General features: G+C 72.4%; 49 protein-coding genes (2 of these 49 only partly in view). 25 read left to right on the top strand and 24 right to left on the bottom strand.

The features are described 5' to 3' along the window. Nucleotides 1-2709 carry the 5' portion of a glycosyltransferase family protein gene (locus ACLBX8_RS02775; protein ID WP_447714587.1) on the bottom strand. The gene continues 495 nt to the left of window position 1, outside the view, so only the first 2709 of its 3204 coding nucleotides appear in the window; its start codon is at nt 2707-2709; its stop codon lies off the left edge, out of view. A 32-nt stretch (nt 2710-2741) separates the two neighbouring features. Continuing rightward, complete coding sequence (locus ACLBX8_RS02770; RefSeq protein ID WP_447714586.1) at nt 2742-3737, bottom strand: glycosyltransferase family protein; 996 nt, start codon at nt 3735-3737, stop codon at nt 2742-2744. 218 nt (nt 3738-3955) lie between these two features. Here ACLBX8_RS02770 and ACLBX8_RS02765 point away from each other — a divergent pair, with 218 nt between their 5' ends. The 3 genes from ACLBX8_RS02765 to ACLBX8_RS02755 all read left to right on the top strand — a co-directional run bounded on the left by ACLBX8_RS02765 (nt 3956) and on the right by ACLBX8_RS02755 (nt 8179). Continuing rightward, nucleotides 3956-5593, top strand: a complete 1638-nt coding sequence (locus ACLBX8_RS02765) for a hypothetical protein (protein ID WP_447714585.1) — start codon at nt 3956-3958, stop codon at nt 5591-5593. After that, nucleotides 5593-7377 (top strand): glycosyltransferase, encoded by a 1785-nt coding sequence (locus ACLBX8_RS02760; protein ID WP_447714584.1) that lies wholly within the window; start codon nt 5593-5595, stop codon nt 7375-7377. Before ACLBX8_RS02765 ends, ACLBX8_RS02760 begins: the two co-directional genes overlap by 1 nt. An 88-nt stretch (nt 7378-7465) precedes the next feature. Continuing rightward, entirely contained in the window at nt 7466-8179 is a 714-nt protein-coding gene (locus ACLBX8_RS02755; protein ID WP_447714583.1) for a hypothetical protein, read from the top strand. 78 nt (nt 8180-8257) lie between these two features. Here ACLBX8_RS02755 and ACLBX8_RS02750 read toward each other — a convergent pair whose 3' ends face one another. From ACLBX8_RS02750 to ACLBX8_RS02740, 3 genes are all read right to left on the bottom strand, one after another. Beyond that, on the bottom strand, nt 8258-9076 hold the full coding sequence (locus ACLBX8_RS02750; RefSeq protein ID WP_447714582.1) for a hypothetical protein: 819 nt from the start codon (nt 9074-9076) through the stop codon (nt 8258-8260). Nucleotides 9077-9247: 171 nt separating this feature from the next. Next, nucleotides 9248-10732 (bottom strand): methyl-accepting chemotaxis protein, encoded by a 1485-nt coding sequence (locus tag ACLBX8_RS02745; RefSeq protein WP_447714581.1) that lies wholly within the window; start codon nt 10730-10732, stop codon nt 9248-9250. A 443-nt stretch (nt 10733-11175) separates the two neighbouring features. Continuing rightward, nucleotides 11176-12615 (bottom strand): aminotransferase-like domain-containing protein, encoded by a 1440-nt coding sequence (locus ACLBX8_RS02740; protein WP_447714580.1) that lies wholly within the window; start codon nt 12613-12615, stop codon nt 11176-11178. Between the two features lie 359 nt (nt 12616-12974). Between ACLBX8_RS02740 and ACLBX8_RS02735 the strand changes: the two genes are divergently transcribed. The 10 genes from ACLBX8_RS02735 to ACLBX8_RS02690 all read left to right on the top strand — a co-directional run bounded on the left by ACLBX8_RS02735 (nt 12975) and on the right by ACLBX8_RS02690 (nt 22797). Further along, the gene (locus ACLBX8_RS02735; RefSeq protein ID WP_020091615.1) at nt 12975-13457 is read left to right on the top strand and encodes an MSMEG_0572/Sll0783 family nitrogen starvation response protein; all 483 of its coding nucleotides are present in this window, start codon (nt 12975-12977) and stop codon (nt 13455-13457) included. Between the two features lie 69 nt (nt 13458-13526). Further along, a complete protein-coding gene (locus ACLBX8_RS02730; RefSeq protein ID WP_447714579.1) occupies nt 13527-14603 on the top strand; it encodes a Nit6803 family nitrilase in 1077 nt (358 codons plus the stop codon). Further along, nucleotides 14557-15660 carry an MSMEG_0568 family radical SAM protein gene (locus ACLBX8_RS02725; RefSeq protein ID WP_091678853.1) on the top strand — a complete coding sequence of 368 codons (1104 nt, stop codon included), beginning with the start codon at nt 14557-14559 and terminating at the stop codon, nt 15658-15660. The genes ACLBX8_RS02730 and ACLBX8_RS02725 overlap by 47 nt, the downstream gene beginning before the upstream one ends. Continuing rightward, nucleotides 15660-16202 carry an MSMEG_0567/Sll0786 family nitrogen starvation N-acetyltransferase gene (locus tag ACLBX8_RS02720; protein ID WP_447714578.1) on the top strand — a complete coding sequence of 181 codons (543 nt, stop codon included), beginning with the start codon at nt 15660-15662 and terminating at the stop codon, nt 16200-16202. Before ACLBX8_RS02725 ends, ACLBX8_RS02720 begins: the two co-directional genes overlap by 1 nt. Then, the gene (locus ACLBX8_RS02715) at nt 16199-17194 is read left to right on the top strand and encodes a sll0787 family AIR synthase-like protein (protein WP_447714577.1); all 996 of its coding nucleotides are present in this window, start codon (nt 16199-16201) and stop codon (nt 17192-17194) included. The genes ACLBX8_RS02720 and ACLBX8_RS02715 overlap by 4 nt, the downstream gene beginning before the upstream one ends. Continuing rightward, nucleotides 17191-18372, top strand: coding sequence for an MSMEG_0565 family glycosyltransferase (locus tag ACLBX8_RS02710; protein WP_447714576.1), 1182 nt, complete (start codon nt 17191-17193; stop codon nt 18370-18372). The genes ACLBX8_RS02715 and ACLBX8_RS02710 overlap by 4 nt, the downstream gene beginning before the upstream one ends. After that, nucleotides 18369-19637 (top strand): MSMEG_0569 family flavin-dependent oxidoreductase, encoded by a 1269-nt coding sequence (locus ACLBX8_RS02705; protein ID WP_447714575.1) that lies wholly within the window; start codon nt 18369-18371, stop codon nt 19635-19637. Before ACLBX8_RS02710 ends, ACLBX8_RS02705 begins: the two co-directional genes overlap by 4 nt. A gap of 260 nt (nt 19638-19897) precedes the next feature. Next, complete coding sequence (locus ACLBX8_RS02700) at nt 19898-20347, top strand: DUF3617 domain-containing protein (RefSeq protein ID WP_447714574.1); 450 nt, start codon at nt 19898-19900, stop codon at nt 20345-20347. Between the two features lie 228 nt (nt 20348-20575). Further along, complete coding sequence (locus ACLBX8_RS02695) at nt 20576-22264, top strand: methyl-accepting chemotaxis protein (protein ID WP_447714573.1); 1689 nt, start codon at nt 20576-20578, stop codon at nt 22262-22264. Nucleotides 22265-22608: 344 nt separating this feature from the next. Continuing rightward, complete coding sequence (locus tag ACLBX8_RS02690) at nt 22609-22797, top strand: hypothetical protein (protein WP_447714572.1); 189 nt, start codon at nt 22609-22611, stop codon at nt 22795-22797. A gap of 185 nt (nt 22798-22982) precedes the next feature. Here the strand turns inward: ACLBX8_RS02690 and ACLBX8_RS02685 are convergent, their stop codons facing one another. The 4 genes from ACLBX8_RS02685 to ACLBX8_RS02670 form a co-directional block, all read right to left on the bottom strand. Then, nucleotides 22983-23141 carry a hypothetical protein gene (locus ACLBX8_RS02685; protein ID WP_165923055.1) on the bottom strand — a complete coding sequence of 53 codons (159 nt, stop codon included), beginning with the start codon at nt 23139-23141 and terminating at the stop codon, nt 22983-22985. 94 nt (nt 23142-23235) lie between these two features. Continuing rightward, entirely contained in the window at nt 23236-23493 is a 258-nt protein-coding gene (locus ACLBX8_RS02680) for a hypothetical protein (protein ID WP_020091627.1), read from the bottom strand. A gap of 120 nt (nt 23494-23613) precedes the next feature. Further along, nucleotides 23614-23820, bottom strand: coding sequence for a hypothetical protein (locus ACLBX8_RS02675; protein ID WP_020091628.1), 207 nt, complete (start codon nt 23818-23820; stop codon nt 23614-23616). 109 nt (nt 23821-23929) lie between these two features. Then, nucleotides 23930-24424 carry an HD domain-containing protein gene (locus tag ACLBX8_RS02670; protein ID WP_447680428.1) on the bottom strand — a complete coding sequence of 165 codons (495 nt, stop codon included), beginning with the start codon at nt 24422-24424 and terminating at the stop codon, nt 23930-23932. A 281-nt stretch (nt 24425-24705) separates the two neighbouring features. Here ACLBX8_RS02670 and ACLBX8_RS02665 point away from each other — a divergent pair, with 281 nt between their 5' ends. Beyond that, complete coding sequence (locus ACLBX8_RS02665; protein ID WP_020091630.1) at nt 24706-24948, top strand: hypothetical protein; 243 nt, start codon at nt 24706-24708, stop codon at nt 24946-24948. Between the two features lie 51 nt (nt 24949-24999). Here the strand turns inward: ACLBX8_RS02665 and ACLBX8_RS02660 are convergent, their stop codons facing one another. Further along, a complete protein-coding gene (locus ACLBX8_RS02660) occupies nt 25000-25398 on the bottom strand; it encodes a PRC-barrel domain-containing protein (RefSeq protein WP_020091631.1) in 399 nt (132 codons plus the stop codon). A 279-nt stretch (nt 25399-25677) separates the two neighbouring features. On the opposite strand from ACLBX8_RS02660, the gene ACLBX8_RS02655 reads away from it, so the two are divergent. Then, on the top strand, nt 25678-26565 hold the full coding sequence (locus tag ACLBX8_RS02655) for a DMT family transporter (protein WP_447697823.1): 888 nt from the start codon (nt 25678-25680) through the stop codon (nt 26563-26565). Nucleotides 26566-26595: 30 nt separating this feature from the next. Here ACLBX8_RS02655 and ACLBX8_RS02650 read toward each other — a convergent pair whose 3' ends face one another. Beyond that, nucleotides 26596-27513 (bottom strand): hypothetical protein, encoded by a 918-nt coding sequence (locus tag ACLBX8_RS02650; RefSeq protein ID WP_026604700.1) that lies wholly within the window; start codon nt 27511-27513, stop codon nt 26596-26598. Nucleotides 27514-27666: 153 nt separating this feature from the next. On the opposite strand from ACLBX8_RS02650, the gene ACLBX8_RS02645 reads away from it, so the two are divergent. The 5 genes from ACLBX8_RS02645 (at nt 27667) to ACLBX8_RS02625 (ending at nt 31961) form a co-directional block, all read left to right on the top strand. Beyond that, nucleotides 27667-28230, top strand: a complete 564-nt coding sequence (locus tag ACLBX8_RS02645; RefSeq protein WP_447697822.1) for a nitroreductase family protein — start codon at nt 27667-27669, stop codon at nt 28228-28230. Nucleotides 28231-28241: 11 nt separating this feature from the next. Further along, nucleotides 28242-28871: a flavin reductase family protein gene (locus ACLBX8_RS02640; protein ID WP_447714749.1), complete on the top strand. Its 630-nt coding sequence runs from the start codon at nt 28242-28244 to the stop codon at nt 28869-28871. Nucleotides 28872-28960: 89 nt separating this feature from the next. After that, complete coding sequence (locus ACLBX8_RS02635) at nt 28961-30070, top strand: lytic transglycosylase domain-containing protein (protein ID WP_447698135.1); 1110 nt, start codon at nt 28961-28963, stop codon at nt 30068-30070. Next, nucleotides 30067-31578, top strand: a complete 1512-nt coding sequence (locus tag ACLBX8_RS02630; RefSeq protein WP_447697821.1) for a DUF2336 domain-containing protein — start codon at nt 30067-30069, stop codon at nt 31576-31578. The genes ACLBX8_RS02635 and ACLBX8_RS02630 overlap by 4 nt, the downstream gene beginning before the upstream one ends. A gap of 41 nt (nt 31579-31619) precedes the next feature. Further along, nucleotides 31620-31961 (top strand): hypothetical protein, encoded by a 342-nt coding sequence (locus ACLBX8_RS02625; RefSeq protein WP_447697820.1) that lies wholly within the window; start codon nt 31620-31622, stop codon nt 31959-31961. 35 nt (nt 31962-31996) lie between these two features. Here ACLBX8_RS02625 and bcsN read toward each other — a convergent pair whose 3' ends face one another. From bcsN to bcsA, 5 genes are read right to left on the bottom strand one after another with little or no spacing between them, the layout of a single operon-like run. Beyond that, the gene (bcsN, locus tag ACLBX8_RS02620) at nt 31997-32986 is read right to left on the bottom strand and encodes a cellulose biosynthesis protein BcsN (protein ID WP_447697819.1); all 990 of its coding nucleotides are present in this window, start codon (nt 32984-32986) and stop codon (nt 31997-31999) included. Beyond that, nucleotides 32983-34992 carry a hypothetical protein gene (locus ACLBX8_RS02615; protein WP_447714571.1) on the bottom strand — a complete coding sequence of 670 codons (2010 nt, stop codon included), beginning with the start codon at nt 34990-34992 and terminating at the stop codon, nt 32983-32985. The genes bcsN and ACLBX8_RS02615 overlap by 4 nt, the downstream gene beginning before the upstream one ends. Next, the gene (locus ACLBX8_RS02610; protein WP_447714570.1) at nt 34977-36131 is read right to left on the bottom strand and encodes a glycosyl hydrolase family 8; all 1155 of its coding nucleotides are present in this window, start codon (nt 36129-36131) and stop codon (nt 34977-34979) included. Before ACLBX8_RS02610 ends, ACLBX8_RS02615 begins: the two co-directional genes overlap by 16 nt. Next, nucleotides 36128-38719 (bottom strand): cellulose biosynthesis cyclic di-GMP-binding regulatory protein BcsB, encoded by a 2592-nt coding sequence (locus ACLBX8_RS02605; protein WP_447714569.1) that lies wholly within the window; start codon nt 38717-38719, stop codon nt 36128-36130. The genes ACLBX8_RS02610 and ACLBX8_RS02605 overlap by 4 nt, the downstream gene beginning before the upstream one ends. Nucleotides 38720-38724: 5 nt before the next feature. Next, on the bottom strand, nt 38725-41121 hold the full coding sequence (gene bcsA / locus ACLBX8_RS02600) for a UDP-forming cellulose synthase catalytic subunit (protein ID WP_447714568.1): 2397 nt from the start codon (nt 41119-41121) through the stop codon (nt 38725-38727). A 426-nt stretch (nt 41122-41547) separates the two neighbouring features. On the opposite strand from bcsA, the gene ACLBX8_RS02595 reads away from it, so the two are divergent. Further along, on the top strand, nt 41548-43971 hold the full coding sequence (locus tag ACLBX8_RS02595; RefSeq protein WP_447714567.1) for a response regulator: 2424 nt from the start codon (nt 41548-41550) through the stop codon (nt 43969-43971). 159 nt (nt 43972-44130) lie between these two features. Beyond that, nucleotides 44131-44946 carry a cellulose biosynthesis protein BcsS gene (gene bcsS, locus ACLBX8_RS02590; protein WP_132366300.1) on the top strand — a complete coding sequence of 272 codons (816 nt, stop codon included), beginning with the start codon at nt 44131-44133 and terminating at the stop codon, nt 44944-44946. 64 nt (nt 44947-45010) lie between these two features. On the opposite strand, the gene ACLBX8_RS02585 is transcribed toward bcsS, so the two are convergent. Both ACLBX8_RS02585 and ACLBX8_RS02580 read right to left on the bottom strand, forming a co-directional pair. Next, nucleotides 45011-45271 carry a hypothetical protein gene (locus ACLBX8_RS02585; RefSeq protein ID WP_447714566.1) on the bottom strand — a complete coding sequence of 87 codons (261 nt, stop codon included), beginning with the start codon at nt 45269-45271 and terminating at the stop codon, nt 45011-45013. A 434-nt stretch (nt 45272-45705) separates the two neighbouring features. Next, entirely contained in the window at nt 45706-46035 is a 330-nt protein-coding gene (locus tag ACLBX8_RS02580) for a CsbD family protein (RefSeq protein WP_091678804.1), read from the bottom strand. Between the two features lie 381 nt (nt 46036-46416). Between ACLBX8_RS02580 and ACLBX8_RS02575 the strand changes: the two genes are divergently transcribed. Further along, complete coding sequence (locus ACLBX8_RS02575; protein ID WP_447714565.1) at nt 46417-48306, top strand: peptidoglycan DD-metalloendopeptidase family protein; 1890 nt, start codon at nt 46417-46419, stop codon at nt 48304-48306. A 16-nt stretch (nt 48307-48322) separates the two neighbouring features. Here the strand turns inward: ACLBX8_RS02575 and ACLBX8_RS02570 are convergent, their stop codons facing one another. Continuing rightward, nucleotides 48323-49945 carry an adenylate/guanylate cyclase domain-containing protein gene (locus ACLBX8_RS02570; RefSeq protein WP_447714564.1) on the bottom strand — a complete coding sequence of 541 codons (1623 nt, stop codon included), beginning with the start codon at nt 49943-49945 and terminating at the stop codon, nt 48323-48325. A gap of 388 nt (nt 49946-50333) precedes the next feature. Between ACLBX8_RS02570 and ACLBX8_RS02565 the strand changes: the two genes are divergently transcribed. Next, on the top strand, nt 50334-51926 hold the full coding sequence (locus ACLBX8_RS02565) for an FAD-dependent monooxygenase (RefSeq protein WP_447714563.1): 1593 nt from the start codon (nt 50334-50336) through the stop codon (nt 51924-51926). 75 nt (nt 51927-52001) lie between these two features. On the opposite strand, the gene ACLBX8_RS02560 is transcribed toward ACLBX8_RS02565, so the two are convergent. From ACLBX8_RS02560 to ACLBX8_RS02540, 5 genes are all read right to left on the bottom strand, one after another. Next, nucleotides 52002-52718, bottom strand: a complete 717-nt coding sequence (locus ACLBX8_RS02560; protein ID WP_447697811.1) for an MOSC domain-containing protein — start codon at nt 52716-52718, stop codon at nt 52002-52004. Beyond that, nucleotides 52715-53263 carry a peroxiredoxin family protein gene (locus ACLBX8_RS02555; protein ID WP_447697810.1) on the bottom strand — a complete coding sequence of 183 codons (549 nt, stop codon included), beginning with the start codon at nt 53261-53263 and terminating at the stop codon, nt 52715-52717. Before ACLBX8_RS02555 ends, ACLBX8_RS02560 begins: the two co-directional genes overlap by 4 nt. Nucleotides 53264-53399: 136 nt before the next feature. Next, on the bottom strand, nt 53400-54401 hold the full coding sequence (locus tag ACLBX8_RS02550) for a catalase (RefSeq protein WP_447697809.1): 1002 nt from the start codon (nt 54399-54401) through the stop codon (nt 53400-53402). 167 nt (nt 54402-54568) lie between these two features. Further along, nucleotides 54569-55288: a hypothetical protein gene (locus ACLBX8_RS02545; protein WP_447697808.1), complete on the bottom strand. Its 720-nt coding sequence runs from the start codon at nt 55286-55288 to the stop codon at nt 54569-54571. A gap of 14 nt (nt 55289-55302) precedes the next feature. Then, nucleotides 55303-55977 (bottom strand): MarR family winged helix-turn-helix transcriptional regulator, encoded by a 675-nt coding sequence (locus ACLBX8_RS02540; RefSeq protein WP_427507704.1) that lies wholly within the window; start codon nt 55975-55977, stop codon nt 55303-55305. Nucleotides 55978-56281: 304 nt separating this feature from the next. Between ACLBX8_RS02540 and ACLBX8_RS02535 the strand changes: the two genes are divergently transcribed. Next, nucleotides 56282-56321: the beginning of a hypothetical protein gene (locus ACLBX8_RS02535; protein WP_020091654.1), read on the top strand. The gene runs 245 nt beyond the window's last position; 40 of the gene's 285 nt are visible here — the first part of the coding sequence; it begins with the start codon at nt 56282-56284; the stop codon falls past the right edge of the window.

The following is a 56321-nucleotide window of genomic DNA, read 5'->3' as shown; positions in this document are numbered from 1 at the left end:
GGTGAAGCCGGACGTCGCGGCGGCGGGTTCACCGTACCACTTGGCCACGTCCGGACGGAGATCGCTCTGCAGGGCGACCCACGATGTCCCGGTGCGACCCGTCAGCCGCAGGTAGATCGCCTTCGGCGCCGGCCCCGAGACGTGCAGCCAGCCGCGCAGGAACACGGAGGCCCGCGCGACGACCGACGAGAGATCCAGGCTCCGGTTCAGGCGCTCGTCCGTGCGCAGCACGTCGAGGCTCCAGCCGCACTCGCTGCGCCGGACCGGCCTCAGCGTCAGGCGACGGAACGCGTCGGGCAGCTCCGGCACCGGGCGCGCGCGCGCCGCCGCCATCACGGTGGGCGACGCCTCCGGCGCGCGGGCCGCCTCGTCCCAAGCGATCGCCGCGCTGGTCCAGGAGGCGGCGTTCGTCCGGTATCCCAGGGTCTCGAGCCGCAGGTCGAAACCATGGCGCAGGTGGCTGGGAACGCGTCCGTGGCGCAGCGGCCGCGCCCCGATCAGGCGCTCGTAGAGGGCGCGGACCGACCCGAGGTGGCCGTCGGTGTCGGGGAAGGATTTCCGGCCGATGGAGGCCTGCATCCGGGCGAGGCGGGCGCGATCGTAGTGCAGCGCGATGAGGCGCGCGCGGACGGCACCGGCATCGTCCGGCGGGACCTTGAACCCGTCGATCCCGTCCTCGACGCGCTCGGCCAGGGCCCCGATATCGGCGACGATCGGGACCAGGCCCGCCTGCCACGCCTCCGTCAGCGCGATGACGAACGTCTCGGGCCAGGTCGAGAGGTGCAGCGAGACATCGCAGCCGGCCAGCAGGCCGCCGATCGCGTGCTGCTCGTAGGCGCCCGTCACGGTGACCTGATCCGGTCCGAAGCCCGCGACCGCCTCGCGGTACGGGTCGTCGATGCGGCCGATCACCTTGAAATGGATGGGATAGGCCTCGCAGCTCCGGATCAGGTTGATCGCCTGCTGGCCGCCCTTGTGGGCCGCGAGATTGCCCAGGATCGCCACGGTCAGCCGATCGCCGTCGCGCCTGCGCTTGGATACCGGCCGCGCCCCGGCCGGCGCGGTGTTCGGCGCCACCATCGGGATCTCGACGATCCGGTCGGCGGGGATGCCGGGGAAGTAGCGCCGGAGGTACCCCGCCGTGGCGGGCGTGCTCGTGACGAAGGCGTCGATCGCGTCGGTCACCAGGGTCATCATGCCGTCGCGGCGCGCCTTGGAGCCGGGCGGATACTGGTTTCCCGAGACCAGGCAGGCGTCGCACTGGTCCGCCCCGCGATTGACGACGTCGCAGAACCGGCCGGTGTGATCGAGCAGCAGCCAGCGCTCGCAGATCAGGAAATGATCGTGCAGGTGGTAGACGGTGGGTATGCCGCAGGCCCGCGCGATCAGCGGCAGCGACAGCGGGACGTGCATCAGGTGATGGATGTGGACGAGGTCGACCTGATGCTCGAACAGCAGCCTCTGGAAGATCCCCTCCACGAACGGGTCCGTCGAGAGCGGCGGCGTGACGGGACCGCAGGCGAAGCTCTCCGAGATCCCGGGGCCCTCGAGCCGGAGCGACCAGCGCCCGTCGCCGAAGACGGGGAAGAGGAACAGGGCGCGGTACGGCTCGCCGAGCTCGGTCAGCAGTTCCTGATAGACCTCCACGCCGCCGCCGGGACGATGCCCCATCCGGTTGTGGGTGAGCATCAGGACCGTGCGGGGCGCTGACGGGGCGAGGGGCGGCCGGCGCGTCTGCGTCCGGCGCCGGTCGATCACCGCGTCCAGGATCGTCGCCACGCGATGGTCGTAGAGGTGTTCGGCGCGGGTCCGCGCCTGCGCGGCGCGCGCGCGCGCGATGCGGGCCTCCGGTTCGGTCAGGGCCGTCAGGATCGCCTCGACCGCACCGGCCTCGTCGTCGCAGAGCGCGATCTCGGCGTCCGGCGTGTAGTAGGCGGCCGTCTCCGGCTCGGGCGACACCACGACCTGGTAGCCGCCGGCCAGCGCCGTCTCGAACAGCCGCGGCGGCGGCGTCGAACCAGTCGCCTGATCGGCGCGCGCCGCCGAGAAGATCCGGGGCAGGGTGAGCACGACGCGACTGCGGTTCGCCAGGAGGGCGAAGTCGCGGTTCCCGCAGCGCCAGTCCGTGACGAGCGCCTCGTCCTCCAGCTCCGGCGGACCGATATGCGCGTTCCACGGCAGCGCCAGCTTGAACTTCACGTCCCGCGGCAGCTTGGCCGAGAGCGCGTTCAGGGTCGCGACCCTGTTCGGCCACGCCGTTCCGATGAAGAGCAGATCGTAGCGGTAGCGCGCGTCGTCCTCGAGCACCGGGAGATCGTGGAAGAGCGACGAGGCGCCGAGGGCGAGGTGGTGCGCCCGGCCCCCGTAGGCCGGGACCGTGGCAAGGTCGTTCGTGAAGACCAGATCGAAGACCCCCGACCCGCGCACGTTCGCCTCGCGCTCGTACGGATCCTCCGTGGTCCAGAGCACGCTGGTCCGGGCGAGCGCCGCGAGCCGGCCGACCAGCGGCGCGTGCGCCCGCGCGCCGCCGAAAGCGATCAGCGTGTCGAGACCCTGCTCGACGAAGGTGGCCAGGGCATCGCCGTGCCCGCCGACATGGACCCGGCCGACCGCGGGGTGCCGGCGCAGCGCGTCCGCGATGGCGAGCACGAGGTAGCGGTTGTGGGTTTGCGGCTCGGTGTCGAGCAGCAGGATCGACAGGTCGGACATGCGCGGTCTCGTCCGTCTCAGCGGCGGCGTGATCAGGCCGGGACCGTCAGGCGGCTCAGATCGAGCAGGCGCGCCGCGCGATGCCGGTAGGTGTGCTCGCGGAGCGCCCGCGCCTGCGCCCGGCGCGCGATCGCCTCGATCGCGGCGGGCTCGTCGAGCGACCGCTCGATGGCGCGCGCGATATCGGCCGCGCCGTCCACCAGCAGGATCTCCGTGTCCGGCTCGAAATGCGCGCAGATTTCCAGGCCGGTGACGAAGAACAGCTGCGCCGAGCCCGACAGGGCGACCTCGAAGGTGCGCGGTCCCGGCGTCGCCTGCGGGAGCGACAGCCGTCGATTGGCCACGTCAAGGTCGCGGCCGATGTTGAGCGTCAGCCGCGCCGCCGCGGCGTAGTCGGCCATCTGCGCCGGCGTGAGGCGGCGGTTCACCGCGCATCGGAGCGTGTCCGGCCACTCGGCGCCCAGGATCTCCACGACGTGCCGGCACAGGAGATCGTCGATCCGGCGCATCAGGGCGACGCGGTTCGGGTAGGCGACGCCGCAGAAGAACAGGACTGTCTCCCGCTCCGCCACCGGGGCGATCGGCCGGAAATGCCGGTCGGGCGCCGCGGCCAGCGGCAGGTGGTGGACGTCGGGGTGCCGGTAGTGCTGCGCCGCCCAGGAATCGTTGCTCACGACGATGTCGGCGAAGAGTTCCGCCTTGAAGGCGTAGTCGAACTCGTACGGGTCGTCCGTCAGCCAGAAGATCAGGACGGCACCCACGGCGTCCGCGGCGCGCCGAAGCGCGCGCAGATCCGCCAAGTCAGGCACGAGACTTCCGACCGCGATCACGACATCCGGCCGGGTCGCCCGGACCGCCCCGACCGCCAGTTCCAGAGGGGTGTGTCTGACGCGCTCGGCGCCGAGCAGTTCGGCGAAGCCCTCGGCCAGATCGCTCCGGATCCCGGGATTCCTGTTGAGCGCATCGGGGAAGGTGCTCGTGACCAGGACGTGCGGCCCGGCCAACGAGATCGCGCTGACGAAATTCATCCCTCGTGACCTCGGCGAGACGGGCCAGTTTTAATTGCAGGTTAATGCCAATTGTAAGTAGACACGCAACTGTCGCATGTCCATTTCGTCGATTAATTTCCCCCAACCACTTGGCGATTGGGTAATTTCGGGCAATTCAATGTTGGCAATCAGGAAGTATGGCACGGGATGAAGTGGCAACAGGCGCGCCGCATCCGCCGCGCGAGCCCTGCGCCGAGGTGTTGCGCCCCTTCCTGCCGTGGTTGACCGGCACGCTCCTGCTGCTGGGCCCGAAGCCCGACGCGGGGAGCCGCGCGCGCTGGGCTTCCGACGGCACCCTCGTCACCACGGCGGATGGCGCCGACCTGCCGGCTTCCACGCTCTTCGATGGCGTCGTGCTGACGGGGCTGCTGTCCTGTCGCGACGACGGGGGCCGGGACGCGCTCGACGCGACGATCGCCTGGGCCCAGGAACGGCTGCGGCCCGGCGGCCGGCTGATCCTCGTCATCGACAACGCCCTCTCGCTCCACGGACTCGCTGCGGGCTCCGAGACGGTGGGGCAGCGCGGCTTCCCGAGCCTCGAGGGACGCCTCAGGTCGGACGGCCTCCGGCTGCCCACGCGGGAAGGCCTTAAACGGTCCCTGCAGGCCCGCGGCCTGGCCTATCAGGAATGGTGGTTCCCGTTCCCGGGGCGGGAGGAGCCCGTGAGCTTCATCGCCGAGCGGAGCCTCGATCGGCCGGGCGGGTTCGATCCCGGAATGCTCGCCATCGGCGCGGCCGGGCCGGATCCGGCAGCCCGCGCGGGCGCGCTGTTCTCGCCGCGGCGCGCCTGGGCGACGGTGGCGGATCAGGGGCTCATCGGCGATCTGGCGCCCGCCTTCGTGATCGCGGCATCGGCGGAGCCGCTGCCGCCGGACGACCGGCTGGCGATCCACGCGGGTTTGCGCCGCCGGCCGGAATTCGAGCGGCTGGTGACCTTCGCGGAGGCCGGGTCGCAGATCGCGGTGCGCCGCGCCCGCGCGTATCCCGACCTTCCCGCCGCGGTTCGAGGCGTCACGAACCTGTTGCCGTCGGAGACCTACGTGCCGGGCTCCCTCTGGTCTGAAGTTCTCGAGGCGCGGCTGGCGCGGGAAGGCTGGTGCCCGGACGCCGTCGCCGCCTGGGCCGGAACGTGGCTTCAAGCCGTCTCGCGCCGCTTCGCGGCGGGAGCGCCGCTCGAGACCCAGACGATCCTCCCGGGACCGGCCCTCGACGCCATCCCGAAGAATCTCGTCTCGGGCGCCGACGGCACGTTCATAGACCTGGAATGGGAGCTCGGGGTCCCTCTGGACGCTGGCCACCTCGCCGTGCGGGGCCTCGTCAACGCGCTGACCGATGCGCGAGACTGGCGTCCCGGCGGGCCGTCCACGCTGACCCTTCTGGACGCCCTGCGCGCCCTGCTGCCGCGGCTCGGGCTGGCTCTGGACGATGCGCAGCTCGCCGACCGGCTGGGCCGGGAAAGCCGTTTCCAGGCGATCGTCAGCGACCGGGTGACGGAGCGCGGCCTGGACTGGGCGGCGGCGACGCGCCTGCCGGTCGGCGAAGAGACCCGGATCGACGCGGATCCGCGCGCGGCGCTCGCGGAGGCCTCCGCGGAGATCGCGCGGCTGCTCGAGGAGAACGCGGCCCTGCGCGCCGCGCGCGCCGCCGACGCCGCCGCGCACGAGGCCGCCGCGCGCGAGAGCGTCCGCCGCACCGACCGCGTGATCGCCTACGCGGCCGAGATGCACCGCGCGCGCGACCACCTTCAGGACACCCTCGACGCCCGCCGCGCTTCGGCCGGCGACGGCAGCCGCCTGTCCCTACGCCTCCTGCGTCTCATCAGAGGAACCCCGTGATGCGGCTGCTCGTCGCCTGTGACCACCTGGCGCTGACGGGCGGCCTGCTCCGGTTCGAGCGGGTCGGACGGGTGCTCGCGCGTCGCGGTCACGCGTTCGCGTACCTGACCCTGGGCACCGGCGAGGACGGGTTCGAGACGCGGCTGCCCGTCCTGCACCGCGAGGAAGCCGCGCGCGCGAGCTGGGACGCCGTCATGGTGCCCGGCGGCGGATTCCCGGATGCCACGATCGAGGGATTCGCGGACCTCCGGGCCCCGAACTTCGGCGCCCGGATCCAGCACCTCCTCAACGCGCCGGTGCGGCGCGACGCCTACGCGCGCGTCACGCGGACCCTCGCGCCAGACCTCGTCGTGGCGAACAACGACCACTGGGACGACGCCGCCCTCCAGGCCCTCGGCCTGCCGTGGCGGCGCCTCGTCGGTGCGGTCGATAGCGGGCTGTTCGCGCCGCCCGTCTCGCCGCCCGCGCGCGGCGCGCGGCGCCGGCTCGGCGGCATCGCCAACAAGCGCCCCGCCGCGCAGCTCGCGGCGCTCGACAGGCTCGGCGACGCGTGGGCCCTGCACTGGTTCGGACGGCCGGACTGGGGGCTGGTGGGCGCGCGCGCCGATCTGGTGGCGTCGGGCCGCCTCGTCGTGCACGGGCCGCTGCCCGAGTCCGACCTGCCCGCGTGGTATCACGGGCTCGACGCGTTCTGCAGCGCGGAGGCGCATGCCGGCTGGTGCAACCCGGCCGCGGAAGCGATGGCCTGCGGCACGCCGCTCGTCGCGACCGTGCACGGCACGCTGGCTTTCGCCGAGGACGGCGTCACGGCCCTGGTGGTGCCGGACGGTCCGGACGCGGCGCTGGGCGCGGCCATCGCGGAGGCCGTGGACAGGATCGCGACCGATCCGGCCGGTGCCGCGTCCCGGGCCGAGGCGGGACGGGCGCGGATCCGGGCGCTCGACTGGGACACCTACGCGGACGGCCTGCTCGCCGTCGTCGCGGAGGCGATCGCGCTGCGGGCGGGCCGGACCGATGCGGCGCGCCCGTCCGGCCCGCCGCGCGAGACCGCGCTGCGCCTCGCCGACCTCGCGAGCCGGGACGGGCCCCTGCCGGAGGATTTCGACGCCCTCGGCTATATCCGGCTGCACGCCGACCTCGCGGCGCTGTTCGAGCACGCGTGGCAGGGGCAGCTGCACTACCTCGAGCACGGCCGTCGCGAGGGCCGCATCTACCCCTCGAACCTGACGCGGGCCCAGCAGAAGGCCGCCCAGGCCGCGCGGATCGCGCTCGCGGTCGACGGGCTCGACGGCTCCGGCAAGTCGAGTATCGCGCGGTACGTCGCCGAGGCGCTCGGCGCGACGGTGCTCAACCCGTTCAGCGGTCCGGTCGGCGCCATCCTGGTCCACCTCGCCCGGACGGGGCAGCACGCGCTGGCCGACGACGTGGCGCACGCGGCCGTGGCGGCGGCGATCGCCAACGCCCCGCCGGGACCGGTCGTGTTCGACCGGCACTGGTTCACCGCCTCGCAGCTCCTCTCGCCGGCCTTCCGTCCGGGTTGGGAGCCGCGCCCGTTCACCGTCATGTGCTGGGCGGACCGTCCCACCACCATCGCCCGCATGGTCGCGCGCGGCGTCCCGAACCCGTCGGAGCACATGACCGAGGCCCGGATCGCCAGCTATCGCACGCTCGCGGAGGAGCTGCGGGTGCCGCTCCTCGACACGTCCCGCATCGCGCCGGAGGAGGGGGCCGCGCAGGTGCTGGCGATGCTGGGTGAGAGCGGCCACACGGCGCGGCGCGCGTGATCGCCGCCTCGCGGCGCGGCCTGTATGGTCGCGTCTCGGAATCGGGTGGCCACACCGGCCATCGGCGTCGCGGGAGGGCGGGGCGATCGTGTTGAAACTCGCGCGCGGCGACCGTGGCCGGAACGTCCTGCTGCTCGGCATCAGCCTCCTCTTCGTCGCCGCCGGCCTCGGGATGATCGCCACCGGCGCGGATGGCGGCGTCACGACGACGGTGTTCTTCGGCGTGTGCGCGGCCGTCGCCGTGTGGCAGCTGCGGCCGGACCTGCTCGAATCCGAGAGCCGGTCGGCGGGGTCGCTGGCGGCGCAGTTCCCCGGCCCCGTGATCCTGCGCGCCTCGGTGCGGAAACTCCTGTTCCTGGCGCTGATGGCCGCCGGCTTCGGCGGCGTGACGCTCTGGATGGTGCTGCACGAGGCGCCTTCCACGGCGATGCAATTGCTGCTCTGGCCGGGCGTCGCGCTCTTCCTCGGAGGCGTCCCGTTCCTCATCCTCACGGCGATCCGCGGCTCGGCGCTGCACCTCGACGAGACGGGCTTCACCGTCGTGCAGCTGGGCCGCGCGCGGCGCGTCCGGTGGCGTGACGTGAGCGTGTTCGAGCCGGTCCCCCTGCCGGGTTCGGGACAACGCCTCGTCACGTTCGACGACGCGAGCGCCGGCGCGACGCGCCTCGGGGCGATGAACCGGCACCTGATCGGGCGCAACGCGGGTCTGCCGGACAGCTATGGGCTGGATCCCGACGCGCTCGCCAGCCTGCTCACGGCCTGGCGCAAGCGGGCCTTGCAGCGGGAGGACGATCGCGTCTGAGGCGCATCGGAGTTGTCGCGGCGCTTGGTCGGCGGCGCCCGGACGAGGGGCGGGGAGGTGGCTGTCGGACGGCGCGCATCAGCGCGTGACGATGCCGGGCTCCTGCCGACCGGGACGGGGCTGCACCACGAGGAGTCCCGCCGAGTAGATCAGCGAGACGAGGAGCGCGACGGTCAGCGCGAGCGCGGCACCGTAGGGCTGGATCATCAGGTGGAGTGTCAGCAGGGTCAGGCCGAAGCCGAACACCCCGCGGATCGCGACGCTCGCCAGCCGCGCCATCGCCGCCCCGCCGATCCGGCGATGGAGGATGACGAAGGCGCTCGTCATCGTGACCGGGAAGGCGGCGATGACCCCGGTCCTGGCCGGGCCCAGCGCCGTACTCAGCGCCAGGAGGGCCGCGACGAACAGCGCGACGGCGCTCGCGCGGATCAGCAGATCCAGCGGGCGCGGCCGCGCGACGACGGAGCTCCGCACGAGGGTCGCGCGCACGACGAGCCGGGTCAAGAGCGCGCCGGCCCCGTAGACCAGGGCGTTGAGCAGGAACGCCGTCGTCGGCGTCCACGTGAGTGCCGAGACCGGCAGGGCCGCCGCGAGCCACGCGAGGATCGCCGGCCCGAGGGTGGCGGTCATGTCCCGGCCGGCCGCCCGGTGGGCGTAGACGATCAGGAACAGGCCCGTCGCGGCGTTCGCCGCGAAGCCGTTCAGGGCCGCCCCGGCCACGAAGGCGGCGTCGTGCTCCATCGCCATGAACACGTAGGCCGGCCCGGCGGAGACCGGCAGGCTGACGACGAGCGCGCCCCAGACCGGTCCCAGCCACTCGGCCAGGACGGAGGCGAGCACCACCACGGTCCCGGAGGTCAGCGCCCGGATCAGGGCCGTCAGCCAAATCGCCGCCAAGGTCGTTTCCCGCGCGTCGCGCCGCCGACCCGGGCCGGCATCGGAGCCGCGCCCTCGCTATCATGCGCGGCCTGTCCGGGCCAAAGCACCCGGCTGGCGAATCCGGCCGTCTGAAACCGGTCGCGGCGACCCGCGAGCGCCGGTGCCCCCCCGGAACCGGGGCGGGCGACCTCAGCCGACGGCGCGCGCGGCTTCCCGAACCTGGCGGGTGGCCGCGTCGACCTGCTCGTTGGCCCGCGCGATCGCCGCCATGCCGCCCGCGATGGTCCCGACCCCGCGGGAGGCCGTGTGCATGCTGCCGGAGATCTCCTGGGTCACCGCCGACTGCTCCTCCACGGCCGCCGCGATCGCCGCCGAGATCTCGTCGAGCGCCCGGATCGTGCCCTGGATCGAGCCGATCGCCGCCACCGCCTCGCGCGTGGTGGCCTGCGTCGTGGTGATCTGGTCGCGGATCTGATCCGTGGCCTTGGCGGTCTGCTCGGCGAGCGCCTTCACCTCCGACGCCACGACCGCGAAGCCCTTGCCGGCGAGGCCCGCCCGGGCCGCCTCGATCGTGGCGTTGAGCGCGAGCAGGTTGGTCTGGGCCGCGATGCCCTGGATCATGGTCACGACGTCGCCGATCTGCGCCGCCTGGCCGCTCAGGCCCTCGACGATGGTGCTGGTGTGTCGGGCCTGCTCGACGGCCTCGCCGGCCATCCGCGCCGCGTGGCTGACCTGCTGGCTGATCTCCCCCACCGAGGCCGACAGCTCCTCGGCGCCGGAGGCCACGCTCTGGATGTCGCCGGACACCCGCCCGGCGAGTTCGACGGCCTCCGCGGTCCGTCGGCCGGTGCCCTCGACCGCCGTGCCGATCGCGTCGAGGTCGGCGCCGATCGCCCGCTGCGCCGCGACGCGCCGGTGGCGCTCCTGGACCTGCGCGGTGATGTCGGCGGCGAACTTGACCACCTTCAGGACGCAGCCGCTGGCGTCGAGGATCGGGTTGTAGGTCGCCTGGATCCAGACGTCACGGCCGCCCTTCGCGATGCGGCGGAACTCGCCGCCCGCGAACTCACCCCGGCCAAGGCCCTCCCAGAACGCGCGGTAGCCGGCACTCGACCGCTCGGCCGGGTCGACGAACACGCCGTGGTGCTGGCCCCGGATCTCCTCCAGGCGATAGCCCATCGTCTCGAGGAAGTTGCCGTTGGCCTCCAGGATCGTGCCGGTCGGATCGAAGGCGATCACGGCCTGCGACCGGTGCAGCGCCGCGATCTGACCGGCGTAGTCGAGCATCAGCAGCTTCTGCGCCGTGATGTCCGAGGCGAACTTGACGACCTTCACGACGCGGCCCGCGCGGTCGAGCACCGGGTTGTAGCTCGCCTGCACCCAGACGTGGCGGCCGCCCTGGGCGATCCGCTTGAACTCGGCCACCTGGCAGGTGCCCTGCCGCAGGGCGTCCCAGAAGGCGTGATACGCCGGGCTGTCCCGGTGCGCCGCCTCCACGAACAGGGCGTGGCGCTGGCCCCGGATGTCGGGCAGGGCATAGCCCATCATCGTCAGGAAATTGGCGTTGGCCGTGATGATGGTGCCGTCCGGCTCGAACTCGATGACGGCCTGTGAGCGGTCGAGGGCATCGAATTTCGCCGCCAGACCTTCACGACCGCGCAGGGCGCCGAGCATGATCCCATCCCCTCTTGTCATTGCCGGGGATCCCGAGTGCGAACACGCGGTTCTGCTTGGGATCTGCCGCTGATTTACTGTCACGGCATGACGGCCTCGCATAATGATTGCGCACAATCGTGAACGATGACTTAAATCTGAACGGCACAATAGTTCAAGATAGAGAGGGTCTGGGATAGTGCAAAACTACCAGAGCAGTGAATTTTTACGCAATCTTCGATATCAGTGCCCGTAAACTATACAATCGACGGTACGGATTTCGACGCCGAGATCCAGCGCCGTCATGCTCTCAGGTTGCACGGAGGTTCATATGCTAACGTAGAATAAGATTTCTGGTCTTCGCTGCCGGATCGGCGCACCGCGCCGCGATGCGGCTGGATGCCACGCGCCGGCACGATTCGACCGACCTGACGCCCGCGGTCGAAGGGACGCGGCCGGCTCCGTCAGATGTAGGTCGAGGCCAGCGCCGGCGAGCCGTCCAGGGCGTGGGCCAGCCTCTCCAGCCCGTGGGCGATCTGCTGCCGGGTCGAAGGGCCGCCGAGGCAGAGGCGGACGGCCTCGGGCGGCGTCCCCGCGACGCAGAAGGGGTCGCTGCCGACCACCCCGAGACCCGCCGCGCGGCCCTGGCTGGCGAAGGCCGAGCGCGTCCATCCCGCCGGCAGGGTGATCCAGACATGGAAGGCGTGCGGGTCCGCAACGTAGGACTCGGCGGGCAGCAGCGCGGCCGCGAGGCTCTGGCGCGCGGCCGACTCGGCGCGGACGAAATCCACGATGGCGTCCGCCGTCCCGTCCGTGATCCAGCGCGTCGTCAGCGCGGTCGAGATCGGCGACGCCATCACGGTGGCGGCGCGCAGGGCGTCGCCGAGGGGCAGGGCGGCCCGCGCGTTCGGGGCGATCAGGAAGGCGAGGCGAAGGCCGGCGCCCAGGCACTTCGCGACGCCCGCCACGTAATAGGTGATCTCGGGCGCCAGTTCGGCGAAGCTCGGCGGCGGTGCCGGGCAAATGCGCGCGTAGGCGTCGTCCTCGATGATGGTGACCGCGTAGCGGCGGGCCGTCGCGATGACGGCCTCGCGCCGCGCGCGGGACAGGGTCGCGGTGGTCGGGTTCTGCAGCAGGGGATTGAGGTAGAGCGCCTTCGGCGCCCCCCGCGTGCAGGCGGCCGCGAAGGCGTCGGGGTCGAGCCCGTGGCGGTCCATCGGCAGGCCGACGAGGCGCAGGCCCCGGTGCGCCGCGAGGGTCCGGATACCCGGATAGGTGATTCGCTCGGCGCAGATCGTGTCGCCCGCCTGCGCGACCTGTCCCAGGATGCTGGACAGGGCGCTGTGCGCGCCGGGGCAGATCAGCAGGCGCTCGCGCGCCGCCGCGATCCCGCGACCCGCGAGCCAGCGCAGCGCGGCCTCCTTGTCCGCCTCCGTCCCGCCGAAGCCCTGGTAGCGCAGGAGGTCGGCGAGATCGCCCGAGAGCTCCGCGAAGGACGACCGCATGCGGGCCCGCAGGCCGGGCAGGTCGGGTTCCGGGGGCAGGTTCATGGTGAAGTCGACCGGTCCCGGCCGCCGGGGAAGGGCTGGCCCAGCGGTGCGGGCGGCGTCCGCCGGGTCCACCACGAAGGTGCCCCGACCGACCCGGCCCTCGATCAGGCCGCGCCTGTGGGCCTCGACGTAGCCGCGGGACACGGTCGTGAAGTTGAGGTCGAGCGTGGCGGCGAGCGCGCGCTGGGTCGGCAGGCGCGTGCCCGGAAGCAGGTGGCCGGTCCGGATGTCGTCCGCCAGCGCGTCCGCGATGGCCAGGTAATGGGGCTTGCCCCAGCGCCTGAGGTCCGGCGTCCAGATGCCGGCCGCGTCGCCCCGGTCGACCAACCGTCCTCCCCGCCCGCCAGCCTTCATCCGTCCAGCACCCGCGACCTGAAAACCGATCAATGATCGATTGTATGGCTTGCAAGCGCCGTACCGGGCGCGTGACGGCCTATCACGGCGCGATCGATGCGTGCAATGCGTACAATACTCGTCGCCGAAGCGCGCGTCATCTGGCGACGACGTGCGCAAATCCTGATGATGAATTGTGCGTCGTCGAGTAGAACTGGGCGGGTCGACTTCGCTCAATTGATCGTATCATTGTATGCATCGCAAGGCGCGTTATTGAATGCATTCCTGACGTCTCCGATCTGGCACATGGCTTGCCATCCGACTGTCTGAACGTGCGCAGCACCCCCTGCCGCGGGTCAGACCATCGAGGAGCGTGAGCAATGCCTGCCGTGAACCGCGAGCCGCACAAGAAGGGCGACGTCCTGGTCGACTACGAGGAGAAGGTCTTCGAGGACGTGAAGGCCGAACCCGGCCAGAAGGCCCTCGTCACCTTCCACACCGTGGCGTTCGAGGGCTCGATCGGCCTCGTCAACCTGCTCCAGGCCACCCGCCTGCAGCGCAAGGGCTTCGAGACCTCGATCCTGCTCTACGGCCCGGGCATCACCCTCGGGGTCCAGCGCGGGTTCCCCCGGCTCGGCGACGAGGCGTTCCCGGGCCATCTCAACTTCAACAACCAGCTCGAGAAGTTCATGGCCGAGGGCGGCAAGGTCTACGCCTGCCGCTTCTCGACACAGGCCCTGTACGGACACAGCGAGGCGGCCTTCATCGAGGGTATTCGCATGATCAACCCCCTCGACGTGCTCGACTGCATCCTCCTGCACAAGCGCGACAACGCGGTGATCATCGACACCTGGACCGTCTGACGACCGCGCCAACGCCCCCGGCGGCCGCGCGCGACGCGCGCAGCCGCTGGCTCAGCCGGAGGACCACCCATGTCAGAGACCCGGATCGTGCGGGCTGCCGCGATCCAGATCGCGCCGGACCTCGACCGCCCGGACGGCACCCTGGAGCGCGTGCTCAACGCCGTCGACGAGGCCGCCGCCAAGGGCGCGCGCTTCATGGTCTTCCCCGAGACCTTCGTGCCCTACTATCCGTACTTCTCGTTCGTTCTCCCGCCCGCGCTCCAGGGGCCCGAGCACCTGCGCCTCTACGAGCGCGCGGTCGCCGTGCCGGGTCCGGTGACGCAGGCGGTCTCCGCGGCCGCACGGCGCCACGGGGCCGTGATCGTGGTCGGGGTCAACGAGCGCGATCACGGATCGCTCTACAACGCGCAGCTGATCTTCGACGCGGACGGCGCCCTGAAGCTCAAGCGCCGGAAGATCACGCCGACCTACCACGAGCGCATGATCTGGGGGCAGGGCGACGGCGCCGGCCTCGCCGTGGTGGAGACGGCGGTCGGCCGCGTGGGGGCGCTCGCCTGCTGGGAGCACTACAACCCGCTCGCCCGCTACGCCCTGATGGCGCGCCACGAGGAGATCCACGCCGCGCAATTCCCGGGCTCCCTCGTCGGCCAGATCTTCGCCGACCAGATGGAGGTGACGATCCGCCACCACGCCCTGGAAGCGGCCTGCTTCGTGGTCAACGCCACCGGCTGGCTCACCGACGCGCAGGTCGCGCAGGTCTGCCCGGACGAGCGCCTGCGCGGCGCCTGCCGCGGCGGGAACTGCACCGCCATCGTGTCGCCCGAGGGCAAGCACCTCGCCGATCCCCTGGGACCGGGCGAGGGCATCCTGATCGCCGACATGGATCTCGCGCTGGTGACCAAGCGCAAGCGGATGATGGACTCGGTCGGCCACTACGCGCGGCCGGAGCTCCTCAGCCTGCTCCACGACGACCGTCCGGCCGCCTTCGTGCAGCGGCCGGCCCGTTCGCAGACCGCCCCCCGGAGCCCCGACCATGAGCAGCAGCCCGCTTCCGACGCGCCGTCCCACGTCACCGCCGGCCCCGCCGGCCCCGATCGGGATGCCGACGGAGCGCCTGATCAACGCGTTGCAATCCTGCGGCGTTAGGCTCGCCGACAGCCGCGCCGGCGCGCCGAGCCGCCGCGGCGGCGCCGGCCCCTCGGACCACAAGGCGATGACCATCGCGGGCCGCACCGTGATGGTGCCGGTCCACACCGAGGCCGCCTTCGACTCGCCCTTCCTCGTGCGCCCGCCGGACGCGGACGGGATCGCGGTGATCGAGCACGCGGGCGTCGTGGTCGGCCACGTCACCTTCCCGGGCCGCCCGCGCTTCTACGCCCTCTCCACCTTCGACGGTGTGCCCTACGCGAAAATCGCCGTCCTGCACGGGCGCGACGTGCTGGCCACCACGGTGCTGCAAACCTGCATCCGCTACCAGAGCCGCGCGAAGACCTGCCAGTTCTGCTCGATCGGCCAGTCGCTGGCGGCCGGCCGCACGGTGGCCCGCAAGACACCCGAGCAGCTCGCCGAGGTCGCCCGCGCCGCCGTGCTGCTCGACGGCGTGAAGCACATGGTCATGACCACCGGCACGCCGAACGCCACCGACCGCGGCGCCGCGATCCTGTGCGAGAGCGCCTTCGCGGTGAAGGCGGCCGTCGACCTGCCGATCCAGGCCCAGTGCGAGCCGCCCGACGACGACCGCTGGTTCGAGCGGATGAAGGCCTCGGGCATCGACGCGCTGGGCATGCATCTGGAGGCCGTCACGCCCGAGGTGCGGGCGCGGATCATGCCCGGCAAGGCGGGCGTGCCGCTGGAGCGGTACTACGACGCCTTCGCGGCCGCTGTCCCGGTCTTCGGGCGCGGCCAGGTCTCCACCTACATCCTCGCCGGCCTCGGCGACGCGCCGGAAGCGATCCTCGCGATGGCCGACCGGCTGATCGGGATGGGCGTCTACCCGTTCGTGGTGCCCTTCGTGCCGATCTCCGGCACGCCGCTGGAGAGCCATCCGGCCCCCGGGCCCGACTTCATGCACGCCGTCCTGAAGCCGCTCGCGGAGATGCTGGGGCGGGCGAACCTGCGCTCCACCGACATCAAGGCCGGCTGCGGCCGGTGCGGTGCCTGCTCGGCGCTCTCCACCTACGAGCGCGCCGGGGAGGCGGCCTGATGTTCGACCCCGTTCCGCCGTACCGGCCCAGCCACTTCCGGGTGAAATTCGCGGTCGCGCCCTGGGAGCGGCGCGCCTGCGCCGCCCTGCGGCGGCAGGTCTTCTGCGCGGAGCAGGGGATCTTCAGGGCGGACGATCGCGACGCGATCGACGCGCACGCCATCCCGGTCTGCGCCCTCTCGACGCTCGGCGGCGACGCGGACGCCGTCGTCGGCACCGTGCGGATCCATGAAGACGGCGCGCGCCCGGGAACGTGGTGGGGCTCGCGCCTCGCCGTCGCCAAGCCCTTCCGCAGCGCCGCCGCCCTCGGCACCGGCCTCATCCGGGTCGCGGTGTCCTCGGCCCACGCGCGGGGCTGCACCCGCTTCCTCGCGCATGTCCAGGAGGGCAACGTCGCGCTGTTCGAGGCCCTGCACTGGGAGAGCCTCGACGCGCTGGACCTGCACGGGCGGCCCCACCGCCTGATGGAGGCGAACCTCGCGGCCTACCCGCCGATGCACGATCCCGAGCACGGCCTCCTCACCTTCCGCAGGGCCGCGTGACCGCCGGGATCGACGTCCGGGCGCTGGCCCGCCAGATCCGCGAGGCCCGCGGGGTCGGCCACAAGCGCGACATCGACGCGGTGGTGCGGCGGCTCGGGCTCGGGAGCCGGCACGCGGCCGTGCCGGTCGGCGACGATTGCGCGGCGATCCCCGACGGCGACGGGCACCTGCTGCTGGCCATCGAGGGCTTCCTCGACAGCTTCGTGGCCGACGATCCGTACTTCGCGGGCTATTGCGGGATCATGGTCAACCTGAGCGACGTCGCCGCCATGGGCGGGCGCCCGCTCGCCGTCGTCGACGCCCTCTGGGCTCGGGAGGCCGGGGCCGCCGACCCGATCCTGGCCGGCCTGTCCGACGCCGCCGCGCTCTACGGCGTCCCGGTGGTCGGCGGCCACACCAACACCCGCGCGGCCGCCGGCAACCTCGCGGTCGCGGTGCTCGGCCGGGCGGGACCGCGCCTGCTGACGAGCTTCGACGCCGCGCCCGGCGACGACCTCGTCGCCGCCATCGACCTGCGCGGGCGCTTCCGCGACCCGCACCCCTACTGGGACGCCTCCACCGGCGCGCCGGGCGCGCGGCTGCGCGGCGACCTCGCCCTGCTGCCGGGCCTCGCCGAGGACGGCCTGGCCGGCGCCGCCAAGGACATCAGCATGGCGGGGGTCGTCGGCACGGCCCTGATGCTGCTCGAATGCTCCGCCGTCGGCGGCGTCATCGACCTCGACGCGATCCCGCGGCCCGACCACGTCCCGCTCGCGCGCTGGCTGACGGCGTTCCCGAGCTTCGGCTACCTCGTCAGCGCCCGCCCCGACCGCACGGCGGCCGTCACCGCGCGCTTCGCCGAGCGCGGCATCGCGGCGGCCCGGATCGGGGGCCTCGACGCCGGCCGGGCCGTCCGGGTGCGGGACGCCTCGGGCGCCGAGGCCGTCGTGTGGGACTTCGCCGCCGGCCCACTGATCGGCTGCGGCAGGGACGGCCCGGGGGCGACGCCGTGAAGCCGCTGCGCGTCGCCCTCCTGACCCACTCCACCAACCCGCGCGGCGGGGTCGCCCATTGCCTCGCCCTCGCCGAGGCCCTGTGCGAACTCGGTCACGCGGCAGTGGTCCACGCGCCCGACCCGTCCGGCCGCGGGTTCTTCCGGGACGCGTCCTGCGCGACCGTGGCGGTCGCCGCCGAGCCGGTCGCGGGCGGGACGACCGACCTCGTGCGGGCCCGCATCCACGACTACCTGCGCCACTTCGCGAGCCCGGCGGCCCGCGACTTCGACGTGTTCCACGCCCATGACGGCATCGGCGGCAACGCCCTCGCGACCCTGAAGCACCGGCGCCTGATCCCGGGCTTCGTCCGGACCGTCCACCACGTCGACAGCTTCGCCGACCCCGTCCTCGCGGGCTGGCAGGACCGCGCGATCCGCGAGGCCGGCCGGCTGCTCTGCGTCAGCCGCCTGTGGGCCGATTGGATCCGGGACGCGATCGGCGCCGAGGCCGGGATCGTCGGCAACGGGGTCGACCTGTCGGTCTATCGCCCCGCGGCCGCGGAGGGCGACGCGGCTCTGCGGGCGCGCTGGGGGCTCGGCGCGGGGCCGATCGTCCTCAGCGTCGGCGGCCTCGAGGAGCGCAAGAACAGCCTCGGCATCATCGCGGGGTTCGCGCGCCTGCGGACGCGCCACCCGCCTGCCCAACTCGTCGTCGCGGGCGGCGCCTCGCTCCTCGACCACGCCGGCTACCGCGAACGCTGCCGCGCGGCCCTCGTCGCCGCGGGTCTGGAGGTGGGCCGCGGCGCGGCCGTCATCGAGACGGGGCCCGTCCCGCAGGCCGACATGCCGGCGCTCTACCGGGCCGCGGACCTGCTGGCCTTCCCGTCCTGGACCGAGGGGTTCGGCCTCTGCGTTCTGGAGGCCATGGCCTGCGGAACGCCGGCGATCGTCTCCGACCGACCGCCCTTCAGCGAGTACCTGACGCTGGCCGACGCGCTGTTCGTCGATCCCGCCGACCCCGACGGCATCGCCGCCGCCATGGCGGCGGCGCTGGAACCGCGGACCCGCGCCCGCCTGCGGGCGGCGGGGCTCGCGCGCGCGGCCGCCCATTCCTGGCGCGCCTGCGCGACGCGCCACCGCGCCGCCTACGCCGCCTGCGCCCGCGGCGCGTCAGCCTTCACGGAGTTGCAGCCATGACGACAACGACCCGTCACGTCCCCGTCGCCGTCGTCGGCGGCGGCCAGGCCGGCCTCTCGGTCAGCTACCACCTGAAGCAGCGCGGCATCGCGCACCTCGTCTTCGAGAAGCACACGGCCGCGCACACCTGGGCGACGCAGCGCTGGGACACGTTCTGCCTCGTCACCCCGAACTGGCAGTGCGACCTGCCGGGCCACCCCTACGACGGGCCGGACCCGGACGGGTTCATGAGGAAGGACGAGATCGTCGCCTACCTGAAGGCCTTCGTCGCCAAGGTGCGGCCGCCGCTCCGCGAGGGCGTGGCGGTCACGCGCGTGGCGCGGCGCGACGACGGCGTGTTCGCGGTCCGGACCTCGGAGGGCGACTACACCGCGAACGAGATCGTGGTGGCCTCTGGCGGCTACCACACGCCGATCGTCCCGCGCATGGCCGAGAAGCTGCCGCCCGCGATCACCCAGATCCACTCGAACCAGTACCGAAACCCGGCGCAGCTGCCCGACGGCGCGGTCCTGGTCGTCGGCTCGGGGCAGTCCGGCGCGCAGATCGCCGAGGACCTGCATCTCGCCGGACGGCAGGTACACCTCGCCGTTGGCGACGCGCCCCGCTGCGCCCGCTTCTACCGCGGCCGCGACGTCGTCGCGTGGCTCGCCGACATGGGCTACTACGAGAAGACTGTCGACGATCATCCGCTGCGCGACGGCGTCCGGGACAACACCAACCACTACGTGACCGGCCGCGACGGCGGCCGGGACATCGACCTGCGCCGCTTCGCCCTGGAGGGCATGGCGCTCTACGGCGTCCTCGAGGACTACGCCGGGGGCGCCCTCCGCTTCCGTGACAACCTCCGGCCCGCGCTCGACCAGGCCGACCGGACCTACAACGGCATCAACGCGGCCATCGATGCCCACATCGACGCGGCCGGCATCGCGGCGCCGGTCCAGGCGCGCTACGCGCCGGTCTGGGAGCCGGGCGAGCCGGTCACCGCGCTCCCCCTCGAAGGGTCCGGCATCGCCAGCGTGGTCTGGTGCATCGGCTTCGCGCCGGATTTCCGGTGGCTCGACGCGTCCGTGTTCAACGGCGCCGGCCAGCCGAAGCACAGGCGCGGCGTCACGGCCGAGGCGGGCATCTCCTTCATCGGCCTGCCCTGGCTGAACACGTGGGGCTCGGGCCGCTTCGGCGCGGTCGGCCGCGACGCCGAGTACATCGTGCAGGTGATCGAGGCGCGCCTCGGCGCCGGTGCGGTCGGCCTGAAGCGGGCGGTGTGAGCCGGATCATCATCCGGTCGAACCCGGGCGAAACCTCCCCTCAGTCATCGCGACATTCGGACCGCTCACGCCGGGTATCCGCGGCCGAAGTGCCGATCCCTTCCAGTGTTTCGGAGCGAACGCTGGTCCAGGATCGACTTGTTCGCCTGTATCGCATCGGTTAGCCACGCCCCGTTGCGGCGCCTGAGTCGCGTCAGAGCCAGGGATCATCCATGCGAGCACGTACCGTCGGTATCGGGATTGCGGCGATTCTGTCCGTGATGACCAGTGTGGCCTCCGCCGAGACGTTGCCGGCACGCAAGGCCGGCCTGTGGGAGAGCAAGACCACGTCGCCCGACGGCAACACGACCGCGCGTCAATGCATCGACGAGAAGACCGATCAGATCGCGCAGGCCGCGTTCGGGGGCGGCCAGAACTGCGCGAAGCGCACCATCGTCAAGACGAGCACCGGCTACAAGGGCGAGACCGAGTGCAAGCTCGGCCCGATCTCGGCCGCGGGCACGACCGAGATCGGCGGCGACTTCAACAGCAAGATCCACATGGAGGTGGATACGACGCTGACCGGCATGCCGAACGCCAAGGAGCCCGTGCGACGCCAGATGGTGATCGACGCCACCTACATCGGTCCCTGCGCGGCCGGACAGAGCCCGGGCGACATCATCCTGCCCGACGGCAAGATCGTGAAGATGCCCCAGCCGGCGGCCCGATAGGCACACCGGCAGGCGCCTCGGGCGCGGGCGAGCCCGTCGGGTGCCGCCCCGCGTCGCCCCCGGGCGCCGCCGCGGAGATCCATGCCGCGAAACCGGCATCCCTCCGTGAGACGGCGAGCGACAGCCCGCGAGGCAGGGGAAGGTCTGATTAGCGGATATTAAATACATTTCGCTAATCATGCGCCGTGCGGCTGCGAAATTGTTCTATTCGGCTGCGTCGAGGCCGCCGTGTCGCTACAGAGTGTCTCCATTCGTACAAAGCTGGTCGTGGCCTTCTCGGTCCTGACCGTTTTCGTGATCGGGCTCGGCGTGCTCGGGCTCGTGAGTACGCGCAAATTGCGTGAGCAGGCGGTCGAGATCGATACGAACTGGCTGCCGAGCATTCGGGCGCTGGGCGAGATCGACACGCTGACCGCCCGCAGCAGCGGCCTTCTCCTGCGGCACACGCAGGCGACCGATCCGGCGCTGCTCGCCAGCATCGAGAAGGACATGGACAGCTTCGACCGGAAGCTGGCCGACCGGGTCGCGGTCTACAAGGGCCTGCTCAGCTCGCCCGAAGAGCGGTCGCTCTTCGACGCGTTCAACCAGGAGTCGCAGACCTTCAAGGCGGTGCGCAACGACGTCGTCGAGCTCTCGCGGGCCGGGAAGAAGACCGAGGCCTATCAGCTCTACGAGACGAAGGGCCTCATCCCGCGCCGCGCCGCCTCCAAGGCCCTCGAGAAGCTGATCGCCATCAACAACGCCGGCGCCGATGCCGCGCAGGCCCAGGGCACCGCCGTCTTCAACGAGACCTGGACGGTGAGCCTCGTCGCGATCGCTCTCGCCGTGGCGGTCTCCGCTCTGTCGGGCGTGATCATCGTCCTCGGCGTCACCCGCGGCATCGCCGCGGTGGTGCGGCCGATGCAGGCGCTGATCGCCGGCGACCTGTCGGCCGAGATCCCGCATCAGGGCGAGAAGACCGAGATCGGCACCATCGCGTCGGCCGTCGCGGTGTTCAAGCAGGGCCTTATCCAGATGAAGGCGCTGGAGGCCGAGACCGCGCAGGCGCGCCTCGCCGCCGAGGAGCAGCGCCGGATCGGCATGCGCCAGATGGCCGACAGCTTCGAGGCGGCGGTCGGCGGCATCGTCGGGCAGGTCTCGGCCTCCGCGACCGAGCTGCAGGCCACCGCCGGCTCCATGTCGGCCATGGCAGGCCAGACCTCGGCGCAGTCGGGGGCGGTCGCGGCCGCCGCCGAGGAGGCTGCCTCGAACGTCAGCACCGTCGCGGCCGCCGCCGAGGAACTCGGCGCCTCCGTCCAGGAGATCGGGCGCCAGGTCCAGGGTTCGGCCGAGCTGGCCCGCTCCGCCGCCGGCGAGGCGGACGAGACCGGCGCCCTCGTCCAGGAACTCAGCGGCGCCGTCGCCAAGATCGGCGACGTGGTGGGCCTGATCTCCTCGATCGCCGGTCAGACCAACCTCCTGGCGCTGAACGCCACGATCGAGGCCGCCCGCGCGGGCGCGGCGGGCCGCGGCTTCGCGGTCGTCGCCTCCGAGGTGAAGGCGCTGGCGGAACAGACCGCCCGCGCGACCGGGGAGATCTCCAGTCAGATCGGCCGGATCCAGGGCGTGACCGGTCAGGCGGTCTCCGCCATCGGGACGATCACCGGGCGCATCCGCGAGATCAACAGCGTCGCCACCTCGATCGCGGCCGCCGTCGAGGAGCAGGGCGCGGCGACGCAGGAGATCGTCCGCAATGTCACCCAGGCCGCGCAGGGCACCGGCGAGGTGACCAGCAACATCGCCGGCGTGGCCGGCGCCGCGGAGGAGACCGGCGCGGCGGCGAGCCAGGTTCTCGGCGCGGCCTCGGAGCTGTCGCGCCAGTCCGAGCACCTGTCCGCCGAGGTCGGTCGGTTCCTCGCGACCGTGCGCGCCGCCTGACGCGCCGACTGAGGAGCCCGGCGATATAGGCCGCTCCGGCCAGTTCATCGCCGGGGTGTGCCGCAGCACCTCGGCGGGGAAAGCTTGAGCTTACATCAGGGTTACACCGCGAACACAGTCGCGGACCTGATGGAGACTTCCATGACCCTCGTTGCCCGCTTCGCCCTCGCCACGGCCGTCGCCGCCGCCACCGTCGCGGTTCTCGCCGGGACCTACGTCGAGATCCTGGACCGCGCCCTCCCGATGCACTTCGTCTGAGACGGCGGGTGCGAACCGGTTGAAGACCGCATCCCGGGTCGCCGCCGTCCGGCGGCGGCGACCCGGGATGCGGGAGGGAGGTGCCGATGACTCGAATCCTGACATCCGTCCTCGACGGCGCCGTGTGGGTCGCGGACGCGCTCGACGATATCCTCGTCGAGGCGGCTCTCGGCTTCGGCGCCGCCGTCCCGCTGATCGCCGACCCGTCCGGCGATCCGCCGACCGGCGCAACCACCGGCCAATCCGAGACAAGTCCCTCGCCGAACCGGACTTGACCGCCCGGGGTGCCCGGCCGTCGCCGGTGCCGACCCCGGAGGTGTCGCGACGGTCGGGATGACCGGTTTCCCCAGTTCGGCCGCAGAGACGTGTGGCCTCCGCCACAGAGAGAACGGACCCGCGCCACGAACAGCGGCGGCTCGGCGAGCGTCCCCGTCCGCACCCGCCCCGTTCGGGAATGGCTCTAGCGCTTCTGCGTGTTCGGCGCCGATTGGTCGGTCTGCGGCTCCATCTTGGTGGAGTCGGGTTTCGTCGGCGTGTTGTTCTGCGCCTGCTTGTCGTCGCAGGCGGCGAGGCCGAGCAGCAGAAGGGCGGCGAGTGCGATGCGGGTGCCTAGCGGCATGGATCCTCCCTTTGGCGTGTGAGGGCGCGGAGATCCTGTTTGGCGATATCGCCAAACAGGATCTCCGCGCCGCTCGCTGCGCGACGCGGTCCCGTCAGCGGCCGCCGGCCGGCGGCTTGGAGCCGGATCCGGCATCGTTCGGACCGGTGCTGTTCGTCGTGCCGGAGCGGCTCATCGAGCCGGTCGACGGGCCGCTCCCGGCGGCGCCGGGTGTCGAGCCGGACCCCGCGTCGCTCGGGCCGGTGCTGTTTGCCGTGCCCGACCGGCTGGTCGCGCTGCCGGCATTCTCGGCTGCCGTGGCGGGAATCGCGGCCGCGAGGAGGGCGGCGATGGCGAGACTCGTGACCTTCATGGCGGATCTCCCTCTCGGTCCGGCAATCGCGCTCGCGGAGCCGTTACCGGTCGTGCGGGCAACCCCGCGCCACCGCCGCTGTTCCGACCGCGTCGCCGACCGGCCGGCACGGGTCCCGGATCACGATGCTTCCGGTGGCGCGTCCTCCCGGACCGCAGCCGGGGTGGCGGCGCGCGCCTGCTCGTCGGGCATCCGGTAGCCGCGATCCCAGGTGGCCCAGGATTCCGAATCCGCCGGATAGGGGTTGGCGGTGATCGGATCGCCGCGGTCGCGGGCGTGGCGCCCCTCGTCGCTGATCGCGGCGGGTGAACGGGTCGACGGTGTCATCGGCGCTTCTCCGGCACTCACATCCCCGGGTCCGGAACCTCAGCAGACAGCCCGGGCGTTTCAGGATCTACCGGACGCTCGCGCGAATGTTCCCCGCCTGGGTTGGTGCTCAGCGGCCCGTGTACCCGCGCGTCGCCGCCGCCGCCTTCAGGCGCTCGAACGCCGTCGCGTAGCGCTCGCGCAGGAACGCGGCGTTGGGCGGGATCCGGGTCGGGCAGAGGTTGTCCTCGGTATCGGACATCTTGATCAGCAGCGCGGCGAGGTTGCCGGCCGCGATCAGGGTGGTGATCCGCTCGGAATACGCGATCCGACTCCGCGGCTTCGTGAGAAGCGTCACCGTCTCGACGATGTCGGCCTCGAAGCCGGCGGCGCGGAGGTCCGCCGCCGTGCGCGGCGTGTCCTCCAGCACATCGTGCAGGAGCGCCGCCTGCATGACTCGCATCGGGTCGATGTCGAGCCCGTCGATGAGTCGGGCGTGACCGGCCCGGGTCTGGGCGGCGTTCGCGACGCGTTCCAGGTGCCGCATGCACGGCTCGCCGCCCTTGTCGAGCTGACCCGCATGCGCCGTGAGGGCGAAGGTATGGGCATCGAAAATCGTCGGCACGCGACCGGCTCTCCAGATCGACCGGCCCGGATCGGCGCCGCACCGGCTTCCCGTTGCGGGAAGTCGGGTCCCCGCCGCGGCGTTCCCGCAGGATCGCCCGCCGCGCGGTGCCCCGTCGCCCGGTGCCGTCCCGGGGCGGGACTACCTCATTTCGTGGATGCGCAGTCTTCGCGCTCGATTCAAAAGTTCACGTTGGCAACACTATTGCTCAGCTCCCGTGGAATCGCCACCTGTTGTTCCATAATCGGACAAGCGGCGAGTCGCGCTTCAGGATCGAGACCATGACGTCCGGAACACTCGAGAAGCCGCTGGATGTCGGCGGGCCGCTGAGCCGCAGGGCGGCGGCGCTGGCCAACGTCCGCTGGTTCCGCGCGCTGGCGTGGCGCGCCCTGCGCGATGGCGGCCCGCGGGCCGAGCTGCGCGCGTCCAACGCGCGGGCCGCGGCGCGGATCGTGCTGCGCCAAGCCAAGCGGGAGGCCCTCGTCGCCCGCCTGGCGCGACAGGCCCTCGACGCCTCCGTCTGAGTGCGGGGCGCCGGGTCGGCCGGGCGCTGGGCCCGGCCGCGGCGGTGCGCCTCAGCGCTTGAACTTGCCCTCGTACTTGAACTCCGGCGCCGCCTTCAGCTGGTCCTTGCTGGCGCCGATGATGGCCTTCCACTTCTTCGCGTCGGCGTCGTAGCCGAGCGCGATCGAGCTCGGCGAGACCGCGACGTAGCGCTCGCCCAGGCCGAGGAAGCCGCCCACCGAGACGATGTAACCGGCCAGCTTCCCGTGATCGATCACGAGGTCCTTGATCTCGCCGACTGTGTTGTTCTGCGCGTCGGTCACGTTGAGACCGATGAGGTTGTAGCTGAGCACCGCGTCCTGCGGCACGGTCTCGAATTTGGGCGCGACCGTCTGCGGCGCCTCGTTGGCGGCGAGCGCGGGCCCGGCGAGGGCGGCGGCGGCGAAGGCGGCGATGACGAGGCGGCGCATGGTGTACTCCAGTGGCCCGGTATGGGTGGTCTGAAATGGCCGCCTCGGGCGCATCGTTCCGCGACTGCACGGAAATGTTAATGCGCGGAACATGGAACCTTCGGCCGGCGCGCGACCCGCGCGGCGAGGCCCCTCACGAGGCTCCGGCGCGGTGAACGGGGTGGCCAACTGTATCGAAGATCGACCGGGACAGATTGCCCGGCCGCGCCCCGACCGTTCCTGGCCGACCGCGCCCCGGCACGGCATGCCGGGACCCGCACCTATCGGGAGGGGACATCCGTGGCGGGGGGAGTGATCGAGACGACGCGCGGACCGGCGACCGGCGCCTGGGTGGACGGCCTCATCGGGGTCGCGATCTTCAGCGCGTCGCTGGTCGCGACGCGCCTCGCGCTGACCGGCATGGACGCCCTGTTTCTCAGCGCGGCCCGGGCGGCGCTCGCCGGCCTCGCCGGCGCGGCCGCCCTGCTGGCGCTCCGGCAGGCGCGCCCGCGCCGGACCGATCTCCCGGCGCTCGCCATCGTGGCGGCGGGCGTCGTGGTCGGCTTCCCGCTCCTCACCGCCCTGGCCCTGCGCACGGTCGGCGCCGCGCACGGCACCGTCTTCGTCGGCCTGCTGCCCCTCGCCACCGCCCTGTTCGGCGCGCTGCGCTCCGGCGAGCGACCGTCACCGGTCTTCTGGCTGCTCTCGATCACCGGCGCGCTGGTCACGGTCGGCTTCGCCGCGCGGGGGCTCGACGGTCCGCCGGGTCACGGCGACGCCTTCATGCTGGCCGCGATCCTGCTCTGCGGGCTCGGCTACGCCGAGGGCGGCGTCCTGGCCCGCCGGTTGGGCGGCTGGCAGGTGATCGCCTGGGCCACCGTCCTGTCGCTGCCCGTGAGCCTGCCCCTCGCGCTGCTGCTCCGGCCGGCCGAGCTGGCGGCGATCCCGCTGCCGGCCTGGGCGGGACTCGGCTACGTCGCGCTGTTCAGCATGCTCATCGGCTTCGTGTTCTGGTACCGCGCCCTGGCGCGTGGCGGCATCGCGTCGGTCGGCCAGCTGCAGCTGCTGCAGCCGTTCCTGGGCCTCGGCGTGGCCGCGCTGGTCCTCGGCGAGCACATCGAGCCCGCCATGATCGCCGCCGCCCTGGCCGTGGCCGCCTGCGTGGCGCTGGCGCGGCGCTTCGCCTGAGAACGGCGCGGAGTTGTCGGCCCGGGAGCGTCAGCCGGACTTCGCCACGACCTCGATGTCGCGGTCGAGCCCGCTCTCGACCTTGAACTCCCGGGTGTAGACCTGCCCGTCGTGGCGGGCGATCAGCACGTAGTCGCCCTCCGCCAGGGTGACCTGCGGGAAGGCGCCGATCGCCTCGCGGATCGTGTCGCCGCCGGGGGTCAGGACCGAGAAGGCGGTGCCCGCGAAGGCCTCGGCACCGGGGGCGGCGACGAGCTTCAGGGTCACCGTCGCGGCGCGGTGGTTGAGTGTCGCCTCCGTGACCTTGCCGTTCTCGACGCGCAGGTCCGCGCGCTGGATCGCGTTCGATTCTCCGTAGGTCGAGACGACGTGGTACGTGCCCTCCGGCAGGCGCAGCAGCTCGCCGGTCTTGATGCCGGCGCGCACGAGCCGGCCCTCGGAATTGGTCCCCACCGGGACGAAGACCGAGAACATCACCTGACCGGGCGGGATCTTCTGATCGCCCACGGCGCCCGCGAGCTTCAGGGCGCCGGCGGCCACCCGCAGCGTGTCGGTCGTCGGCTGCCCGCCCATCACGATCCGCTTCGAGGCGCTGGCGAAGCCGTACGTCACGGTCGCCACGTAGGCGCCCGGCGCGAGGGTGAAATGCGGCTCGGCCTCGGTCGAGCGGGCGACGATCGACGGCCGCGTGCCGTCGCCGCGATCCTCGTAGATCCGCCACGCGAGCCCCTGGCGCAGGGCCGTGCCCGGTCCCGACAGGAGCGCCGACAGGGACAGCTGCGCGTCCGGCTCGGCCGGGGGCAGGGACGGCGGCAGGTTCGGGGTCGTGATCGACGGTGAGGGCAGGGCGCCGCCGAGCCGGTTCTGGAACGGGTCCTGCTGCGCGAGCGCGGCCGGCGGGCCGGCGGCGAGCATCGCCAGCGCGGTCGCTGCAAGCCTCATGCGCATCGGTCAGCCCTTCTCTGCTCGTCTCGCCGGTCGCGGCACCGGATCGTCCGGGCCTGCCTCTGACTCCCGACAGTGGCGGCGGCAAGGCCGCTCTTCCACCGGCGGCCCGCGCATGCCACATCCCGGTCGGGACGCGATACCGGGACGGAGCGCATGACCGCCACCCTCGATCTCCTGAAGACCCGACGCTCGGTGCCGCCGGCGCTGCTGGACGAGCCCGGGCCCGACAGGGTGCAGCTGGACACCATCCTGACGGCCGCGTCGCGGGTGCCCGACCACGGCAAGCTCGCGCCCTGGCGCTTCATCGTCATCGCCGGCGAGGCCCGGGCGAAGGTGGGCGAGGTCATCGCGGCGACCTTCGCGGCCGACAATCCCGACGCGACGCCCGAGCGGCTCGCGCAGGAACGCGCCCGCCTGACCCACGCGCCGGTCGTCGTCGCGGTGGTCTCGCGGGCGGGTCCGCACGTGAAGATCCCGGACTGGGAGCAGGTGCTCTCCGCCGGTGCCGCCACCATGAATCTCGTGATCGCCGCGAACGCCGCCGGCTTCGCCACGTCGTGGCTGACCGAGTGGTTCGCCTACGACCGCCGCGTGCTCGACGCCCTCGGCCTCGCGCCCACCGAGAAGCTCGCCGGCTTCGTCCATATCGGCCGGGCGCGCGAGGTGCCCTCCGACCGGCCGCGGCCGGCCCTCGACGAGATCGTCACCTACCTGTGAAGGGACCGGCCGTGCACTACGACCTCGACCTGCCGCGCGAGTCGCGCGCCCTCCCGCACAACCCGCTGAAGGCCATCGTCGCGCCGCGACCGATCGGCTGGATCAGCGCCATGAACCGCGCGGGCGCGCTCAACCTCGCGCCCTACTCGTTCTTCAACGCCGTGGCCGACAACATGGTCGCGTTCTCCTCCTCGGGCCGGAAGGACGCGATGACCTTCGCCGAGGAGGGCCGGGAGTTCGTCTGCAGTCTCGCCACCTGGGACCTGCGCGACGGGATGAACGATTCCTCGGCGCCGCTGCCGCGCGGAACGAGCGAGTTCGCCTTCGCCAACCTGGAGACCGCGCCCTCGCAGAAGGTGCGGCCGCCGCGCGTGGCCGCCTCGCCGGCGGCCCTGGAGTGCCGGTGGCTCCAGACCTTGCCGCTGGTGCCCCTCTCGGGCGGGGAGGCGGAGAACTTCCTGGTGATCGGGCAGGTGGTGTCGATCTACGTCGACGAGCGGTACGTCGCGGATGGAACGGTCGATACGGCGGCGATGCACCCGATCATGCGCGGCGGGTACTTCGACTACTTCCACGCCACCGCCGACACGCGCTTCCAGATGCGCCGGCCGAAGGGCGCGGGGGAGTTCACCGGGTCCTGAAACAGGAACCGGTCGCGCGCGGCCGATTGAGGACTTGTTTACCATAGCGGGCGCAGGTTCGGGCGGTCTCCAGCACCGTGCCCGCCCGGATGTTCCTGTTCACCACGCCGTCGAGCCCACCGGAGAACCCGCCGCCCCAGGCGCGGGCGCTGCCGGGCACGCCCGCCTCCGGGCCGGTGGTCCAGGCCATCCGCGACGGAGCGACGGCGAGCGGCGTCGGCTTCGACTATCTCCTGGCGACGGCGCGGCGCGAATCCGCCCTCGATCCCGCCGCCAAGGCCGGCACCTCCTCGGCCACCGGCCTGTTCCAGTTCATCGAGCAGACCTGGCTCGGCGTGATGAAGAATGCCGGGCCGCGGCTCGGCCTGCAGGCGCAGGCCGACGCGATCACCCGGCAGTCGGACGGCACCTACACGGTTCCCGACGCCAGCCAGCGGCAGGCGATCCTCGACCTGCGCCGCGATCCCAAGATCTCCGCGACGCTGGCCGGCGCGCTGACCCAGCAGAACGCCGACGCCCTCACGGGCGCCCTCGGTCGCGAGCCGACCGCGGGCGATCTCTACGCGGCCCACGTGCTGGGCGCGAAGGGCGCGGCCGCCCTGATCTCGACCGCCCGCGCCTTCCCCGAGCGCGCCGCCGCCCTCGACCTGCCGGAGGCGGCCGGTGCCAACCGGGCGCTGTTCTACGACCGCGCCGGCCGGCCGCGGAGCGCCGCCGAACTCTATGCCAGCCTCTCGGCGGCGGCCCAGGGCGCCGCCGCCACCGACCTGACCGGCCTGCGCCAGGACGGCGCCGCGGCGCCGCAGGCCGTCTCGGCCTACGCCAGCGCGGCGACCGCGTTCGGCGGGACCTCGGACCTGCGCAGCCTGTTCCAGACGGACCAGCGCGGCGCGGCCTCCGACGCCGCGGCCCGTCTCTGGCAGGCGCGCAACAGCGCCGCGCCGGTGCAGCACGCGGCGCCGACCTATTTCCCGCGCTCCGACGCCGAGCCGCCACCGCGCGTCGCCGTCGCGGAGCCCGCCGTCACGGGTGCCATCACGGGTGCCGTCACGGGCGCAGCGGCCGGACCGGCGGCGACGCCGCCGGGCGCCGCCCTCCTCAATCCGCCGCTGCCGCCCCGCCGACCCGCGGACCTCGCGGCCGCGGCGTCCATGTCCGGCAGCAGGACCAGCCTGTTCGCCCCCCGGAGCGGTCGATGATCATCCGCGACTTTCTGGCCTGGACGCAGGACGCCTCGGCCGAGCGCCGGGCCGAGGCGACCGCGACGCTGGCCCGGACCTACCTCTACGGCGACCTGGGCGCCGACGCGGCCTGGGAGGCCAAGACAGCGCTGCTCGCGCTCCTCGACGACCCGTCGCCGCTCGTGCGCCGGGCGCTCGCCGAGACCTGCGCGGCCTCGGCGCGGGCGCCGCGCCCGCTGGTCGTCGCTCTGTCCTCCGACGTTCCCGAGGTGGCGCGGCCGGTGCTCGCCCGCTCGCCGGTCCTCACCGACGCCGACCTCGTGGACGCGGCCGCCCTCGGCGACGAGGCCACCCGCGCGGTGATCGCCGCCCGGCACCACCTCTCGCACGCGGTCGCGGGCGCCCTGGCGGAGATCGGCGAGACCGACACGCTCGTCGTACTCGCGGCCAATCCGACGGCGAAGATCACCGCGGGCCGGATGCTGCGCATGATCGAGCGCCGCGGCGGCGAGGCCGCCCTGCGCGAGGCGCTCCTCGCCCGCGCCGACCTGCCGCCGGAGGTGCGCCATGCCCTCGGGATCGCGGTGGCGCGGGCGCTCACCGACTTCGTCACTGACCGCGCTTGGCTCGGCGCCGAGCGCTTGGACCGGATGAGCCGCGAGGCCGGCGAGCGCGTCGCGCTCGAGGCCTGCGAGGGCTTCGGCGCGGCCGCCGTGACGCGGCTGGTGACCCATCTGCGCGCGACCCGGCAGCTGACCGCGGGCCTGATCCTGCGCGCCGTGCTCTCGGGCCGGACGGACTTCGCGCTCGCCGCCCTGGCCGACCTGTCGGGGCAGGATCATGCCGGGGTCTCCCGGGCCATGCGCGACCCGCGCCTGTTCGCGGACCTGCACGACCGCGCCGGGCTGCCCGAAGCGCTCCTGCCGGCGATGCAGGCGGCGCTCTCCGCCTGGCAGGAACTCGCCCGCGCGGCGGCCCCGGTCCGGGGCACCGGCCTGTCGCGGCGCCTCATCGAATCCGCCATCGGAGCCTGCGGCGACCTGTCGGATCCGGACATGCACCCGGTCATCACGCTGCTCAACCGCTACGAGGCCGAGGCGGCCCGCGACGAGGCGCGCGAGGTGGCCCGCGCCATCGCCGCCCAGGCGCTGGCGCGCGAGACCGCCCGCCGGGAGGCCGAGGCCGCCGACGCCGCGTGGCGCGCCGCCCTGGAGAGCCAGCGCCGGACCGCCTTCGCGGAGGAGACCGATACGGCGACCCCGGTCGTCGTGGCGATCGCCGACGCCGCGGACGGGCCTGCCGAGGCCGAGCCGGTCAACCCGGTGGGCGCGATCCTCGACGCGCTGCCCGAGCAGATCCTGGCCTGGTACCGGCCCGAGGAGGTCGACCCGGAGGTCCAGGCCGCGACCGACCTCGTGCTCGACGGTCTGGGCGACAGCATCCTCGATCAATTCCGCGCCAGCCGGGACCCCGCCGGGCCGGAGCCGGCCGCGAGCGAGGATAAGCCGGAGCGGATCGCCGCCTGATCGCCGCCTGAATCCGCCAAGGCTCGCCGCTCGGGGGAGCGATGGCACCGGACATCTCCCGATATCGCCGGCTGCCGGGGGAGGAGCCGCGCTACGTCCTGGCGGAGGCGCGGACGCTGATCGCGGAGCGCACCTACCTGTTCAGCCTCTACGCGGTCGACGTGGTCGCCTCCGACGGGCTGACCGGCCGACACGTTCTCGCCGTGCCGGTCGCGATCAGCGCGGTCTCGATCACGGTGGGCCTCGTCCTGACCGAGGCGGATTCCCGCAGGGCCGAGGCGGGCGATCTCGCGGGCGTCGCGTCCCTCGCCCAGGCCGTGCAGGGCGGATACCGGCGCTTCCGAACCTTCCCGGCGAACGAGCTCGGGCGTTTCGTGCTCTGACGGCTCAGATCCGAGGCGGGCGCTGGGACCTGAACTCAGTTCGGCGGCCGATAGGCCTCCGGCGGCAGGTCGCGGAAGAAGGTCTCGCCGGGGGCCTGCCCCGGCGCCGGCTTCGGTGCGATCCCGCTGCCGCTCCCCTCGGTGATGTAGCGCTGGCCGCCCGGCTCCGGCAGCACCGGCGCGGGGGTCTGGGGGGTCGGCGGCACGATGTAGCGCTTCTGATCCGGCGCCCCGGCGCTCGGGGACGGTGCCGGCGGCGCGACGGGCGGCGCCGCGGGTGGCGCGACGGGCGACGCCACGGGCACCTGCGGCGGTGACGCGGCCGGCGTCCGCACCGGCGGAACCTCGTCTCGGCGTGCCTCGGCCGCGGCCGGCCGGCTCGGGCGGCGGACGGCGGCCCGCGGCGCGACCCGACGCGGCGGGACGCGCGCGACAACCGGCGGGGGGCGGGTGCCGGGCAGGGCGATCCTGAGGCCCTCCACCGCCCGCACGAGGTCGCCGAGGCTGGCCTCGGCGGTGCGGCACAGCCGGATCCGCAGGGAGATCGCGCGGCGCGCGAGCGGCTCCGCCTGGAACAGAGCGGGCGGCTGCCCGCCGGCGGACGCGGCGCCGCGTCCGGCCTCGATCCACTGCCACGCGTAGAGGCAGTCGGCGCCGAGCGCGATGCCCACCGGGCCGTAGGCGTTCCGCAGCGGCGGCCGCACCGTCATCGCCTGCCCGGGAAACCGGACGGCGATCTCCCCCGCGATCCCGAACTCGCTGGGCTTGGCCAGCCGCGGCGGGAAGGCGAGGAGCAGGTCGGCGGTCTCCCGGCGCAGGGCGATCTCGGCGTGGTTGCGACCGTCGCCGCCGGCATAGCGCAGCCGCTGGTCGAACCCGTCGCGCTCGCGCGTCTCGATCACCGCGGTCAGCGTCCCGGCGCCGGGCAGGGTCAGGACCGGGACCGTCTGCGCCCGCGCGACGGCGGGCAGCAGGAGACACGCCAGGGCGCAGAGCCGGGCCGTACGGATCGCCGCGCGCCTCACGGGGTGGTCCGCTCGGTCGTGGCGGAGGTGTCGTAGGCCGAGCGCGCGGGCAGCTGGAACCGCTTCGCCTCGGAATTCTCGGGTCGCCCGCGCTCGGCCTGGTGGTCCTGCCACAGGGTCCCGGCGGCGGGCGGCGACAGGAATTCGGGCTTGTCGACGCCGCGATAGTCCGGGAGCAGGGCGTAGCCGAACCGCTCGTAGGGCATCGGGCCCGCGCCGGGCACGCGCCGGGCCACCAGGGGCGGCGCCGGGGTCGCGGGCTCGCGGGCGTAGGTCCCCGCGGGAACGGGTTCGGCCAGGACTCGCACGAGCCCCGGCGGCGGGTAGCGGAGCGCGTTCTCCATGGAGACCGCCAGAGGGAACTCGTTGCGCTGCACGGCGAGGGGCTTGGCGTCCGCGCCGGCCGGCGGCAGGTCCGGCCGCGGCACCCGGTTGATCGGCGGCGTCTCGACCCGCGCCGCGGGCGCGGCGTGCCGCCCGGGTGCGGGCCCGGTGGCGGCGGGCACGGGGTCGCAGGGCAGCGGCGACCCGCCGGCATTCTCGCGGAACAGCAGGTCGACCACCTTCGCGAAGAGGCCGTCGTAGCGGTTCACGACCTCGAGGTACGGACGCTGCCGCTTCAGACGCTGCAGCGTGAGGGCGTAGCCGAAGACGGTCCCCTCGCTCGGCATCCAGGCGACGGCCCGCTGGAACCACTCCAGCGCCGTGTCGAACTGGCAGGAATTGTAGGCGTACCACGCCAGCCCCTGGGCGCCTTCGCCCGAGGTGGAGGCCGTCACGACCTGGGCGTAGCGGGCGATGCGCGCGGGCTCGATCGCGGGCGGGCGGGGCAGCGTCAGCTTCTGCTCCAGGATGTCGATGTAGAGCAGTTCATTGCCCACGAACTTGTCGCGCCACGCGTAGGCGACCTCCTCGGCCTCGCGCGCCATGTCGAGCTGGCGAAGGGTCAGAGCGAGCCCGTGGGCGACCATCGCGTCGCCGCCCCGGGCGATCGCCTGCTTGAACCATTCGAGCGCCTCCCGGAACTGGCGGCGCTTGTAGGCGTACCAGCCGAGGAGGCTCGTCTGGGTGGGATCGCCGCTCTTGCGGGCGACGGCCTGGAAGGCCGCGAGATCGGCGGGGGTCGGGGTCTCGGCGCTCTCCTCGTGCAGGAAGGCCGCGATCCGGGCACGGGTGATGTCGAGGCGGATCGCGTCGAATTCCGACGCCCCGTTCGCGCCCCGATGCCCCATCTCGATCAGGCGCTCCGCCTGCGCCATGCGCAGATGCGCCATCGCCTTCTGGATGGTGGCGAGGCGCACGCCGGAATCGGCGTTGCCGTCGAGGATCGACTTGTAGAGCTCGAAGGCCTCGTCGCCCGAGCCGGTATCGCCCAGGGCGTCGGCGACCATCCAGACGCTCTGGACGTCGAGCGGGTCGAGGGCGCCGGAATCGGCGCGGTAGAGGTCGATGATCGCGTCGGCGTCCTTGCCGGTGAGCGCCGTGATCCGGGACCGGAACTCGGCCCGGCGGAGCTTGCGCGCGAGCTCCTCGGAGGGCTGCCACGCGGGGTCGATCGACCTGCGCGCGACGATCGCCGCGCGGAGGTCGTCGAACCGCCCCGCGGTGAAGAGGTCCCACAGGGGCGCCTCTTCGGGCGGGCTCGGCTGCAGTGCGTTGAGGTCCGGCGGCTCGTTCCAGCCGGGATAGAGCCGCTTCAGGCGGGCGATCTCGGCCTTCATCCGAGCCGTCTGCTTCTGGGCCGCGTAGTAGCGCAGCGCGCTCTCGTCGACCATGTCGGTCGTGCGCGACGTGGCCGGGTCGGCCAGGATCGCCGGCGCGCGCGGGCCGTCGCCGTAGACGATGCGGGGCTCGGACCGTGTCGGCGCGGCGGGAGACTGCGGCGCGGGACCGGGTCGCGCGTCGACCTGCGCGGCGGCCGGCGCGGCGGTCAGCGCCAGCATCAGGAGGCAGGGCGCGGCCGGTCGGAGGCGTGCCGGCGGACGACCGGTCAGGACTTCAGGCATGACGGGTAACGCATGCGGGCCGCGGTCAGGGCGAGGAGGCTCAGAGTGGCCGGGTAGTAGTTCTGGTTGCCGATGTCGCCGCGTGCATCCTCGGGGAAGGGCGTCCCGTCGAGGGCGCAGGCCACCAGGGCCGGGAGCCCCATGTAGCCGGCCTCGGTGAGCCACTCGACCTTCCGCCCGTCGCCGGTGTCGACGATCGGCAGCCGTTCCCGATCGGCGCCCGACCACAGGGCCTGGAACGGCGCGAGGTCGTCGGGCCGCACCAGCCCCGCCCAGACGAGGTAGAGCGGGATCCGGATGGCGTTGTAGGAGAACAGCGGCGGGAAGCCGTTCGCGGGACGCGGCGCCTCCTTGGCGGAGATCCACTCGGTGGGCAGGTTGCTCGGACCGAAGCGCGACTGCCGCAGCAGGGCGAGGCCGCTGCGCGTCAGGGCCGCCCAGTCGTATTCCGGCGCGACGAGGGCGAGGCGCGGGAACGCGGGGAAGATCCAGTAGGAGAGGTTGATCAGCGGACCGTCCGGGCGCTCCCGCGCCGAGAAGCCCGAGACCGCGGGGAGCAGCAGCGCCCCGTGCGCGTCCCGGAACAGGATGGTCTTGCGCCCGAACTCGATGGCGATCCGGCGCGCGGCGGTCCGGTAGCTCGGCTCGTTCCAGGCCTCGGCCGCCTCGGTGAGCGCCCAGGCGATCAGGATGTCGCCGTCGGTGGCGTTGTTCATGTCGCTCACCGCCGGACGCTTGTCGGGTGACCAGCGCCACGCCAGCAACTCGTCGCCGCGGACCATCAGGTTGGCCCGGGTCCAGCCCCAGATCCGCTCGAAGCTGACCCGATCACCGGCCGCCACGGCGAGCAGCATGCCGTAGCCCTGGCCCTCGCTGTGGCTGATCTGACCGTTCGCGGTGTCGACCACGCGCCCCTGGTCGGTGATGAACCGCGCGCGGTAGGCCCGCCACGCGGCGTCGTTGCCGAGCTTGCCGGCGAGCCCCTGGGTCGCGGTCCGGGGCGCCTGCGCGGGCGGCGTGCCCGGCTGCGCGGTACTCGGAGGCACGGCGGGCTCGTCCTGGGGCGAGGCGGCCGCCGCGGGCAGGATCGCCGCGGCGAGGAAAGCTGCGGCGAGGGGGGTGCGGGCGCGGCGGCTCATGGATTCTTCCTGCCGACGTTGCGCACGAGGCTCGTGGTGGCCAGGCCGAGGCAGAGAGCCATCGCGAGGGTCATGCCCACGTAGTATTCCGTGTTGATCGACAGCCAGGCCGCGGACACGAGGCGCAGGTTCGGCAGAGATCGCGGCTGCGTCTCGACGATCTCGATCCGCTCGGGCCGGGACGTCACCAGCGTGCCGTTCGACGCGTCGAGGAAGGCGGCGCTGCCGCCGAGCCTCGCCCAGACCACCGGGTCGACGAGGCAGGAGACGGACGCCTTCAGCAGCGACGCGTTCGGCGCGGTCACGATCACGGTGTTGCTCGCCTGGACCGGGGGTCCCTCGGCGATGAGCAGCGAGGCCGTGGCCGGAACCTCGACCGTCTCGTCCGGCTTCACCTGCGCCGTGATCGTCTGGCGCAGGGAGCGCACCGTGCCGGTGATCTCGTTCCAGACGCTGTCCAGGGCCGCCCAGATCTGGCGCGAGCCGCGTGTCGACGCCTCCCAGCGGTCGATGAGCTCGCGGTCCGACGCGGAGCCCGGAGGGGTGGCCGGCGGCGGCGTCGGGGCGGCCCCGGCGCTCGTCGGGCCCTGGGATTGCGGCGCCTGCTGGGCTGGGGCGGGCTGCGCCGGGCGCACCTGCGGGATCAGCGTCGGCAGGGCGCAGCGCATCGGCAGGTTGCGGCGCAGGCGATCGAGGGTGAGCACGCCCTCGGGACCGAACTGACCCGGGGTGGCGACCATGTCGGCGCGGCCTTCCCAGACCCGCTGGACCTGCTGCGGATCGAAACCGACCGATTCCAGGAGCGCCGGGTCGAGGGCGCGGGCGGGCGCGACCACGAGCTGGCTCGTGTCGGACACGACCTGCTGTTGGGTCACGACCTCGAAATCGATGACGCGCTCGGCCGCCATCGCCAGTCGGGCGGCGAGGGTCGCGGCCGCGTCGGCGCTGTCGCGGTCGGGCGTCGGCAGCACGAGGCGCGCGCGCTGCCCAGGGACGACGAACGGTACGGCGCCCCCCTTGATCGCCGCGAGGTCGGGGCTGCGCGCCGCCCGGGCGAAATGCGGGATCTCGATCCGCGAGCGGTCGAGGAACAGGAAGCGCGCCTGCTTGGCCGCCGGGCTGAGGGTGTCACAGACCTGATCGGCGGCGTTCGGCAACTGCGCCGAGATCTCGACGTGGTTCACCCCCGGGCGCCAGAGGCTGAAGGGCAGGGGGATCGCGCTGTCGTCGAACACCTCGCCGCGCCCGTCGGGCAGCGGGACGCTGGCCGCGTTGCGCCCGTTGATGTCGATGACGATGCGGGCCTCCGAGGAGAGCCCGGCCACGTAGGCCCCGGCCAGGTGGAGCATCACCTTGCCGTAATCGGCCGGGACGAAATCCCCGGGAAAGCGGAGGGCGAAGCCGACATGGAGCAGGCGCCCCGAGAACTCGCGGGACGTCACGCCGAGGCGGTCGAGCGTCAGGTTCTCGCCGCCGTGCACCATGTAGCCGCGGAAGAGCTGGACAGCCTTGAGCCCGCCCGGCGTCCCGGTGTCGGCCGGAACGGCGAGGTTGGTGATGGCCTGACGGACGTCCTCGTCGCGGGCGCCGGTGACCACCAGGGTCGGCGGTGTGTTCGGCCGCGACGGCAGGATGGCGAGGCGCGGCCCGCTGATCGGGCCCAGCTCGGGAACGCCCTCGACGCCGGCGATCTCGGAGGCGGTACCGACGACGAGGTTGATGCCGTTCCGGCCCTGCAGGGGAGGGCCGAAGGTCACGGTCGGACGGGCGACCCGCCCCACGAGGGCGAAAGCCTGCACCGCCTCGATCATCCGCTCCAGGCGGGCCAGGTTCGGACGCTCGTTCAGGATGACCTGGATCGGCAGGGCGCCGCTCTCGTCCGGCTCCGCCGCGGCGAGGGACCGGACGTCCATGTCGGTCGCCGTCGGGACCACGAGGCCGGATCGCGACGGATCGATCTGCGTCCACAATTCGTAGGTCGCGCCGACCGAGCAGTCGACGCGGTGGCGCTGGCTGGCGGTGAAGGTGACGGCGTTGTAGCCGGGCTTCAGCACGCCGTCGCCGATGGCGAACTCCACCACCTTCACGGCACCAGGCGCCTGGATGCGGGTCCAGCCGACCTTCGTCCCGTTGACGAAGGCAGCGAGTTCGGAACTCTCCGGCGCCACCGAGATCGCCGACAGGTAGGAGAGGCGCAGCCGTGCCGGTCCCCGCGTCTGCGCCTCGGTGAGGTAGACGGGGTAGCGCAGAGAATCCTCTTCCCCGGTCAGGCGGAAGCCGCGCGGGCCGGACGGAAGCCGGCGCGCCGGCGCGATGGTCGCTTGGATCGCCGCGCGCGGCACCGTCTGAGGCGCGGCGGTCCGGGGCGGCTCGGACGGGCGCGCGGTCGGCCGCGTCTCCGTCGCCGACGCGTCCGGCCGGCGCGCGGGGCCCGCCCCGTCCTCGGACGGCGCGCGCAGGGCGTTGCCGCTCGGCGGGACCGTCAGCCGTTCCGCCGGCCCCGAGCCCAGGAAGCTCTGGGCCAGGGCAGGAACGCTCGCGAGACCGAGCAGCAGTCCCAGCACGGGGAGGCGGAGCCGAGCACCCATCGCCGTCACGCCGCGCTCGTGCGCCGGCCGCGAAGCTCGGCCAGGGTGCGCTCGTTCTCGTAATCCATCATCAAGCGGACCCAGTCGTCCCCGCTCTCGATGTCGGTGGGTTTAGCGGTCGCGGGCAGCGACGGCGCCGCAACGGGGGCCGCCGGTGCCGGGACGGACGGCACCGGAGCCGGCACCGGCGCCGCGGCGTCGTGCGGTGCGTCGTAGATCGGCGCCTCCTCGATCTCGACGGGCCTGGGGCGCCGGCTCGCGAGAAGATAGCGGAGCGCGCGGAACGGCTCGACCAAGCCCCACCACGCGAATTGCAGCGTGCCGGTGGGAATATCCTTGTGCCGCCGCCGCCGCAGCTGGAAGCGCCGCATCGCCTCGGCGTCCCCGTACATGAGTCCCGCGAGCGCGGGGTAGTCGCGGATGGCCAGCGTGCCGAAGTTCACCCGCATGACGAGTTCCTGTCCGTCGCGCGTCGCTTGGTCCAGGTGCACCGGCAGCGGCGCGGTCCGGCGCGCGCCGGCCGTCGGCTCGACGTTGAGCGTCCCCCGCAGCGGCGGGCGCGTGAGCCCCGGATCGAGGGCGCCGCCGAGGAGGCGCAGGGTGCAGGCTTCGGCGGAGACGCGCTCGATCGAGACGTCGACGCTGTGCCCGGCGACCGTGAGGACGCCCCGGCGATCGATCGCCAGGGAGGGCGTGCGCTCGAGCTGGCGCCGCTCGGCACAGACCCCGAGGGACGCGCCCGCGGTGAGCAGGTTGAAGAAGTTCCACAGCCCGACCACCAGCATGAGGTTGGTCACGCCGGGCTCGTACAGGTAGCGCCATGCCGCGACGGCGCAGCCGAGCATCAGGAGCAGGTAGATCAGGAAGAACGGAAGGGCGAGCGACGAGATGTGGTCGTGGTCGAGGGTCGCACCCTTGTTGGTGACGTTGAAGGTCGGCTTGCGGGGCGACGCGATGACCGAGACGATCGCCTTGGCCAGGTAGACGCCCTGGATGTACTCGTAGAGCTCCGACACGAACGGCCAGCGGAATTTGCCGTAGATGTAGTTCTGGATCATCAAGTTGATGATGATGTAGGTCAGCGTGTAGGCGATCGACTCGTCCACGCTGGCCACGAAGATCTTCAGGTCGAAGAAGATGTGCAGCAGCGGCGCGAACATGAAGATCAGCCGGGGGATCGGGAAGAACCAGAAGGTCATGCTGGAGAGGTAGGCGATCTTCTGAATGGGCTTGAGCCCCTTCTGAAAGGCCGGGTTCTTCAGCAGCAGGATCTGGAACATCCCCTGGCACCAGCGGGAGCGCTGGCCGATGAAGTCCGCCAGTGTGTCGGGCTGCAGGCCGGCGATCAGCGGCTTGTCGACGTAGGCGCTGTTCCAGTTGCGCGAGTGCAGCTCGAAGGCGGTCTCGCAATCCTCCGTGATGGTGATGCCCGAGAAGCCGCCGGCCTCGTCGAGGGCGGTGCGGCGCAGAAGGGCCGCCGAGCCGCAGAAGAACGAGCCGTTCCACTTGTCGAGGCCGCGCTGCGTGACCGCGTAGAACATCTCGTTCTCCGAGGGCATGCGCTCGAAGGTCCGCAGATTGCGCTCGACCGGGTCGGGGTTGAGGAACGCGTGCGGCGTCTGCACGAGGAACAGGCGCGGATCCTGCGCGAAATAGCCGACGGTCTCGGTCAGGAACGAGCGGAACGGGACGTGGTCGGCGTCCAGCACCGCCACGAGGTCCCCCCGGGCATGGGCGAGACCGTTGTTGAGGTTGCCCGCCTTCGCGTGCTCGTTCCGGGCGCGGGTGAGGTAGCGGGCGCCGAGCTCGTCGCAGAGCGCCTGCAGCTCGCCCCGACGGGCGCGCGCCGCCGCGGCCTTGGCCGGGTCGGCATCGCTGCACTTCTGGTCGGTGCCGCCGTCGTCGAGCAGCCACACCGTGAGCTTCTCGGGCGGGTAGTTCAGCTGTCGCGCCGCCGCCAGGGTCATGGCGAGGATCGCGGCATCCTCGTTGTAGCTCGGGACGAACACGTCGACCGTGGGCAGGTCGGCGGCCGGGGCAGCCGGCGGCGGCTCGCGCCGCAGCGGGTCCGCGTTGATGATCAGGCTGACGAACAGGATGAAGACGCAGTAGAGCTCGGCCACCAGCAGGATCAGGCCGAAGCCGAAGCTGACCGGGTCGCCCGGCGAGGGCAGCGTGTTGGTGAGCCGCCACAGGATGTAGCGCAGCACCACGAGGCTGCCGAGCGCCATGAAGACGAACCGCGTGCGCGGCCCGTCGAGCACGGCCCACAGCACGATCATCACCGCCATGGCGGCGAGGCTCATGGCGAGCTGGGCCTGCGTCCCGACCGGCTGGCTGAGCAGGGCGAGGCTGGCGACTGTCGCCCCAACCCAGGCCAGCCAACGCAACGCCTGCCTCACGCTACAGCCTCCCGGGCCAAAAATCCCTCGGATCGAGGTGCAACGCCTCTACCGCCGGGTTTGTACAGCGATGATGGTCAATGAACAAACCCATTCGTAATATCCAGCCCACTCCACTTCGCCGGAAATTACAGTTAACTTAGGAATGCGGGCAACCCAGATGATGCCCGGCACGGCGAAGTCGATCGGGCTGCGAGAGCGGGATCGGGACGCGCAGTTGCGCCGACTACATTAATATTCCGTTCTAAAGCTTCGCTATAACCGGCTTCGGTGCGGCGCAGGCGACGCAGAGCGCCACGGATAGTCGGAACGACCCGCCCGGCGGACCGCGCCCGCGTCGGGTGGTACGGCCGGGTTGCGCCGCGGGGCTTAATCGACCCTTAACGAAAATCGCGCCTCGCTCGGGACCGACCCCCGGGCGTACGGATGACCGCGAAGCCGCTGCAGATCTCCCTCGGATTGCTCAACGCGCTGCAGGTGGCGATCGCCGCGGCGGCGGGGTTCGCGGCCGCCGTCCTGATCGTCGTCCCGGCCGCGCGGCCCGGACCCGCGGCGTCCCCGCAGGAGATGGTCGGTTCGGCCTCGCGCGCCTACGTCGCCGCCATCGCGGCGCGGCTGCGGCAGACCGTGGTCGATGCGCGCAACGCCGCCCTGATGCTCCGCGACGACGAGGGCCTGCTCTCCGCCGACCAGCGCGCCGCGCGCCTGCGCGGGTGGCTCGACCTCAACCCGGTCTACCGGGACGCCGTCCTCGTCGCGCCCGACGGTACCGTGCTGGCGGCCCGGGACGAGCGCCGCGTCGGCAGCAGCGTCGCGCGGCAGACCTGGTTCCTGCGCGGCCGCGCGGCCGGGGTCATCGTGGTCAGCGACGGGGCGGAGGCCGACTCGCCGTTCGGGACCGCCGTCGCGCTGGGCGAGCGCGGTCAGGACGGCCTGCTGCGCCTCGACGCCGACCCGAGCTATCTCACCAAGGTCGAGGAGGAGGTGCGGCGCGCCGCGGCGCTGCCCGAGACCCTCGGCTTCCTCGTCGCCACCCCGGACAGCCGGGTCCTGTCGGGGACCCCGAGCCCGTTCCGGACGACGGCCGTCTCGATCACGACGCCGATGCGTCTCGCGGCCGAGATCGGCTCGCCGGGATGGCTGGTGACGGCGCAGGCCGTGCCCTCCGGCGCGGCGCTCGCCGCGTCGCCGGACTGGCGGATGCTGGGCGCCGGGCTCGCCCTGGTCCTCTGCGCGGCGGCGCTCGGCTTCGTCGCGGGAGAGCGGCTGACGCGACCGCTGCGCCGCCTCCTGGGGGGTGAGGGCGAGACCGCCGGCGAGACCGAAGCGCCCCGCACGTGGATCGGCGAGTTCGCGGCGCTCTCGGACGTCTTCGCGGGGCATCGCCGCAGCGCCGGGTTGCAGATGGCCGGCGCCGGGTCCGAGGTCGCGCGCCTCAAGGCGCGGCTGACCACCTTCGAGGCGGTCTCCGGCTGGGCCTGCTGCGAGATCGATCCGGACACCGGCCGGACCCTCTTGGATTCGCGGAGCGCGGCCGGCGAAGACGGGGCCCCCGTCGCCGCCCCGTTCGCCGCCTGCTTCGTCGCCGAGGACCGGCCCGTGCTCGACCGGGCGCGCGACGCCGCCCTCGCGGCCGACGGCCCGCACGACGTGACCCTGCACCTCCGCGACTGGCCGGAGCAGCAGGTCCAGGTGAGGCTGCTGTGCCTCGCCGACGCCAGGGGCGACCGGCGGCTCTTCGCCCTGATGCGGAAGCTGCCGGGCGGCGAGGGGGCGACCCTGCCGCAGCCCGTCGAGCCGCGTCGCAACCTCGTCCTGCGGCGGGTGACCGACGGCATCGTCCACGAGTTCAACGACGTCCTGACCGTCGTCCTGACGAATCTCACGCTGCTGGCGCGGCGCCACCCCCTCGGGGACGACCAGGAACGGCTGGTCGGGCGGGCGACGGCCGGCGCGCGCCGGGGCGCGGCGCTCACCCGTCGGATGCTGCACCTCGTGCGCGGCGACGAGACCGGCATCACCCTCGCCGAGACCGACCTCGCCACCACCTTCGAGGGCTACCTGCCGTTCCTGGCCGCGAACGCCCTCGGCGAGATGCCGGTCCTCAATCGCATCCCCGCCGGGTTGCCGCCCGTCCTGTGCAGCGAGCGCGTGCTGGAGCTGCTGCTCCTCAACCTGGCCTTCCATATTCGCGACGCCGGCCTCGCCGGCTTCGCCATCGCGGCCGTCGAGGGCACCCCCGAGGACATAGGCGCCGCGGCGGAAGTTGCGGCCTACGTGCGCGTGCTCGTCAGCAGCGGTCGCCGACCCGAGGCCGCGCCGCTGCCGACGGCAGCAGGCCCGACCCTCGCGGCGGCCGCGGCGCTCGTGACCGAGACCGGCGGCCACTGGCGCCTGATCCGCGACGGGACCGGCGCCGAGCCGTTCCTGGCCGAGTTCTGGCTGCCCGCCGCGCCCCCGGCTGTCGCCACGCTCCCTCCGATCCGCGCGGCGGGGCTGAAGATCCTGCTCGTGGAGAGCGACGGCCTCGTGCGGGCCAGCGTCGCAGAGGTGCTCGCCGATCTCGGCCACGCGGTGGTCCAGGCCGCCTCCGGGGCGCACGCCCTCGAGATCCTCGCCCGCGACGCCGCCTTCGACGCGATGATCGTCGATCAATCGATGCCGGTGATGGCGGGCCTCCAGCTCGCCGCCACCGTGGTCGAGCGGTACCCGCAGATTCGGGTCATCCTCGCCAGCCCACACGGCCAGCTGCCGCGCTCGGCCGACGCCTTCCTGCGGATCGACAAGCCTTTCCGCAACGAGGACCTGCAGGTCGTCCTCGACGCCGCGGTCCGCGCGCGCGCGGCCTGATCGCCGCGCGTTCCGCCCGACGCAGCGACCGCGCGGTTCTCGCGCTCGCTCTCGGCGCGGACGCCTTGCTCGAAACGCAGTCCTTCCAAAAGTGGATGTTAACTATTGTCGACGAGTGTTGGTTAAAGCGTAAATCGTACCTTAACGGAGCTTTCGAATATGGGCGGGACTGCGGAACCAGCTGCCCGACGTCCTCGCACTCCGTTCACGACCGTTCTGGCCCTCTCGTGCGCCTGCGCGGCGGCCTCCGCCACGCAGGCCGCCGCCGCCGACCTCCCGGCGCGCAGCGCCGGCGCCGACTGGTACACGGGCGCCTCGCAGCAGGCGGTCGACGACAGCTGGGCCGTCGCGGTCGACGGATCCACCAGCGTCACGTCGAACAGCTCGGCCTTCGGCTCCGTGACGGTGACCGCCGCGCCGAACGGCTCACCCACCCGGGACGGCCTGCGGGTCCGCGTGGACGCCATCGGTGGCACCTACTCGTATCCCGGCCGGTCCGTCGCGACGCGGGTCACCGGCTACCAGCAGGAAGGCGCCCTGCAGGCGGGTTACGAGTGGGTCTGGAAGGACGCGGCCCTCGCAGGGTTCATCGGCTTCAACGTCCGCAGCAACCAGCTGTCGATTCCCGATCCGGGCAACCCGGTCGTCGGTACGGGCGTCGGGCTGAAGGTCGCGGGCAATTTCTACGCGACGCCGACCGACCGGACCATGGTCTCGGCCTACGGCTCGTACTCGACGAAGTTCAACGCCTACTACTCGCGCCTGCGCGTCGGCTACATGCTTGCCGACGGCGTCTATATCGGACCCGAGGCGCTGTTCCTCGGCGACGACTTCTTCCGCCAGTACCGGATCGGCGCCCACCTGACCGGCGTCCGCTTCGGACCCGTCCAGATGTCGGTGGCCGCCGGCTACGTCCGGGATCGGGTGCAGGGCTCCGGGTACTATTCCAGCATCGAGGCGCGCTCGACCTTCTAGGGTACGGCGCGGGCTGTCTGACGGGACCCGCGGCCCGCGGCGGAGGCCGCGCGGACCGGAGACGCTACCGGGACGTCGTCAGCAGCCGGCCGGGCCGCAGCGGGTCCCAGACGCCTTCGAAGACGGGCTGCATCGCATCGTTGAGCGACTGCACCTGGGACACCGGCGACGGGGCCACTTTTGGCTGAATGCCAACGACGGTGGGCGACGCGCCGAGGAGACCGATCAGGCAGAGGCCGGCGATCGCCCAGCGCGGCGCACCCCAGGTGTGGAGCACGCCGGCCAGCGTGACGAAGATGGCAAATAGGCCGATGAACTGATGCATTAGACACCTCTCAGCGGTGTCTAGAGCGAGAATAGAGCCAAGGACTCTGTTCCATAACGGAACACAAATTACCAACGGATGGATACTGGAGGCTCATTCCCGGACTCGGGCGTGGACCCTCGCAGGTCGCCGACACCCTCTGTGCCGCAAGGATCGACCAGGCAGCGCCGATGGGCTTCCGACGGGCGTGGCGGCTGCGTGCGGCATGTGCCTGAACCCGCTCGGGTCGCTTCCGACCGATATGCGATGGTTCGATTAGGACGGCGGTTCCCGGTCGAGAACCGGCGCCATCCTCCTCTCGCGCGGGAGAGGGGGCCCGCGCCTCCCGCGGCACGGGCTCGGCCCTGGCCTCCGTGCCGAGTTAATCGCGCACGGCGCTCGCGGCCCCGCGATCCCGTCGACGTGAGGCCGACGGCGGCACGCGGCGATCCGTGTCAGAGTCGGCTGACGAGGAAACCGAGACCGAAGCCGACGAGACCGGCCACGATCAGGGAGGCGTGCGGCCACTCGACGGATTTCTGATGACCTTCCCAGGCGACGTGGCGGCTCCGGTCGTAGGCCTCGGCGGCGTGGTCCGAGACCTCGTCGGCCGCGTGCCGCACGGCGTCCTTGGCTTGGCCGTAGAGGTTCTCGGCGGTCCCCTGCGCCTCCCGGAGACGCCCCTCGAGCGCGTGACGGTCCGAGCCGACGGCGTCGCCGACCGCGCCCTGCACCTTCCCGCCGAGCGTGCGCGCGGCACCCGTGATCCTGTCCGTGTCGACCATGACCATGTTCTCCGAATGTATCGCGGCAAGGTGCCGAAGTCGCGGCGGTCGGACCCCGATCCCTCTTCGGCGACTGGGGCAACAGCGATCTGCGCCGGGCGTTCCCCGGCTCCGTGGCGGAGTCCGGTCGAAACGATCGTGGGCGGTCGACGAATGCCCCGTCCTGCCCGCCGGTACCGCGCTCGACACGTGCGCTCCTTGAGCGGACGAGCGTCGCGCCAGGCGCAAGTCGCAGCCTCATTCAGGCCGCACTCACCGCCGAAGCGGCGAGCTTGAGCGTGAGGGGACCGGATGAACGAGGGCGGACGAGCACCGCGCGGCGGGCTGCCCATTCTGCACAGGTCCCTGTCGCGCAGCGCGGTCGCGGCCCCGACCCACGGAGTGACGACGCCGCTCGACCGGCGACGGCTGAACCTGCGCTGGCTCTGCGCCAGCTGCCTGATCGCCACCTGCGGCGCGGCCCTCATGGGGGCGGCGCTCCGCATGTCCGTCGACACCGATCTCGCGCCAGCCAAGCCGACATTCCGCCAGGGGCCCGCCCAGGTCGCGGAGGGGCAAGGGGTGGTCGGACAGCGCGGCGACCGCCTCGTGCGGCGCCAACTCGTCGCCTCGGACCGGGAGGAGTTCTCCGCGCCGGTGACCCACCAGGTCGGCGCGCGCGAGATCATCCGGACCCAGCCCTTCGTGCGACTGGTCACGAGCCTGTCCTCCGGCGACGCGGTCGACGGGCAGATCCCACCCTTCGATCCGACGCGCCAGCTCGCCGCGGACGGAGAGGTCGCCCCTGTCGCAGACGAGCCGGTGGACGATCCGTCCGGGACCACGGTCACGATCACGCGCTCCGCGCTCGCGGGCACACCGGTTCCCGACGACGCGCCCGGCCTGAGCGACGAGGACGTCACGGCCCTCGTGGAGAGGCAGTCGGATGAGGCGCGCGAGACGGGGCCGCGGATCGCCGTGCCGCTCGCGCCGCAGCGGCTGCTCTCGCAGATCCTGGTCGCCGCGCCGGCCGAAGCCGCCGCGACGGCCGCCGGCGCCGATACGGGCCGCGACCCGTTCCACGCGATCGAAGTGCGGGTCGTCCCGGAGAACATCACCGACCTCGCCGAGACCCAGCCCGCCTCCGGCCTAAGCCTAACTGAGACGCGCGACGTCGTGCTGAAGCGCGGCGAGACTCTGGCCGACGCGCTGGCGGCGAACGGTGCCGAGCCGGCGCGCGTGACCGCCATCCTGGCCGCCTTCAGCGAGCATGCCCGCACCGGGCTGGCCGAGGGGCAGCACGTTGACCTGCTCCTCGTCCGGTCGCGCGCCGGCGAGGCCGCGCGCCGGATCGCCCGGGTGACGCTCTACGGCGCGGGGGGCGTCGAGGAGATCGTCGCGGAACGGGATTCCGGCGGCTTCGTCACGGTGGCGCCGCCGTCGGCCCAGGTCGCGGCGTCGCGTTCCGGCGACGACGGCGACGGAGAGGGCTCGGGCACCAGCCTCTACAGGAGCATCTACGAGGCGGTCCTGCGCAACGGCCTGCCCGGCATCCTGGCCGAGCGCATCGTCGGCATCTTCGCGTTCGGCCTGGACATGCAGCGCCGGATCGCCCCGTCCGACCGGCTGGAGGTGCTGTTCAGCCCGAGCGAGAAGGCGGGCGGCCCGCCGGAGGTGCGCTACGTCGCCCTGACGCTCGGCGGGGTGAAGCACCGCGCCTACCGCTTCGAGGCGCCCGAGGCCGGGACGGCGAGCTACTTCAGCGAGACAGGCAGCTCGCTCCGCAAGTTCCTGATGCGCATGCCGATCGCCGACGGGCGGATCACCTCGCCCTTCGGCACGCGCGTCCATCCGATCCTCCACTACGCCCGCTTCCACAACGGCGTCGATTGGGCCAACAAGGCCGGCACGCCGATCATGGCGACGGGCGACGGGACGGTGGCGTATGCGGGCCCGCGCGGCGGGTACGGCAATCGCGTCGAGATCCACCACGCGAACGGCTACGTGACGGCCTACAATCACCTGCAGCGGCTCGCGCACGGCGTTCAGGTCGGAGCGACCGTCCATCAGGGGCAGGTCATCGCCTACATGGGCTCGACCGGCCTCTCGACGGGCCCCCACGTCCACTACGAGGTGAGCGTCAACGGGCGCTTCCTCGACCCGATGACGATCCGCCTGCCCGACAGCCAGGGCGTTTCGCCCAGGCTGATGACGGCTTTCGAGCGGCAGGTGGCGGCCACGAACGCGCTCCGCCACCACGGCGCCCTGGCGATGTCGGCCCTGCCGCTCTGACGCGGTCGCCCGGACCTCAGCCGGCCGCGGAGGGCCGCGTGCCGTCATCCGAGGGGGTGCCCGCCCCGGTCATCCGGCGGTCGACAGCGGCGAGCGTGTCGAGCAGGCGCTTCCGGAGACGCGCCGCGCCCTCCATCTCCAGGGCGTCGACGTCGACGTAGAAGTCGATCCCCCGGGCGTGTTCGGAGAAGATCGTCTCCGGGGCCTCGGCGGTGAGGTCGCCCTCGATGGCGTAGGGGACGATCTCGCGGCTGATGCCCTTCATGCGGATCGGCTCCTGCGGGCTCGCCTGGACGATGTCGCTCACCAGCGCGTAGGTCTCGTAGCTCAGGGTGATGCCGCCCGGGACAGCGGCCGCCTGGAGGCGGGCGGCGAGGTTCGCCTCCGCGCCGATGATCGTGTAGTCCATCCGCTCGTCGCTGCCGAAATTGCCGACGTTGCAGTAGCCCGTGTTGATGCCGATCCGGGCCTGGAACGGGCGCTCGATGCCGGATCGCCGCCAGCGGGCGTTGAGCTGGCCCAGGCGCTTCTGCATCTCGATCGCCATTCGGACGCAGGCCTGCGCGTCTTCGCGGACGCCCCGGCTCTCCGGGTCGCCGAAGAAGACCAGCATCGCGTCGCCGATATACTTGTCCACCGTGCCGCCGTGCTTGACCGCGATGGCGGTCATCTCGGTCAGGTACTCGTTCAGCAGCGCGGTCAGCTCCTCGGGCTGCAGGCGCTCGGTGGTCGCGGTGAAGTCCTTGATGTCGGAGAAGAAGATCGTCAGCTTCTTGCGCTCGGTCGCCACCGACACGTCCCGCTCGCCGCTGAAGATGCTCTTGTAGACCTGGGGCGAGATGTACTTGGCGATCTGCACCGAGACCGCCGCCAGGAACCCGTTCGACTCGGTCAGCTCCCTGTTCATCCGGTCGATGAGGCGGGACTGGCGCGCCTGCAGCAGCAGGAAAGTGGTGCCGGCGAGCGCCGCCAGGATGAAGTAGCCGAGCAGATACTTGAAGGCGAAGACGTTGGCGGCGATCGGCTGGTGCAGGACGATCTCCTGGATGCCGCGGACGTCGCCGACCTTCCAGTCGGTCTTCGGGCTCAGGGGATGGGCGTTGTGGCAGCGCACGCAGGCGGATTCCATGCGGATCGGCGCCGCGATGCGCACCTGCCGGTCGAAGATGGACCCCGTCGTCTCGCTGACGAAGCCGGTCTTGGGGTGCGCCCGGAGGTCCGCCAGGGCCTGGGTCTCGAAGCTGTCGAGATCGTGCGGCTTGCGGTCCTTGAACGGGAGATCGGAGACGAAGCGGTACTTCACCGCGCCGTCGCCGCCGCTGATCCGCTCGCCGAGTTCCAGGGAGAGCGTCGCGGGGATCGGGATCGCGTTCGGCACCCCCTTGTAGTCGTGACGCGTCTCGACCCGGCCGGTCGCGGCGTTGACCGCCTGGACGACGTCGCTGGCGTAGAAGCTGCGCATCTGGTCGATGATCCGGCCGGTCTCGATCGCCTGCGTGGCGAGCATGCGCTCGGACAGGCCGCGCAGGTCGAGCCAGACCGCGACCGGCAGCCCGGCCAGGCCGAACAGGATCGCCGCCACCAGGAGCGGTCCCATGAACCGCTGCTGGCGCGCGACCGACTCGTCGAAACTCGACATCTCTCGCGACCCCGGGGCGCCAGGACACGGCCCCCATACTGGTCAGCTCCATATACAATGATGTCTTTCCCGAGAAGCATTGACTTTTCGGGCGCACCCCAAATCGCGGCATCAATGCAATGTCTGCGCGAAACACAGTCGACGAAATCAATCGACTTGGGGAGGTCGTGGCGCGCCCTCAGCCGTCGGCTCTCCGGAACGCGCGCTGAGCCGCTGTCGCGGGATCGGCGCATCGTTGTCGGTCGGGAGCGGCGCATCCCGAGCCGTGCCTGCGGCGGATCCTTCGAACGAAATCTATAGTCCGCGCGTCGACGGCGTGATTCCGGCCAAGCCATTTCAGATAGGTGCGGGCGCTGGGACGATTCGGGATCGGTCCGGGGAGGGTGCGATGGCGGATGTACTGATCGTGGGAGCCGGTCCGGTCGGTCTGACGCTCGCCTGCGAACTCGCCCGGCACGGGGCGCGCTGCCGGGTCGTCGACGCTGCGGCGCGGCCGTCGCCCTATTGCCGCGCGATCGGGGTTACCCCGCGCACGCTGGAAGTCTGGGAGGACATGGGCCTCGCCCGCGAGATGATCGACGCGGGTCTCTGGCTCACGGGCCTGCGCACGATCCTGCACGGCCAGCCGCCAATCGACGCGGTCAGTCCACCGCTCGATCTGCCCTACGCGTCGCTCGGTCTGCCCCAATTCGAGACCGAGCGCGTCCTGAACCGTCAGTTGGAGCGCTTCGGAGCCCGGGTCGAGCGCGGCCTGCGCCTGACGGCCCTGGAGCAGGACGCCGCCGGAATTTGCGCGCACCTGCAGGAGGCGGACGGTGCGGTCGCGGAGGCGCACTTCCGCTACGTCGTCGGCTGCGACGGTGCCCACAGCACGGTCCGGCGCCAGCTCGGCATCGCGTTCGAGGGCGAGGCCTATCCCTGGCCGTTCATGCTCGGTGACGTGCACATCGCCTGGGATGTACCCTACGGCCTCGCGGTCCGGGCGCTGCGACTGAACGAGGACGCCCCGCCCGACATGTTCATCGCCATCCCGCTCCCCGAGCCGGGCCGCTACCGCGTCTCGATGCTCGCGCCGCAGCATCTGGTGCCGGCGGGCGGGTCGGACCACGGGATCCAGGCCGAGCTTCAAGGCCCGTCGCTGGCCGACCTGCAGGCCGTGGCCGACGATCTCCTGCCGGACGGCTCGCGCCTGGCGGACCTGCGCTGGTCGTCGGTGTACCGCATCAGCATGCGCCTCGCCGCCGCCTATCGGCGCGGCCGCTGCTTCCTGGCGGGCGATGCCGCCCACATCCACCCGCCGACCGGCGGGCAGGGGATGAATACCGGGATCCAGGACGCCTACAATCTGGCCTGGAAGCTCGCCCTGGTTCTTCGGGGCGCCAGCCCCGAGGCTCTCCTCGACAGCTACGAGGGGGAGCGGCGCCCGGTGGGCGCGGACGTGATCGCGCGGACCCGGACGGCGAGCGAGGGATACGGTCGGGAGCGCGGCGGCGCGCCGGACCGCCTCGCCGACACGCAGGTCCTCGTCAGCTACCGGAACACGGCCTGGATCGCCGACGACGCGACGGAGCCGACGGAGGCCGGCCCGAGGGCCGGCGACCGGGCGCCCGACGTCAACGGGCTGGTCCGCGACGGACTCGGCTTCCCGACGCGGCTCTTCGACGCCCTCCGCGGCACCGAGCACGTCCTCCTCATCCACGCTGCCGGGGTATCGGACGCCGTGGCCGGCCCCGATCTGCCGATCTGGGCCCGCCAGCACCGTTCCCGCGTCCGGGTCGTCGTCATCGGCAGCGAGGTGCCCATCCCGGGCGTGCCGACGCTCGCGGATCCGACGGGGGCCTTCGGTCGGGCTTACGGCGCGGGGACCATGGCCTGCCTGATCCGGCCGGACGGCCACCTCGCCTGGCGCGGCCGGACGTGGCGCGAGCCCGGCCTGCACGCGCATCTCCGGCGCCTGTTCCCGTCGGCCTTTCCGCAATGAGCGCGTGCCGTGGCCGGCATCCGACCGGCAGCCCGGCCCCTCGTCCGAGGCCCAACCGCATCGACGCGCCCGCGTTCAGGCGCCCGGCCCGCCATCCCGTCCGGTGACGCGCTTCGACCAGTCCTCGACCGCGCCGGTCCGCAAGCGTCGGCGCAGGAGCAGGCGCCAGCTCTCCGCCAGTTCCGGGATCGCGCTCGCGGCCTGCAGCTCGGACCGGTTGTGCGTGTCGACGTAGAGGAGGTGGATCAGGCGCGCGAGCGACCAGTCCGGCCGCGGACGGGCGCGGAGCTCGATCCTGTCGCCCGGCTCGGCGACGCCGTCCTCGAGGACCCGCCAGTACCAGCCCGTCCGCCCCGTTCTCTGCACGGCGAGCGCCATCCCGGATCGTCCGAAGCGTCGGTCGAGCTTGAAGCAGGGCTGGCGCCCCTGGCTGACCTGTAGCAGCGCCGAGCCGAAGCGGGCGACGTCGCCGACGCAGACGTCGCGCTCCGTCCAGCCCGTCGTGGCGAGATTCTCACCGAAGGCGCCCGGTGCGGAGAGCAGCGGATGATCGCCGATCTCGGTGGCCCAGGCGGTGTAATGGTCCTGCGGATACTGGTGGAGCGCCTTCTCGGGACCGCCGTGGTACCGGAGATCGGCCTGGGCATCGCCCACGAGACCGGTCGCCGTGATCCGCCACGGCGCGGGAACGGGGTTCTTGACGATGCCGCTCGGCGGACCGTCCGGTCCCAGCGGCGCGACCGGGCCGGCGAGGACGAGCGGGAGGACGGGTGGGAGAAGAGGCGCCGTCATGGCCGCGTTTTCTCCGTGATCCTACAGCCGGCTTCGTCGCACCCGTCCGGTGCCAACTCCCCGCGCATCGATCCCGTGCCCGGTCCCGCGATCAGCGAGCCCACGAGGATCCCGAGCGCGAGGTCGTCGACCTGCCCGAAGGCGTGTTCCCGGACGCGTCCGTCGCGGTCGATGACGATCGTGGTCGGCGTTCCGCGCATACCGTAGCGCCGCATCGTCTGCGGGATCGGACCGTCGTCCTCGCGGAGGTCGACGGCGATCGGCAGGGTCAGACGGTACTCGTGGATGAAGGCTTCGAGGGCGACTTCGGTCATGGCGGCATGATGCTCGAACACCGCGTGCAGGCCGACCACCGCGACCGCGCCGTTGCCGGCAAACATCCGGTGCAGCTTCTCGGCCTGCGGCGTGCCGTGCGCCACGCAGCCGGGGCACAGCATCTGGAACGCGTGCAGCACGACGACCGTGCCGCGCAGCGCTGCGAGGGAGAGCGGCGCGGGCGTGTTGAACCAGCGACCGGTCAGGAGTTCAGGGGCCAGGATGGTCATGCCGCTTCTCCGGATCTCCAGTCGTCGTTGACGGGCGGCCGTCTGGTCGCATCGGCCGCTGGCCGCGCGGCGCCCTGTCGAGGCGCGGCCCGCGGGTGTGGCGGCCGGGCGGTGGCAGCCGCCGGGCCGAGGAGGCTCACTGGGAGCGGAGGCCGAACGAGATCCCGTAGGCGGTGCGGCGCGCCGCGAAGATCTCGTCCTTCGGCGCGTCGATGCCGTCCGCCAGCTGTCCCGGGTCGAAGATACCCTGGTCGCAGGTCTCGTTCGGCTCGATGCCGGTCACGGCGATCGTGCCGAGGGTGACCGCCTTCCGGTCGTCCTCGTTGGGCCACCGCTGGGTGATGTCGCTGCCGAGATCGTCGTTGGGCCCGGCGAGCAGGGCCACGACGTCGAACCCCGCCGGGCCCTTCGACAGCTCTTCCCGCAGCGCGTCGGCCAGGAAGTGTGCAGGCTTGCCCTTCGCCTCCTCGTCGCTGAGGGTGATCTCGCCGGCTCGGGGCACGATCTTGAACTTGAAGGGCACGGCACGGCCGTCCGCGTTGAGCCCCGTGAACGTGTGCACGCCCCAATAGACGAGGCCGGCATAGCTGCCCGGGACAGGCTTGCCGGCGACGAAGGCCGCCTGGCGCGTCGTCTCCGGATTGGCCTTCGCGAAGGCCGCGATGGCCTCCGGATTCGGCTTGCCGTCGGAGCCGGGAACGCGGACCTGCAGGAACGCGAGCATCTGGTCGACGGTCCGCGCGAAGTGGACCGGCGCGTTCTCGAACAGCAGGTGGGTCTCGCCACCGTCCGACAGGAGCTTGATCGAGAAGCCGCGCAAGACGGTCCTGGTCGCGTCCGGCACCGACGGGTTGCCGCCGCCGACCGAGAACCGCCCGACGAGAGGCCAGGGCCGCGTGAAACTGATCGACCGCGTCACCTGTCCCACTTCGGCCGCAGGGGTGTAGGTGCCGCGGACGCACTGCCCTTTGGCGAAGGTCGGGCGCACGCCGGGCCGACTGCCGGCGACTGTGCGCAGAGCCTCCACCAGGTCCTGGGCATCGGCGGCGATCGCCCCTGTCGGCGGCGCGAGGAGCGCGAGAAGGATCCCGCCGAGGCGTGCCAGCGCCGCGATCCTCGGCGCGGTCGGCGCCCTCACGGGTCCGCGATCGATCACGTCTGCGCGCGGCGAGGGCCCGGCCGCGGCCGGGGGTGGATCGTCGAGGCGGGCATATGCCATGGTGATTCGTCCTTCTCTGATGCTCGGAGGGGGATCTTCCGGCGGTTCGGCGATGGCAGTCGCCGAACCGCTTCCTGTCGCGCGTCCTACTTCTGAGGGGTCACCTTGCCCGGCAGCGACAGGTTGCCCGAGGCGACCTTGAAGACGTCGCTGACGCAGAGCAGCGGCGCGTGCAGGTTGCCGTTCACCTTGAGGCCGGACGTCACCCCGTCGAACGAGGCACCCTTGATGCCGGTGATGAGCGAGACCGGGATCTCGACCTGAACCGTGTCGCCCCGGAAGGTGGTCGGATAGTCCGGGCTGTCGATCAGGAGCGGGACCTTCGGCCAGGTCGGCGGAACCTTCGGCTTCGCGCCGTCCGGGATATCGACGACCTTCAGGCCGCCGCCGCAGGCCGCGTCCTTGGCGAGCACCACCCAGTGCGGGTGCCAGACATGGCGGTTCCTGGCACCGTAGGCCGCGTCGTCGAAATCGGGGTGGAAGGTGACGGCGAGCGCCACGATACCCTGAGCCTTGTCGAAGCCGATCGCGTCGCTGTCGAGGGTCGTCGGCCAGACGTAGGCGTAGACGCTCGAGCCCTCGAACTTGCCGGTGGCATCCGGCTTGTCCTTGCCCGCCTCGCCCCGGACCCGGGTGGTGAAGACGGCGGTGTCGCCCCTGGTCGCGATCGTCGTCTCGACGATGTCGAACGACGCCAGGACAGCGGGACTCGGCTGCGCCCGGATGGGCCCGGCCGAGGCGCCGGTGGAGAGCGCGCACAGAGCCGCCGCCACGAGGCCGACGCCCCGTGCCTTGATCCTCGTCATGACGATGTGTCCTTTCAGGTCTCTCGTGGTGCTCGGAGGGGCGGCGATCCATTCGCGAAGGACGTCCAGGTGGCAGCCTGGACGTCGGGATCGGCCGCTTCATGCTCGCCGCAATCGAGCCGGAGATCCCGGGTCCCGATCGCGGCGTTCACGAAGGCACAATGGTGGGGCTGGGCCTCGGCCGGATGGGCGTTCGGCCTGAAATGGCGGCAGCTGACGCACATCCGCTGCACGGGGATGGCACCCGCCTGCTGCAGGGTCCGGATGAGCTTGATCTGGGTCAGGAGGAGATCCGCCTGCTCAGGCGGCGTCAGCCGCGCCAGAGCCGACATCACCTGTGACGTGGCCGCGGCGAGGGCGCGCCCGAGCGCGCGGCCTTCGTCGGTCAGGCGCACGATCACCGCGCGGGCATCCGTGGGATCGGGCGCGCGCGTCAGCAGGGCCTTGCGGGCGAGCGCGGCGAGCGTGTCGGCCATGCTCGGTGCCGAGACGGCCAGCTGCGCGGCGATCTCCTTCGCCCTCAGGCCGGCCGGGCGTCCCGCGAGCAGCGCCAGCACCTGCGCCTGTGTCGGATTCAGGCCCGCGTCGCCCGCGGCCGCCCACAGATCGGCCCGCAGCACGAGGGCGACGCGCTCGAAGCCCTCGCGCAGGCGGATCAGGACGGGATCTGGGTCGGCCGCGTGGTCCATGGATCGATAATTAGGAGTCCTAAGTATTGGAGTCAAGCGATGTGGCAACCGCCGCTCCGCACGCGCACCGCAGCTCTGGAACGGGCCACTGCTTCCGGAGGACGACCTCCGACGGCGACGGCTCCGTCCGGCACGATCGTCGGTCGCGGCGCCACAGGATCGGCGCCGACATCAGGACGACGCGACGCGCGCGAAACAGTCGGACCTCCGCGGCGACGAACAAGGGGGCGCCGACCCCTTTTCCGACGTCCGGAACGGTCGTGACGCAGGTGCATTCTCTTCCGGATCGAAGAGGAGCATCAGCATGCGCATCGTGGGACAAGCATCCGCCATCGCTCTCGTGA

The organism is Methylobacterium sp. D48H (assembly GCF_053345715.1).
The sequence above is the reverse complement of the archived record's forward strand: the minus strand, read 5'-3'. Positions and strand labels throughout refer to the sequence as shown.

Excerpts from the sequence above, each read along its gene's own strand:
- ACLBX8_RS02770 (WP_447714586.1), bottom strand. The coding sequence starts at position 3,737 with ATGAATTTCGTCAGCGCGATCTCGTTGGCCGGGCCGCACGTCCTGGTC.
- ACLBX8_RS02760 (WP_447714584.1), top strand. The coding sequence starts at position 5,593 with ATGCGGCTGCTCGTCGCCTGTGACCACCTGGCGCTGACGGGCGGCCTG.
- ACLBX8_RS02745 (WP_447714581.1), bottom strand. The coding sequence starts at position 10,732 with ATGCTCGGCGCCCTGCGCGGTCGTGAAGGTCTGGCGGCGAAATTCGAT.
- ACLBX8_RS02740 (WP_447714580.1), bottom strand. The coding sequence starts at position 12,615 with ATGAAGGCTGGCGGGCGGGGAGGACGGTTGGTCGACCGGGGCGACGCG.
- ACLBX8_RS02735 (WP_020091615.1), top strand. The coding sequence starts at position 12,975 with ATGCCTGCCGTGAACCGCGAGCCGCACAAGAAGGGCGACGTCCTGGTC.
- ACLBX8_RS02730 (WP_447714579.1), top strand. The coding sequence starts at position 13,527 with ATGTCAGAGACCCGGATCGTGCGGGCTGCCGCGATCCAGATCGCGCCG.
- ACLBX8_RS02725 (WP_091678853.1), top strand. The coding sequence starts at position 14,557 with ATGCCGACGGAGCGCCTGATCAACGCGTTGCAATCCTGCGGCGTTAGG.
- ACLBX8_RS02720 (WP_447714578.1), top strand. The coding sequence starts at position 15,660 with ATGTTCGACCCCGTTCCGCCGTACCGGCCCAGCCACTTCCGGGTGAAA.
- ACLBX8_RS02705 (WP_447714575.1), top strand. The coding sequence starts at position 18,369 with ATGACGACAACGACCCGTCACGTCCCCGTCGCCGTCGTCGGCGGCGGC.
- ACLBX8_RS02700 (WP_447714574.1), top strand. The coding sequence starts at position 19,898 with ATGACCAGTGTGGCCTCCGCCGAGACGTTGCCGGCACGCAAGGCCGGC.
- ACLBX8_RS02690 (WP_447714572.1), top strand. The coding sequence starts at position 22,609 with ATGACTCGAATCCTGACATCCGTCCTCGACGGCGCCGTGTGGGTCGCG.
- ACLBX8_RS02685 (WP_165923055.1), bottom strand. The coding sequence starts at position 23,141 with ATGCCGCTAGGCACCCGCATCGCACTCGCCGCCCTTCTGCTGCTCGGC.
- ACLBX8_RS02680 (WP_020091627.1), bottom strand. The coding sequence starts at position 23,493 with ATGAAGGTCACGAGTCTCGCCATCGCCGCCCTCCTCGCGGCCGCGATT.
- ACLBX8_RS02675 (WP_020091628.1), bottom strand. The coding sequence starts at position 23,820 with ATGACACCGTCGACCCGTTCACCCGCCGCGATCAGCGACGAGGGGCGC.
- ACLBX8_RS02665 (WP_020091630.1), top strand. The coding sequence starts at position 24,706 with ATGACGTCCGGAACACTCGAGAAGCCGCTGGATGTCGGCGGGCCGCTG.
- ACLBX8_RS02660 (WP_020091631.1), bottom strand. The coding sequence starts at position 25,398 with ATGCGCCGCCTCGTCATCGCCGCCTTCGCCGCCGCCGCCCTCGCCGGG.
- ACLBX8_RS02650 (WP_026604700.1), bottom strand. The coding sequence starts at position 27,513 with ATGCGCATGAGGCTTGCAGCGACCGCGCTGGCGATGCTCGCCGCCGGC.
- ACLBX8_RS02645 (WP_447697822.1), top strand. The coding sequence starts at position 27,667 with ATGACCGCCACCCTCGATCTCCTGAAGACCCGACGCTCGGTGCCGCCG.
- ACLBX8_RS02635 (WP_447698135.1), top strand. The coding sequence starts at position 28,961 with ATGTTCCTGTTCACCACGCCGTCGAGCCCACCGGAGAACCCGCCGCCC.
- ACLBX8_RS02630 (WP_447697821.1), top strand. The coding sequence starts at position 30,067 with ATGATCATCCGCGACTTTCTGGCCTGGACGCAGGACGCCTCGGCCGAG.
- ACLBX8_RS02625 (WP_447697820.1), top strand. The coding sequence starts at position 31,620 with ATGGCACCGGACATCTCCCGATATCGCCGGCTGCCGGGGGAGGAGCCG.
- ACLBX8_RS02615 (WP_447714571.1), bottom strand. The coding sequence starts at position 34,992 with ATGCCTGAAGTCCTGACCGGTCGTCCGCCGGCACGCCTCCGACCGGCC.
- ACLBX8_RS02610 (WP_447714570.1), bottom strand. The coding sequence starts at position 36,131 with ATGAGCCGCCGCGCCCGCACCCCCCTCGCCGCAGCTTTCCTCGCCGCG.
- ACLBX8_RS02605 (WP_447714569.1), bottom strand. The coding sequence starts at position 38,719 with ATGGGTGCTCGGCTCCGCCTCCCCGTGCTGGGACTGCTGCTCGGTCTC.
- ACLBX8_RS02595 (WP_447714567.1), top strand. The coding sequence starts at position 41,548 with ATGACCGCGAAGCCGCTGCAGATCTCCCTCGGATTGCTCAACGCGCTG.
- bcsS (WP_132366300.1), top strand. The coding sequence starts at position 44,131 with ATGGGCGGGACTGCGGAACCAGCTGCCCGACGTCCTCGCACTCCGTTC.
- ACLBX8_RS02585 (WP_447714566.1), bottom strand. The coding sequence starts at position 45,271 with ATGCATCAGTTCATCGGCCTATTTGCCATCTTCGTCACGCTGGCCGGC.
- ACLBX8_RS02580 (WP_091678804.1), bottom strand. The coding sequence starts at position 46,035 with ATGGTCGACACGGACAGGATCACGGGTGCCGCGCGCACGCTCGGCGGG.
- ACLBX8_RS02570 (WP_447714564.1), bottom strand. The coding sequence starts at position 49,945 with ATGTCGAGTTTCGACGAGTCGGTCGCGCGCCAGCAGCGGTTCATGGGA.
- ACLBX8_RS02565 (WP_447714563.1), top strand. The coding sequence starts at position 50,334 with ATGGCGGATGTACTGATCGTGGGAGCCGGTCCGGTCGGTCTGACGCTC.
- ACLBX8_RS02560 (WP_447697811.1), bottom strand. The coding sequence starts at position 52,718 with ATGACGGCGCCTCTTCTCCCACCCGTCCTCCCGCTCGTCCTCGCCGGC.
- ACLBX8_RS02555 (WP_447697810.1), bottom strand. The coding sequence starts at position 53,263 with ATGACCATCCTGGCCCCTGAACTCCTGACCGGTCGCTGGTTCAACACG.
- ACLBX8_RS02545 (WP_447697808.1), bottom strand. The coding sequence starts at position 55,288 with ATGACGAGGATCAAGGCACGGGGCGTCGGCCTCGTGGCGGCGGCTCTG.
- ACLBX8_RS02540 (WP_427507704.1), bottom strand. The coding sequence starts at position 55,977 with ATGGACCACGCGGCCGACCCAGATCCCGTCCTGATCCGCCTGCGCGAG.